Origin of the sequence: Sphingomonas sp. Ant20, assembly GCF_000783375.1 — a bacterium.
GTDB lineage: Bacteria > Pseudomonadota > Alphaproteobacteria > Sphingomonadales > Sphingomonadaceae > Sphingomonas > Sphingomonas aerolata.
Genome location: NZ_JRVI01000061.1, coordinates 1 through 45,677 on the forward strand (window position 1 = coordinate 1; position 45,677 = coordinate 45,677).

49 protein-coding genes and 5 pseudogenes are annotated in these 45,677 nt (G+C 65.7%); 38 read left to right on the top strand and 16 right to left on the bottom strand.

The window, feature by feature from the left end; genetic code table 11:
- Positions 1-486, top strand: a pseudogene (locus NI18_RS25035) (hypothetical protein); the annotation flags it as partial.
- Complete coding sequence (locus NI18_RS10140; RefSeq protein WP_052149119.1) at positions 480-899, top strand: hypothetical protein; 420 nt, start codon at positions 480-482, stop codon at positions 897-899. The pseudogene NI18_RS25035 and the gene NI18_RS10140, both read left to right, overlap by 7 nt.
- A 207-nt stretch (positions 900-1,106) precedes the next feature.
- Here NI18_RS10140 and rplL read toward each other — a convergent pair whose 3' ends face one another.
- Positions 1,107-1,481, bottom strand: coding sequence for a 50S ribosomal protein L7/L12 (rplL, locus tag NI18_RS10145; protein ID WP_031392842.1), 375 nt, complete (start codon positions 1,479-1,481; stop codon positions 1,107-1,109).
- Positions 1,482-1,547: 66 nt separating this feature from the next.
- Positions 1,548-2,063: a 50S ribosomal protein L10 gene (gene rplJ, locus NI18_RS10150; RefSeq protein ID WP_031392843.1), complete on the bottom strand. Its 516-nt coding sequence runs from the start codon at positions 2,061-2,063 to the stop codon at positions 1,548-1,550.
- Positions 2,064-2,466: 403 nt separating this feature from the next.
- Between rplJ and NI18_RS10155 the strand changes: the two genes are divergently transcribed.
- Positions 2,467-4,971, top strand: a complete 2,505-nt coding sequence (locus NI18_RS10155; protein WP_192008366.1) for a PhoX family phosphatase — start codon at positions 2,467-2,469, stop codon at positions 4,969-4,971.
- A gap of 95 nt (positions 4,972-5,066) precedes the next feature.
- Positions 5,067-5,921 carry an oxidoreductase gene (locus NI18_RS10160; protein WP_037529824.1) on the top strand — a complete coding sequence of 285 codons (855 nt, stop codon included), beginning with the start codon at positions 5,067-5,069 and terminating at the stop codon, positions 5,919-5,921.
- 84 nt (positions 5,922-6,005) lie between these two features.
- On the opposite strand, the gene rplA is transcribed toward NI18_RS10160, so the two are convergent.
- Together rplA and rplK are read right to left on the bottom strand one after the other, a co-directional pair.
- Positions 6,006-6,698 (bottom strand): 50S ribosomal protein L1, encoded by a 693-nt coding sequence (rplA, locus tag NI18_RS10165; RefSeq protein ID WP_031439626.1) that lies wholly within the window; start codon positions 6,696-6,698, stop codon positions 6,006-6,008.
- Between the two features lie 4 nt (positions 6,699-6,702).
- On the bottom strand, positions 6,703-7,134 hold the full coding sequence (rplK, locus tag NI18_RS10170; RefSeq protein ID WP_031392847.1) for a 50S ribosomal protein L11: 432 nt from the start codon (positions 7,132-7,134) through the stop codon (positions 6,703-6,705).
- A gap of 525 nt (positions 7,135-7,659) precedes the next feature.
- Here rplK and NI18_RS10175 point away from each other — a divergent pair.
- The 3 genes and pseudogenes from NI18_RS10175 to NI18_RS27970 all read left to right on the top strand — a co-directional run.
- Entirely contained in the window at positions 7,660-7,971 is a 312-nt protein-coding gene (locus NI18_RS10175; protein WP_037529825.1) for a hypothetical protein, read from the top strand.
- A gap of 122 nt (positions 7,972-8,093) precedes the next feature.
- Positions 8,094-9,422: a diguanylate cyclase gene (locus NI18_RS22280; protein ID WP_052149120.1), complete on the top strand. Its 1,329-nt coding sequence runs from the start codon at positions 8,094-8,096 to the stop codon at positions 9,420-9,422.
- A gap of 697 nt (positions 9,423-10,119) precedes the next feature.
- A pseudogene (locus NI18_RS27970) lies at positions 10,120-10,623 on the top strand (methyl-accepting chemotaxis protein); the annotation flags it as partial.
- 289 nt (positions 10,624-10,912) lie between these two features.
- Here the strand turns inward: NI18_RS27970 and NI18_RS10190 are convergent.
- The 3 genes and pseudogenes from NI18_RS10190 to NI18_RS10200 form a co-directional block, all read right to left on the bottom strand.
- Positions 10,913-13,854 (bottom strand): annotated as a pseudogene (locus NI18_RS10190) (TonB-dependent receptor).
- Positions 13,855-14,044: 190 nt separating this feature from the next.
- Entirely contained in the window at positions 14,045-14,722 is a 678-nt protein-coding gene (locus NI18_RS10195; RefSeq protein WP_037529848.1) for an FCD domain-containing protein, read from the bottom strand.
- 39 nt (positions 14,723-14,761) lie between these two features.
- The gene (locus NI18_RS10200) at positions 14,762-16,108 is read right to left on the bottom strand and encodes a gluconate:H+ symporter (RefSeq protein WP_037529826.1); all 1,347 of its coding nucleotides are present in this window, start codon (positions 16,106-16,108) and stop codon (positions 14,762-14,764) included.
- A gap of 366 nt (positions 16,109-16,474) precedes the next feature.
- Between NI18_RS10200 and NI18_RS10205 the strand changes: the two genes are divergently transcribed.
- Positions 16,475-16,687, top strand: a complete 213-nt coding sequence (locus tag NI18_RS10205; RefSeq protein ID WP_037529849.1) for a LuxR C-terminal-related transcriptional regulator — start codon at positions 16,475-16,477, stop codon at positions 16,685-16,687.
- A gap of 85 nt (positions 16,688-16,772) precedes the next feature.
- Positions 16,773-19,773 (top strand): annotated as a pseudogene (locus NI18_RS10210) (glycosyl hydrolase family 28-related protein).
- Positions 19,774-20,179: 406 nt separating this feature from the next.
- Here the strand turns inward: NI18_RS10210 and NI18_RS10215 are convergent.
- The gene (locus NI18_RS10215; protein WP_306286345.1) at positions 20,180-21,658 is read right to left on the bottom strand and encodes a hypothetical protein; all 1,479 of its coding nucleotides are present in this window, start codon (positions 21,656-21,658) and stop codon (positions 20,180-20,182) included.
- Between the two features lie 376 nt (positions 21,659-22,034).
- Positions 22,035-22,262, bottom strand: a complete 228-nt coding sequence (locus NI18_RS25655; protein ID WP_198526994.1) for a hypothetical protein — start codon at positions 22,260-22,262, stop codon at positions 22,035-22,037.
- A 9-nt stretch (positions 22,263-22,271) separates the two neighbouring features.
- On the opposite strand from NI18_RS25655, the gene NI18_RS25660 reads away from it, so the two are divergent.
- Complete coding sequence (locus NI18_RS25660; protein WP_198526995.1) at positions 22,272-22,430, top strand: hypothetical protein; 159 nt, start codon at positions 22,272-22,274, stop codon at positions 22,428-22,430.
- Positions 22,431-22,668: 238 nt separating this feature from the next.
- Here NI18_RS25660 and NI18_RS10225 read toward each other — a convergent pair whose 3' ends face one another.
- The 5 genes from NI18_RS10225 to NI18_RS10245 all read right to left on the bottom strand — a co-directional run bounded on the left by NI18_RS10225 (position 22,669) and on the right by NI18_RS10245 (position 24,546).
- The gene (locus NI18_RS10225) at positions 22,669-22,911 is read right to left on the bottom strand and encodes a DUF2312 domain-containing protein (RefSeq protein WP_037529852.1); all 243 of its coding nucleotides are present in this window, start codon (positions 22,909-22,911) and stop codon (positions 22,669-22,671) included.
- A gap of 276 nt (positions 22,912-23,187) precedes the next feature.
- Positions 23,188-23,370 (bottom strand): hypothetical protein, encoded by a 183-nt coding sequence (locus NI18_RS10230; protein ID WP_037529829.1) that lies wholly within the window; start codon positions 23,368-23,370, stop codon positions 23,188-23,190.
- Positions 23,367-23,786 (bottom strand): XRE family transcriptional regulator, encoded by a 420-nt coding sequence (locus NI18_RS10235; RefSeq protein ID WP_198526996.1) that lies wholly within the window; start codon positions 23,784-23,786, stop codon positions 23,367-23,369. Before NI18_RS10235 ends, NI18_RS10230 begins: the two co-directional genes overlap by 4 nt.
- Entirely contained in the window at positions 23,783-23,968 is a 186-nt protein-coding gene (locus NI18_RS10240; protein WP_037529830.1) for a hypothetical protein, read from the bottom strand. The genes NI18_RS10235 and NI18_RS10240 overlap by 4 nt, the downstream gene beginning before the upstream one ends.
- A 92-nt stretch (positions 23,969-24,060) precedes the next feature.
- Complete coding sequence (locus NI18_RS10245; protein ID WP_128082179.1) at positions 24,061-24,546, bottom strand: hypothetical protein; 486 nt, start codon at positions 24,544-24,546, stop codon at positions 24,061-24,063.
- A gap of 618 nt (positions 24,547-25,164) precedes the next feature.
- Here NI18_RS10245 and NI18_RS10250 point away from each other — a divergent pair.
- On the top strand, positions 25,165-25,668 hold the full coding sequence (locus tag NI18_RS10250; protein ID WP_128082180.1) for a helix-turn-helix domain-containing protein: 504 nt from the start codon (positions 25,165-25,167) through the stop codon (positions 25,666-25,668).
- 387 nt (positions 25,669-26,055) lie between these two features.
- Here NI18_RS10250 and NI18_RS10255 read toward each other — a convergent pair whose 3' ends face one another.
- Positions 26,056-26,328, bottom strand: coding sequence for a hypothetical protein (locus NI18_RS10255; protein ID WP_037529832.1), 273 nt, complete (start codon positions 26,326-26,328; stop codon positions 26,056-26,058).
- A gap of 95 nt (positions 26,329-26,423) precedes the next feature.
- On the opposite strand from NI18_RS10255, the gene NI18_RS23320 reads away from it, so the two are divergent.
- From NI18_RS23320 to NI18_RS10265, 5 genes are read left to right on the top strand one after another with little or no spacing between them, the layout of a single operon-like run.
- Entirely contained in the window at positions 26,424-26,801 is a 378-nt protein-coding gene (locus tag NI18_RS23320) for a hypothetical protein (protein ID WP_084215148.1), read from the top strand.
- Between the two features lie 12 nt (positions 26,802-26,813).
- The gene (locus tag NI18_RS25040; RefSeq protein WP_157840519.1) at positions 26,814-26,990 is read left to right on the top strand and encodes a hypothetical protein; all 177 of its coding nucleotides are present in this window, start codon (positions 26,814-26,816) and stop codon (positions 26,988-26,990) included.
- A gap of 24 nt (positions 26,991-27,014) precedes the next feature.
- Entirely contained in the window at positions 27,015-27,137 is a 123-nt protein-coding gene (locus tag NI18_RS26870) for a hypothetical protein (RefSeq protein WP_306286346.1), read from the top strand.
- Positions 27,134-27,625, top strand: a complete 492-nt coding sequence (locus NI18_RS10260; protein ID WP_198526997.1) for a DUF3164 family protein — start codon at positions 27,134-27,136, stop codon at positions 27,623-27,625. The genes NI18_RS26870 and NI18_RS10260 overlap by 4 nt, the downstream gene beginning before the upstream one ends.
- Before the next feature lie 44 nt (positions 27,626-27,669).
- On the top strand, positions 27,670-28,221 hold the full coding sequence (locus NI18_RS10265) for a hypothetical protein (RefSeq protein ID WP_128082181.1): 552 nt from the start codon (positions 27,670-27,672) through the stop codon (positions 28,219-28,221).
- Between the two features lie 102 nt (positions 28,222-28,323).
- On the opposite strand, the gene NI18_RS10270 is transcribed toward NI18_RS10265, so the two are convergent.
- Positions 28,324-28,608: a hypothetical protein gene (locus tag NI18_RS10270; RefSeq protein ID WP_128082182.1), complete on the bottom strand. Its 285-nt coding sequence runs from the start codon at positions 28,606-28,608 to the stop codon at positions 28,324-28,326.
- 57 nt (positions 28,609-28,665) lie between these two features.
- Here NI18_RS10270 and NI18_RS10275 point away from each other — a divergent pair, with 57 nt between their 5' ends.
- From NI18_RS10275 to NI18_RS22295, 22 genes and pseudogenes are all read left to right on the top strand, one after another.
- Positions 28,666-29,007, top strand: a complete 342-nt coding sequence (locus tag NI18_RS10275) for an HNH endonuclease signature motif containing protein (protein ID WP_306286347.1) — start codon at positions 28,666-28,668, stop codon at positions 29,005-29,007.
- On the top strand, positions 28,983-29,207 hold the full coding sequence (locus NI18_RS10280; protein WP_128082183.1) for a hypothetical protein: 225 nt from the start codon (positions 28,983-28,985) through the stop codon (positions 29,205-29,207). Before NI18_RS10275 ends, NI18_RS10280 begins: the two co-directional genes overlap by 25 nt.
- Positions 29,207-29,392, top strand: a complete 186-nt coding sequence (locus NI18_RS10285; RefSeq protein WP_037529836.1) for a hypothetical protein — start codon at positions 29,207-29,209, stop codon at positions 29,390-29,392. Before NI18_RS10280 ends, NI18_RS10285 begins: the two co-directional genes overlap by 1 nt.
- Complete coding sequence (locus NI18_RS26875; protein WP_306286348.1) at positions 29,305-29,943, top strand: P27 family phage terminase small subunit; 639 nt, start codon at positions 29,305-29,307, stop codon at positions 29,941-29,943. Before NI18_RS10285 ends, NI18_RS26875 begins: the two co-directional genes overlap by 88 nt.
- Positions 29,936-31,450 (top strand): terminase TerL endonuclease subunit, encoded by a 1,515-nt coding sequence (locus NI18_RS10295; RefSeq protein WP_306286349.1) that lies wholly within the window; start codon positions 29,936-29,938, stop codon positions 31,448-31,450. The genes NI18_RS26875 and NI18_RS10295 overlap by 8 nt, the downstream gene beginning before the upstream one ends.
- Positions 31,451-31,479: 29 nt before the next feature.
- Positions 31,480-31,767, top strand: a complete 288-nt coding sequence (locus NI18_RS26880; RefSeq protein ID WP_306286350.1) for a terminase TerL endonuclease subunit — start codon at positions 31,480-31,482, stop codon at positions 31,765-31,767.
- A gap of 118 nt (positions 31,768-31,885) precedes the next feature.
- The gene (locus NI18_RS10300; RefSeq protein ID WP_037529857.1) at positions 31,886-33,079 is read left to right on the top strand and encodes a phage portal protein; all 1,194 of its coding nucleotides are present in this window, start codon (positions 31,886-31,888) and stop codon (positions 33,077-33,079) included.
- Positions 33,072-34,067, top strand: coding sequence for a head maturation protease, ClpP-related (locus NI18_RS10305; RefSeq protein ID WP_084215150.1), 996 nt, complete (start codon positions 33,072-33,074; stop codon positions 34,065-34,067). The genes NI18_RS10300 and NI18_RS10305 overlap by 8 nt, the downstream gene beginning before the upstream one ends.
- A gap of 30 nt (positions 34,068-34,097) precedes the next feature.
- Positions 34,098-35,456 (top strand): phage major capsid protein, encoded by a 1,359-nt coding sequence (locus NI18_RS10310; RefSeq protein ID WP_084215151.1) that lies wholly within the window; start codon positions 34,098-34,100, stop codon positions 35,454-35,456.
- 90 nt (positions 35,457-35,546) lie between these two features.
- The gene (locus NI18_RS25665) at positions 35,547-35,984 is read left to right on the top strand and encodes a hypothetical protein (protein ID WP_052149125.1); all 438 of its coding nucleotides are present in this window, start codon (positions 35,547-35,549) and stop codon (positions 35,982-35,984) included.
- A gap of 4 nt (positions 35,985-35,988) precedes the next feature.
- The gene (locus tag NI18_RS10320; protein ID WP_052149126.1) at positions 35,989-36,285 is read left to right on the top strand and encodes a head-tail connector protein; all 297 of its coding nucleotides are present in this window, start codon (positions 35,989-35,991) and stop codon (positions 36,283-36,285) included.
- Between the two features lie 2 nt (positions 36,286-36,287).
- Positions 36,288-36,632 carry a head-tail adaptor protein gene (locus NI18_RS10325; RefSeq protein ID WP_037529837.1) on the top strand — a complete coding sequence of 115 codons (345 nt, stop codon included), beginning with the start codon at positions 36,288-36,290 and terminating at the stop codon, positions 36,630-36,632.
- Positions 36,632-37,162, top strand: a complete 531-nt coding sequence (locus tag NI18_RS10330) for a hypothetical protein (protein WP_037529838.1) — start codon at positions 36,632-36,634, stop codon at positions 37,160-37,162. Before NI18_RS10325 ends, NI18_RS10330 begins: the two co-directional genes overlap by 1 nt.
- A gap of 127 nt (positions 37,163-37,289) precedes the next feature.
- A complete protein-coding gene (locus NI18_RS10335; protein WP_128082184.1) occupies positions 37,290-37,559 on the top strand; it encodes a hypothetical protein in 270 nt (89 codons plus the stop codon).
- 17 nt (positions 37,560-37,576) lie between these two features.
- Positions 37,577-37,759, top strand: coding sequence for a hypothetical protein (locus NI18_RS10340; RefSeq protein WP_037529840.1), 183 nt, complete (start codon positions 37,577-37,579; stop codon positions 37,757-37,759).
- A 72-nt stretch (positions 37,760-37,831) separates the two neighbouring features.
- Positions 37,832-38,287, top strand: a complete 456-nt coding sequence (locus tag NI18_RS10345; protein WP_037529841.1) for a hypothetical protein — start codon at positions 37,832-37,834, stop codon at positions 38,285-38,287.
- A gap of 109 nt (positions 38,288-38,396) precedes the next feature.
- Positions 38,397-38,582: a hypothetical protein gene (locus tag NI18_RS10350; RefSeq protein WP_037529842.1), complete on the top strand. Its 186-nt coding sequence runs from the start codon at positions 38,397-38,399 to the stop codon at positions 38,580-38,582.
- 5 nt (positions 38,583-38,587) lie between these two features.
- Positions 38,588-38,836, top strand: a complete 249-nt coding sequence (locus tag NI18_RS10355) for a hypothetical protein (RefSeq protein WP_037529843.1) — start codon at positions 38,588-38,590, stop codon at positions 38,834-38,836.
- A 116-nt stretch (positions 38,837-38,952) separates the two neighbouring features.
- Positions 38,953-39,273 carry a hypothetical protein gene (locus NI18_RS10360; RefSeq protein ID WP_037528054.1) on the top strand — a complete coding sequence of 107 codons (321 nt, stop codon included), beginning with the start codon at positions 38,953-38,955 and terminating at the stop codon, positions 39,271-39,273.
- 19 nt (positions 39,274-39,292) lie between these two features.
- Complete coding sequence (locus tag NI18_RS22290; RefSeq protein ID WP_052149127.1) at positions 39,293-42,070, top strand: phage tail length tape measure family protein; 2,778 nt, start codon at positions 39,293-39,295, stop codon at positions 42,068-42,070.
- Between the two features lie 2,518 nt (positions 42,071-44,588).
- Positions 44,589-44,843, top strand: a complete 255-nt coding sequence (locus tag NI18_RS10370) for a hypothetical protein (RefSeq protein WP_052149128.1) — start codon at positions 44,589-44,591, stop codon at positions 44,841-44,843.
- Between the two features lie 182 nt (positions 44,844-45,025).
- Positions 45,026-45,677, top strand: a pseudogene (locus NI18_RS22295) (hypothetical protein); the annotation flags it as partial.

A 45,677-nucleotide genomic window follows, 5' to 3' on the forward strand; every position in this document is an offset into this window, starting at 1 on the left:
GGCACCAGCGTTCCGGCAACCACCGCGAGCCCCGAAGTCGCACCCGCCGCCGCGTCGTCCTCCGCCCCCGTCGAACGCACGATCGCCGCGCCGGAGCAGGGCAGGGCGATGCCGTTCTGGCTCTGGCTGGCGGTCATCCCGATCGTCGTCATCGCACTGTGGTTGCTGCGCAGGGGGCCGCGTAAACGGCATGATCGGCTGGACTATCACGAGCCCGAACCGCTGATTGAAGCCGAGGCACCGCCGGCAAGGCCGCTTCCCCCGCTACCCACGCCGGCGCCGGTCCCGCCGAGCCCCGCGCGGGTGGTGACGCCGACCCCGGCAATCGTACCGCCGTCAGCGCCTGAGCCCGCGACGTCGGCAACCCCGCAATTTCTCGACCGGCGTGCGCGCGAGCCGGAGCGGGCGCGTCTGTCGGTCGAGCTGCGCCCGCTTCGTGCTGGGTTGAACCTGCTCAGCGCGACGCCGAGTGTGAGCTCGTGGTGACGAACGTTGGTGCGGGCGTGGCGGAGGCGATCCGGGTCCAGGCGGTCCTGCTGAGCGCGCATGCTGGACAGGACGCCGATCTGACGGCGGTGAATGCGGGTCAGGTCGCGCGTCCGGCGACCGCGCCGTTCACGCTCGCGCCGGGCGAGTCACGCACGATCCGGACGGTCTCGGCCATGTCGCGCGAGGCGATCCACAGCATGACCGCGGCCGACCGGCCGATGTTCGTGCCGATCGTCGCGGTCAACATCCGCTATGCCAGCGGGGCGATTGCCGGTCAGACCGCGCGTGCCTGGGCGATCGGTGTCGAGCGGGTCGACTCGGCCAAGCTTGCGCCGTTCTGGCTCGATATCCCTGCGCGCATGTATGACGGGATCGCCGCGCGTCCCCATGCGCCCGCTATCGAAGTCTAGGCGGGCGCAGGCGAGGGGCCGGGTCGCATCGATCCGGCCCGGTTGCGTTCTATCAGGCATAAAAAAGGGGCGACCCCATCGCTGGGGCCGCCCTTTTTTAGCTGCGGCCAGCAGGGGCGGAGCCCCTGCTGCGTCGGTCGGTGCAAGCACCGCCGGCCGGCCTTGCGGGGAGTGCGGACCAATATGGTCCGTCTCTCCCGCTGCGGCTTACTTGACCTCGACGGTCGCGCCAGCTGCTTCGAGCTGTGCCTTGATCTTGGCGGCTTCGTCCTTCGACACGCCTTCCTTGACGGCCTTGGGAGCCGACTCGACCAGCGTCTTTGCTTCGGTCAGGCCGAGCGACGTGATCGCGCGGACTTCCTTGATGACGTTGATCTTCTTGCCACCGTCGCCGGTCAGGATGACGTCGAATTCGGTCTGCTCTTCAGCGGCCGGTGCGGCTGCGCCGCCGCCAGCTGCCGGTGCTGCGACCGCTGCTGCGGCCGAAACGCCCCACTTCTCTTCGAGCAGCTTCGAAAGCTCAGCTGCTTCGAGAACGGTCAGTTCGCTCAGGCTCTCAACGAGCGCGTTCAGGTCTGCCATGATAAATCTCCATCTCGGGGCATGTGCCCCATCAGTTCAAAAAAGTAACGAAAAGAGCCTGCAAGATCAGGCGGCTTCCTTCTCCGCGTAGGCGGAAAGCACGCGCGCGAGCTGCGCTGCCGGAGCCTGCGTGATCGTCGCCAGCTTCGTGGCAGGTGCCACGATGAGGCCGAGGATCTTGGCACGCAGTTCATCCAGCGAGGGCAGCGTTGCGAGCGCCTTCACACCGTCGACGTCGAGGGTCGTCGCGCCCATCGCCCCACCCACGATTTCGAACTTGTCGTTCGTCTTCGCGAATTCCACGGCCACCTTGGCGGCCGCGACGGGATCGATGGAGCTGGCCAGACCGACCGGACCCGTGAGCATGTCGCCCAGCGAGCTGTAGTCGGTGCCGTCCATGGCGATCTTGGCAAGCTTGTTCTTCGAGACCTTGTAGGTCGCGCCGGCGTCGCGCATCTTGTTCCGCAGCACAGTGGACTGTGCGACGGTCAGGCCGAGGTTGCGCGTCACAACGACGACGCCGACCTCGGAGAAGGTGCGGTTCAGCTCGGCTACGGCCGCGGTCTTTTGATCACGATCCATGCCATTCTCCACGTTTTCAGGTTCACCGTTTGCACGGTGGACCCGGTTACTAACCGGAGGCGCAGACAAGCCCGCGCTTCCGGGTGTCTCGTCGATGGGGCATGGGAGAGGGCAGGCGCCGGAAGCGCTCCGCAAAATCTCATTCCCCGTCTAGGTGGGAGATTAAGCGCCGGCAAACCCGGTGCACCCACTGTCTCGGACGGAGTTCGGCAGGCGGACCCGCCGAACGAAGCCGCCGCATAGCCGAATCGGTCGCGAAGTCAATCGCTCAGATGCGGTCCGGTGCGTGTCGCGGAACCGTCACGTGACTGACGCGAAGGTGTCTCCGTTCCTTCACCGCACTGCCGCTTTACCCGGCCAAAGCTCAGCCTAGCGGTCAGATCGGCCGATCCCGGGGGGACGTATGAAAATTCCGACGAACATGACGATGGCCTATCACGATGGCGATATCGACACGAACACCAGCGCCAATCCGCATCTGAACGATCTGATCGCGGTGCGCTATTCCCGTCGCCAGACGCTGATGGGCGGCCTGTCCGCCGCGACCGCCGCGGTGTTCGGCGGCATGCTGCTCGCGGGTTGCGACGAGGATGACCCGCGGCGTGCGGTCACCGTGCAGGCCGGTGCATCGGGCGCGACCTCGGCGGGCAAGACGGTCACGCTGACGGGCACGGTAGCGTCGGGCAGCGCGACGGGCGTCGCCTGGGCCCAGACCGGCGGCCCGGCCGTGACGCTCGCCAACGCGAACACCGCGACCGCGACCTTCACCGCGCCAAGCGTCGCTGCCGACACCACGCTCACCTTCACCTTCACCGGCACCAGCACCGACAATATCCGCAGCGAGACCTCGACCAGCGTCACCGTCAGCCCGGCGCGGCTCGACTTCACCGCGGTTCCCAAGAGCCTTGCCGACGTCGTCTCGGTACCGGCCGGCTACAGTGTCACCGTCCTCTACCGCTTGGGCGATCCGATCGCGAGCGGTGTCGGCGCCTATGCCAATGACGGCAGCGACACGAACTTCGCACGCCGTGCGGGCGATCATCACGACGGCATGAGCTATTTCGGGCTGGCCGCGACCGGCAGCACCCCCGACGCCAACGGCAACACGCGCGGCCTGCTCGTGCTCAACCACGAGAATATCACCCAGGCCTATCTGCACGTCAACGGCGCGACGACCACCGGCGGCGCGATCGGTGCGGGCGGTGTCCGCCCCGAGGCCGAAGCGCTGAAGGAAATGGAATGCCACGGCGTCTCGGTGATCGAGATCAGCCGGTCGGCGACCGCGTGGAGCTATGTCCCCGCCTCGGCGCTCAACCGCCGTATCACGCCGCTGACGCCGATGAGCTTCAGTGGTCCGGTCCGCGGCAACGCGCTGCTCAGGACTCGCTATTCGACCGATGGCACGGCGGGCCGCGGGACGATCAACAACTGTGCGAACGGCACGATGCCGTGGCACACCTATCTGACCAACGAGGAGAATTGGGCGGGCTATTTCCGTCGCCAGTTCGGTGACGTCGCCGCACGCGGCGGGTCGACCGCCAAGCAGAATGTCTCGCTCGCCCGCTACGGCATCCGCGAGACTGCCAATGCCACGACGTTCAACGGCAATTACGGCTGGGCGTCGGTCGTGCCGGCCGATTCCGCCAACACGCTCTATGCGCGCTGGAACGTCACCACGACCGCCGCGACCGATGCCACGGGCGATTTCCGCAACGAGGCGTTCCAGTTTGGCTGGGTGGTCGAGATCGATCCGTTCGATCCCGCCTCAACCCCGCGCAAGCGCACCGCGCTCGGCCGCATGAACCATGAGGGTTGCGAGATCGGCCGGACGATCGCGGGCGTCAAGCCGGCCTTCTACATGGGCGACGATGCGCAGAACGAATATATCTACAAGTTCGTGTCCGCCACGCCCTGGTCGGCGGCAGACGCGAACGCGACCAACCGGCTTGCGATCGGCGACAAATATCTCGACTCGGGCACGCTCTATGTCGCCAAGCTCAACGCCGACGGTTCGGGCCAGTGGCTGCCGCTGGTGTTCGGTCAGGGGCCGCTCACCAGCGCCAATACGACCTATCCCTTTGCGGATCAGGCCGATGTGCTGATCAATGCGCGTCTGGCGGGCGATGTCCTGGGCGCGACCAAGATGGATCGTCCCGAATGGACCGCGGTGAACCCGGCGACGGGCGAGATGTACTGCACGCTGACCAACAACTCGTCGCGCACCGCGGCGAATGTCGATGCGTCGAACCCGCGTGCCTATACCGATCCCAAGACCACCGGTGGCCAGACCACGGGCAACGCCAACGGCCATGTCATCCGTCTGCGCGAGACCGGCGACACGTCGGAGGCGACCGCCTTTACGTGGGACATCTACGCATTCGGTGCGGGCAGCGATCTCGATGCAACCAACATCAACCTGTCGGGGCTCGACGCGACGAACGACTTCTCGTCGCCCGATGGCCTGTGGTTCGGCCTGCCGAGCAATCCGACCGGCAATGTCACCCCGGTGATGTGGATCGAGACCGATGACGGCGCCTATACCGACGTCACCAACTGCATGCTGCTCGCGGCAATCCCGGGCCGTGTCGGCGACGGCGGCACGCGCGCCGTGACGAGCACGCTCGGCGGGACCAGCAACACGGTCACGACGCGGATCGGCAAGGCGCCGGCCACGACGCTGCGGCGATTCCTGGTCGGGCCGAAGGAATGCGAGATCACCGGCATCCACTCGACCCCGGATGGCCGCTCGCTGTTCGTCAACATCCAGCATCCCGGTGAGAATGGTGGTCCCACCAACATCACCAGCAGCTGGCCCGCGAACCAGGCCGGCGCGGTCGCGACCCCGTCGCGTCCGCGCTCGTCGACGATCGTCATCACCAAGAACGATGGCGGTATCATCGGGCTGTAAGCAGGGCAGGGGGCGGGTCGCATAACGGACCCGTCCCCGGCTTTCGGCGTTACCTCCTGCGAACGCATATCCAGCGTATCCGGAAAGGTTCGTCCATGACTCTCCCCGCATCGCCCGTCTGGTTCATCACGGGTTGCTCCACCGGCTTCGGTCGCGATCTCGCCAGGCTGGTCCTGGATCGCGGGTGGCGCGCCGTCGTCACCGCGCGGGACGCCGACCGGGTCGCCGACCTTGTCGAGGGACATGACGACACCGCACTCGCCCTTGCGCTCGACGTCAACGACCAGGCGCAGGTCGAGGCTGCGGTCGCGGCGGCCAAGGCGAGGTTCGGCCAGATCGACGTGCTCGTGAACAATGCGGGCTATGGCTATCAGGCGACCGCCGAAGAGGGGGACGAGGCCGAGATCCGTGCCCAGTTCGACACCAATGTATTCGGGCTGTTCGCGATCACCCGCGCGGTCCTGCCGATCATGCGCACGCAGGGCAGCGGCAACATCGTCAACTTCACCTCGGTCGCCGGGCTCATCGGGTTTCCGGGATCGGGCTATTATGCGGCATCGAAACATGCGGTCGAGGGCTGGTCCGACGCGCTGCTTGCCGAGGTCGGGCCACTCGGCATCGGCGTGACCTGTGTCGAGCCGGGGCCGTTCCGCACCGACTGGGCGGGGCGATCACTCCGCCAGACGCCGAGCCAGATTGCCGATTATGCCGATACCGCGGGCGCGCGGATGGCGGGAACGAAGGACGTCAGCGGGACGCAGGCCGGGGATCCGGTCCGGGCAGGCGAGGCGATCATCGCCGCGGTCAGCCAGGACGTGCCGCCGCGCCATCTGGTGCTCGGCGCATTCGGCTATGAGGCCGTGACCGCAAAGCTGCGCGAACGGCTGGCCGCGATTGAAGCGGCGCGCGACATCAGCCTGGGTGCGGACTTTCCAGCCGATGCGACCTGAGCGCATCAGGCGGCCCTGACGCAGAAAGGGCCGGGAGATCGCTCTCCCGGCCCCTTTCCTAACACTCAAAAGCGCGAACGCCGATCAGGCGCCGGCGACTTCCGTCGTGTCGACCTTGATCCCGGCACCCATGGTGCTCGAAACCGCAATCTTGCGGACATACTTGCCCTTCGCGCCCGACGGCTTGGCCTTGACCACGGCGTCGACCAGCGCATCGAAGTTCGCGCGCAGGTCTTCTGCCGGGAACGACGCCTTGCCGATGCCCGAGTGGATGATGCCGGCCTTCTCGACGCGATATTCGATCTGGCCGCCCTTGGCGTCCTTGACCGCCTGCGCGACGTTCATCGTCACCGTGCCGAGCTTCGGGTTCGGCATCAGGCCCTTGGGGCCCAGCACCTTACCGAGACGACCGACGATGCCCATCATGTCCGGGGTCGCGATGCAGCGATCGAAATCGATCGTGCCACCCTGGATGGTCTCCATCAGGTCTTCCGCGCCGACGACGTCTGCGCCTGCTGCGAGAGCCTCTTCAGCCTTCGCGCCGCGGGCGAACACGCCGACGCGGACGGTCTTGCCGGTGCCCTTGGGCAGCGTCACCACGCCGCGGACCATCTGGTCTGCGTGACGCGGATCGACGCCCAGGTTCAGCGCGACTTCGATCGTCTCGTCGAACTTCGACGTGGCGCCCGAGCGTGCGAGCGCGATCGCTTCGTCAATTGCGTGAAGCTTGACGGTGTCGACCGTGACGGCCTTCTGCTTCTTGGTCAGCTTTGCCATGATATCAGCCCTCCACCACTTCGAGGCCCATTGCGCGGGCGCTGCCTTCGATGATCTTCGTCGCAGCGTCGATATCGTTGGCGTTGAGGTCCTTCATCTTCGTCGTGGCGATCTCGCTCAGCTGCGAGCGCTTGATCTTGCCAGCGACGACCTTGCCCGGCTCCTTCGAACCCGACTTGAGACCGGCGGCCTCCTTGATCAGGTACGATGCCGGCGGGGTCTTCGTCTCGAACGAGAACGAGCGATCCGCATAGACCGTGATGACGGTCGGGATCGGCATGCCCTTCTTCAGTTCGCTCGTGCCGGCGTTGAACGCCTTGCAGAACTCCATGATGTTCACGCCGCGCTGACCCAGCGCAGGCCCGATCGGCGGCGCGGGCTTTGCCTCGCCTGCAGGGACCTGCAGCTTGATGTATCCGGTAATCTTTTTAGCCATGTCACTCTCTTGATAGGGGCCGCCCGCACAAGCGCGTACAGCCCGGTTTCGAGTCTAGCGGTACGAACGACGCACGCTCGACGCGCGTCTCCCGCAGGTTCCATCATCAGATGTTGGAAGCTGGCGCGCATAGCCGAGGCGTGCCGCTCGTGCAAGCCCGTGCACCGACCATTGGCGATCGCGCCGCAGGCGCCGGCCATGTCCCGGCGTCGGGATCACCCGACCGGTCACAGCAACGGCTGGCGCCGAGTATGCAACCGATTGCAGTCCAAAAGTCTTCACCGTTACCGCAATGATCCAGATCAGCAAATTCCAAGTTATTCGTACAAGATGATCTAAATCATGAGCGAAAACACAGCAAATGTGGCAAGTCCTGCACGAGGAGATATTAGGACAGCCATGAGAGCGGCCTTTGATCATGACAGCGGAACATTGAGATTCCTTACAATAGCGCTAGGGCTTGCGCTTGGTCTGATGATCCCGCTTGGATTCATATTGGCATGCTCGCTTATACTTGACCGGCCGGTGACGATACTTATCGTCGGAATTATCGTTGGAATATCCGCAACCTATGCCCTGTCGGTGATCCTGATGCGGCCGTCGAAGCATGACGAGGAGCATGTCGGGGACGCCGTTCCCAAGGTCTCGCTTGCCATGATTTGCCTGGCGACGGCGCTGATCGTCTGCGGGTTCAGCATCTATGTGTCCGACCGGCCGCATTATCTTCTCTACCGGGACATGCCCCATATCGCCGCGGCGATGCTGTTCCTCCCCGGCATGCTCATCGGGTCTGGCTGTATCCTCTGCATGATCGCCGGGCGCGCCGTCTCGCGCTAGGCCGCACGGTTCGTCGCCCGGACCGCGCCAAAAAAGCGCCGACACGCCCGGGGCCCCATGGTGCCGGCCTATAATGGAGGCCGGACGTGTCGTTGCACGCCCGTCACTCCGAGAGTTTCGGCATGGATACGATGATCAACGTCGCGGACGGCGGCGGCAGATGGGATATGGCGAACGCCCCGTTCGTCGTCGACGCGCTGGCGAGGTCGATCCCGACGGTGCAATTCTCGATGGAAGGCGAGGTGCTTGCGGTCAATGATCGCTATCTGCGCATTTTCGGTCGCGAGGCGCAGGACCTGATCGGCGGCCATCACAGCAGCTTCGTCCGGCTGACCGCGGCGGGGGCGGCGGACTATGCGACCGTCTGGAACACGCTGCGCAAGGGGCGTCTGATCCAGACCGAGTTCGGCAGCGTCGCCAAGGATGGTCGCGAAGTCTGGTTGCAGGCAACCTATATGCCGGTGCTGGACAGCAACGGCGTCCCGCAGCGCGTGTTCAAGCTCGCCAATGATATCACGCATGAGCATCAGCACGCCGCGGACCATATCAAGATGCTCGAGGCGATCTCGCGATCGACCGCGATGATCGAATTCGCGCTCGACGGGACGATCCTGTCCGCCAATCCGCTCTATCTCGCAATCACCGGCTATACCGAGACCGACATTCGCGGCCGGCATCACCGCATGTTCGTGACCCCCGAGGACGCCTGCGATCCCAGCTATGACCGATTCTGGGAACGGCTGCGCGAGGGGGAGTTCATACGATCGGAATTCCGGCGGATCGGGCGGGACGGGCGGCCGATCTGGCTGCAGGCGAGCTACAACCCCATCCTCGACGCGTGCGGCAAGCCGACACGGATCGTCAAGATCGCGACCGACATCACCGAATCGGTCGAGCTGCGTCTCGAAAACGCGCATCACGCGTTCAGCGACGCGCTGACCCAGCTCGCCAATCGGCGACGGTTCAACCGGACGCTGGCGGAGGAGGTCCGCCGCGCGATCCGGTCGGGTGACGACCTGTCGCTGATCCTCATCGACATCGATCATTTCAAGCGGTTCAACGATAATCATGGTCATCAGCAGGGCGATGCGTGCCTGCGGATCGTCGCGACCGCCATCCGGTCAGCGGTGCGGCGCGCCAACGATCTGGTCGCGCGTTTCGGCGGCGAGGAATTCGCGGTGCTGCTGCCCAGTGCCGGTGCCGATGTTGCGGCGACCGCGGCGGAAACGATCCGTGCGGCGGTCGAGACGTTGCGCGTCGACCATCAGGACGGGACTCGCCCGGTGCTGACCGTCAGCGTGGGTCACGCATCGCTCAGCCGGGATCACCGCAGCGCCGACGTCCTCGCCGATGATCTCGTCGAGCGCGCGGACCGTGCGCTCTACCGGGCCAAGGAAGCCGGCCGCAACACCGTGTGCGACGACCGCGCCATCCATCCCGAGGCTCCGTGACGCCGCCGTTCCGCGCGCCATTTTCCCGCTCGATCTCTCCCAAAGGATAATCCGAATGCTATGGTTCAAGGCCGACGCGCCTATCCGCCTGAAACTGCTGATCGCCTTTTCCAGTTTCGTCGTTCTGGTCGCCTGCACCGCAATTGCGGGATTGGTCCTTAAGGGCACCGCGCTGATCGGCGCGGGCGTCGCGGCAACGCTGATCGCGGTTGGGCTCGGCTATACCTATCGCGAGATGATCGCGGTGCCCTATGTCACCACCGTCGTTCGTATGGAGGCGCTGGCCGCGGGTGATCTCGAAAGCCCGATCGAGTTCACGAACTTTCGCGACTGCGTCGGCCGCATGACCAAGGCGATGGGAACGTTCCAGGAGAATGCGCGGGTGCAGATTGCGCTGAACGTCGAGGCGTCACGCAACGCCGATGTGGTCAACCGCATGGCGCAGAATTTCAAGCAGGTGGCCGAGGGCAATCTGACTGTCGACATCATCGAGGACTATCCCGCGATCTACGAGGACCTGAAAGCGAACTTCAACATCGCGCTTGCCAGCTTGCGCGACCTGATCCGCTCGGTCGCGCAGGGCGCCTCCAGGATCCAGATCGGCTCGGGCGAGATTGCGCAGGCGTCCGAGGATCTGGCGCGGCGAACCGAGAGCACCGCGGCGAGCCTGGAGGAGACGTCGGCGGCGATCCATCAGATGGACAATCGCCTGAAGGATACCGCGCAGGGCGCGACGCGGTCGGTGGCGACCTCCGAGCAGGCGCTGAGCGCGCTCGATCATGGACGCCACAAGACCGACACGGCGGTCCAGGCGATGGAGCGCGTCAGCGACAGCGCCAAGGGGATCGACAGCGTCATCGAGGGACTCGACAAGATCGCGTTCCAGACCCGCGTCCTGGCGATGAACGCGGCCGTCGAGGCGGGGCGCGCGGGCGATGCCGGACGTGGCTTTGCGGTGGTCGCCGATCTGGTGTCCGCGCTGGCGATGCGGGCCGAGGAGGAGGCCAAGCGTGCGCGTAACCAGCTGACCGTGACGCAGGTCGATATCGGCGCGGCGGTCGACGCGGTGCAGCTGGTCGATCAGGCGCTGTCGGGGATCGTCGCCTCGGGGCGTGAGGCGGCGGATATTTCGCGGCAGATCGCGACCGACAACCAAGCGCAGGCGCTCGCGATCACCGAGGTGAGCGCCGCGGTCGGCAGCATGGATCAGGCGACGCAGAAGAACGCGGCGATGGTCGAACAGACGTCCGCCGCGGCGCGGCAGCTCGCGCAGGAGGTCCAGCTGCTCGCACAGCACGCGCAACGCTTCGTCGTCGATGGCGGCGGGGTCTGGCAGGCGGCACCGGCCTCGGCGGCGCAGCCGGCAACGGGCGGACGCGACCATTATACGCTGGCGAGCGATACCCGGCGGCTGCCCGCCTCCGCGATCACCGCGCTCGGACCCGCCGAGCTGGTAGGACCGACCAGCCGGGTCGGGGGCGGGTCCTGGTCTAGAAGCGGGCGCGCATGCCGACCCGGTAGATACGGCCGAGCGTGTCGTAGAGCGCGGGGTTCACGTCGAGGCCGGTATTGGTCTGCGGCGCGGGTTCGGGATCGTGATCGAACATGTTGTCGACCTTGAAGAACAGGCTGACCTGCTTGGACAGGTTCACCGACCCGCCAAGATCGACGTAGAAGGCGCCTTTCATCGTGTTGTAATCGATCGTCGGGTTATTGGCGGTCGAAGCGGGGCAGGCGGTCGTGCACACGACATACTGGTTGCCGAAATTTCCGTCGGAGAACCAGCGTTCCTGCAACGTCAGACTGAAGAGATCATTGTCGTAGCTCTGCGTGGCGAGCCATTTCCAGTCGGGTGTCGCCCCATTGTTGGCGCCCGCCTGGTCGACCGTCGCGACACCGGCGATGCCTGCCTTCACGAGGAACTCGCGGACATTGGTGCCGAGCGCGCGGAGGGTGAAATTGCCCGGCAGGCCGAGCGGCCGCTTCCACTGGTAGCTCGCCTCGATGTCGAACCCGCTGGTCTTCCACGAGGCGAGGTTGAATGGCTGGACGTTGATGAAATTGCCGCCCTGGGTCGGGCTGTTCAGGACGAAGCCGCCGCAGAACGCCTGATTGCCCTCGAAGCAGAAGCGCACGATCTGGTCCGCCGACAGCGTCGAGATCACGCCGTCAAGCTTGATGCTGTAATAGTCGAACGACAGGCCGAGCCCGGGCAGCCAGGACGGGTGCGACAGGACGATGCCGGCCTCGGTATTGCGCGCGATCTCGGGCTTCAGGTCCGGATTGCCGATGGTGTTCTGGAACGCCTGGACGCCGCCGCCGGGGGGGGGAAGGGGTTGGTGAAGTTGGGCAGCGTCGTGACGGTCGGCGCGGCGAACAGTTCGGACAAATTGGGTGCGCGGACGTCGCGCGACGTCACCGCGCGCAGGCGGATGCCGTCGAGCGGCGTCTCCCAGGTGCCGCCGATCTTCCACGCCCAGATCGTCCCCGACGTGCTGTAATGCGTGACGCGACCCGCACCGTTCAGGTTCGCGCGACCGATTGCATCGCCCTTGAACAGCGGCAGGTTCAGCTCGAGAAAGCCTTCATAGACCTCGTATTTGCCGCCACCGTTCTTGTAGTTGCCCGCCGCCCAGTTGCTGCCCAAAGTCGAGTTGAGCAGCGGGTCCGCGGGATAGTCGGCGCTGTTGGGGCTGAGCGCAGTGACGCCGGCGCCATAGGGATCGCCGTGGACGCGGTAATATTCCCGCCGATATTCGCCGCCGAACGCGACCGCGAGCGGCCCCGCCCACAGGCCGAGCGGCTCGCCTGAAAAGTTCAGGCTGGCGACGTCCTGCGTCAGCTTGGTCCGCTGCATCGGTCCGTTGACCGGCGTGACATAGGCGAGCGCTGCGGCGGAGGGCGGCGACCCGCCGAAGATGTTGATCGGCTGACACCCGGCAGCGCGAGCGGCGGCGTCGGCGCAGACGATCGCGCCGTTCAGCGTGATCGCGTTGGCAGCCGCGACATAGCGGTTCTGCAACACGGTGTTCTCGACATCGATATGCGCGATCGTGATGCCATGTTCGTAATAGCCGTCATAATTCCAGTCGGTGCCGGCCAGATCGAACCGCCCCTTAAGCCCTCCCACGAACCGGTATTGGCGGCGGTCGGTCTGCACCAGCGGATCGGGGAAATTGCCGTTGCTGGTGCCGAAGCCGAACTGCGTGATCCCGGCGGTCGCACAGCGATCGCGGATCAGCTGCGGCAGATACGGATTGGCGCACTGCACGGTCAGACTGGGGCGATTATAGCCCGGGCTCGGCTGGTTGCTGGTCTTCACCTGCGCGAGGTTGACGGTGACATAGGCTTCGTTGTTCTCGGCAAAGTCGAAGCCGACGCGGGTGAAGCCGTTGAGGCGTTCGAGCGAGGATTTGAGCGATGCGCCCGAGCCGGGTGCACCCGACAGGTCGCCGCCGACGCAGAAGCTGTTGCCTGGGAAGCAGCCGGTCACGCCACCCGTCCCGGTCGGGCGTCCGTTCGATCCATAGTTGAAGTTGAACGGCGCACCGTTCTGGTCGAACGCGATCCCCTGTAGCGGGCCGTTGTTGATCAGCCCGAACCGCGCATATTGATAGGGCTGCGCATAGTCGCGATAGTTGAACTGCGGCAGGCCGTTATTCGCCTGGCCCGTATTGACCAGCGTCGTCGCGCGGTACCAGTCGCGCCCCTTGGCGAGATCGGTGCCGAAATCGCCGGGCCCGACGCCGTCCTCATGATCATATTCGGCGCTGACGATCAGGTGCAGCCGGTCGCCCAGCAGCGATTTGCCGAACGCCGCCTGGACCAGCGCCTGCTGATCGTCGCCGTAATTGGTGATGCCGCCCTGGATATTGCCCTTGAACCCGGTGAACCGCGTGTCGGTGATGAAGTTCACCACGCCGCCGACCGCGTCCGAGCCGTAAGAAGCGGACGCACCGCCTGTGACCACGTCGACGCGCTTGACGAGCAGTTGCGGGAACATGCTGATGTCCGGAACGCCCGTCACGTTCGCGCCGACGACGCGTTGCCCGTCGAGCAGCGTCAGCGTCCGGATCGGTCCGAGACCCCGCAGCGAAAACGAGCTGAGCCCCTGCGTCCCGCTTGACGTGCTGAACGTGCCGGTCGCCGCACCGGTCGAGCCTTGCAGCGACGGCAACTGCGCGATCGCGTTGAAGATATTCGGCTGGGCATTTTTGAGGATCTGCTCCTCGCCGATCACGGTCGTCGGCGTCGGCGCGTTGAACCCGCTGGTGGTGATGCGCGTGCCGGTGACGACGATGTCGGCCGCGGACGCCGGCGGCGGGCTGTCCTCGGCAAGCGGCGTCGCCGGCGTCACGGTCGGGGGCGGGGCCGGGGGGGCGGTCTGGGCGAGAACGGGTGTCCCGATCAGCGCGATCGCCGACACCATCATCCCGGTCGCGGTGCCGCTGATGCGTGCGGCAAAATCTCGGTCGTGCCTGGCCTTCGCCATGATCCCATCCCCTTTCGGTCATGGCCCAGGCCGTCTGTCCGGTCCGGGTCCGCAATCCGTTATGCGGCGATCCTATCGTGGACCGGCGGGGGGAACATCTACGACCATCGTCGCAACGTTCGGAGTGCAATCAGGGCATGAGACGCTTGCGGCCCTGCGACAAATGCCACCGCATCGCCAGCGCGGCACCGTCGGCATCCTGCGCCCGGATCGCCTCGACGATCGCGTCATGCTCGTCCATCATCGCGCCGATCACCTCTGGCGCGCGCGACCGCGATATGTCCACGCCGGCGCGCAGGATCCGCATCACGGCATCCTGGAGATGCTCGAACACCGGCAGGAACGCCGCGTTGGCGGTCGCCTCGACGATCGCGCGGTGGAGCAGCCAGTCCTCGTCATGCGCCGGGGCGTTCGACAGCAGCGCCGCGCGCAACGCCTCCAGCGCCTGCTCGATCGCCGCGAGCTGTTCGTCCGAGCGTCGCTGCGCCGCCAGCCGCGCCGCCTCCGCCTCGAGCACGAAGCGGACCTCATAGGTGCCAAGCGTCGCGGCGAGCGCATCCATCGGCATGTGCGTGCCGAGCCGCGCGGACGGCCGCCGCTTGACATAGGAGCCGGCGCCGAGCCGTGCCTGGGTGATGCCGTCCGAGGCAAGCCGGGCCAGCGCTTCGCGGACGATCGTCCGCGACATACCGAACATCGCCGCGAGCTTCGCCTCCGATGGCAGCCGGTCGCCGATCGCGAGTTCTTCGTCGGTGATGATCCGCACGATCGCGGTATAGGCGCGATCCGCCAGCCGCCCCTCGCTCACGAGCACCCGCCCCCTCTCGTCACCGCATCCTGTCCCATCTCAGACGACATAGCTCAGTGCCAGGACGAGGACGAGGCCGACCACCGAGATCGCGGTCTCGAGCAGCGACCAGGTGCGGAAGGTGTCGGCAGTGCTCGTGCCGACATAGCTCTTGACGAGCCAGAAGCCGGGATCGTTGACATGGCTGAAGAAGACCGAGCCTGCGCCGATCGCGAGCACGACGAGTTCGGGGGAGACGCCCGAGTTCGCGACGACGCCGGGCATGATCCCGACCGCAGTGATCGTCGCGACCGTCGCCGACCCCGCCGCGAGCCGGATCGCGACCGCGACGAGCCAGCCCAGCAGCAGCGGGGAGATCGCATGCATCAGCACCGTCCGGGCGAGCAGGTCGGACAGCCCGGCGGTCACCAACACCTGTTTCAGTGAGCCGCCCGCGCCGATCGCCAGCAGGATCGCCCCCGCCGCGCCCATCGTTTCATGCCACACCGCGTCCTGGATCGCTGCCTCGCGCAGCCGTCGCCCGAACAGCAGCGGCAGCGCGACGAGGTTGGTCAGCAGCAGCGCAACGACCGGGTTGCTCGCCGCGACGAGCCATCCCGCCCCCTTCAGCGCGGGCATCATCTGCCCCAGCTCACCCGTCGCGATCATCAGCACCGGCAGCAGCACGATCAGCAGCGACCAGAGCCGCGGCGGCGGCGTGATGGCGAGCCCGGCGTCGGTCGCGACCGGTGACGCCAGCCGGACGCCGCGCGTCGTGATCTTCGCCAGCAGCGGACCCGCGATCACCGCGGTGGGGATCGCGATCAGGATGCCGTACAGCATCGTCCGCCCCAGATCCGCGCCCAGCGCCTCGACCGCCAGCAACGGACCCGGATGCGGCGGGACGAGCGCATGGACGACGCCGAGCCCTGCCAGCGCGGGCATGATCAGCCGGAGCTTGGCGGCATCGCGTGCCGGGCCGTCCTCGCCCGTCATCTCCTCCGCGGCGGCGACGACGATCGGCAGCAGCAGGACCAGCCCGGTTTCGAAGAACAGCGGCAGGCCGACGACGATCGCGATGCCCAGCGTCGCCCAGGGGGCGGCGCGTGCGCCGGTCATCTGCAGCGCACCCCGGGCGAGCGACGCCGCGGCCCCCGACAGATGCAGCATCGCGCCAAGCGACAGGCCGAGCGCGACGACGAGCCCGGTCCCGCCGATGATGTCGCCGACCCCCTTCTGCACCGCCTTGGCGACGTCGGGCAGCGGCAGGCCGGCCAGCAGCCCGACGGTGAACGCGCCGCACAACAGGCCGATAAAGGGATGCAGCCGGCCGCGGACGATCATCACGACGGCCAGGGCGATGCCCGCCAGCGCCGCGATCACTAGCCTCAGGTCGCCGCCGATCACGGATGGGTGCCGTTCGTTCGCATGCGACCGCGCTGTGACTGCATCATCGACATCACTCCCAATGATCCGACGACGCGTTCGTCTGCCGGTTTGATAGCAGCTGTAGGACAGGTTTCTGTCTGAAGACACCGAAAAGGCTTGATCACCGCGAAAATACGGAGGCATAGTCAAGACCTGTCCAACCGACTCCGCAAGAGAGATCGATGGGCTGACACTGAGAAGCCTTTGACCGCGGCGATCGACCGGGGCGTGAAAAGCCGACAGCAGAGGAGGATGACCATGGACGGGACTGCCCAGACCGCACGGCAAATCCAGCACGCCCCCGCGACCTCGAACGCGATCTCGAACGCGGGCCAGGCGCTTGCCATGCGCGCGCCGCTGCCGCGGCTGACGCCGACGCAGATCAAGGTCCTGCGCGGGGTGCATTCGGGATTGCTCAACAAGCAGATCGCCTTCGATCTCGGCATCGCGGAAGCGACGGTGAAGGCGCACATGACAGCGTTGATGCGCAAGCTCAACGTGCGCAACCGCACGCAGGTCGCGGTGCTCGCGCATACGCTCATGCTGCAGGCGGCCTGACCCGGCTACGACCTTTGTCGCGCCTGAAGTGATCAGCGGCCTGCATTAGGCCGGCACCCGGGCGGCACTCACGGAGAGATGAATGATGGACGTGAAATGGCTGGCGGGCACGGCGCTGCTGCTGCTGCTCGCGACCCCGGCGTTCGCCGGGACGACGTCGGTCTATCGTACCGCGCCGGCCGATCCGCGCGCGATCACGGTCCGCGGTGTCGGCGATGGCCGTGCCGATGACAGCGCCGCGATCCAGCAGGCGATCGACGCGGCGGCGGCGGGCGGCAAGGGCGGCGTCGTTTTCCTGCCATCGGGGCGGTACCGGATCAGCCGGACGATCTTCGTCCGCTCGGCGGTTCGCCTGTTCGGGGTGGGACCGACCCGGCCCGAGATCATGCTCGCCGATAACAGTGCGGGCTTCGCATCCGGGGTGGCCGCGATGGTCAGCTTTACCGGCGAGGATCAATACCGGGTCGGCAAGGCGCCGGTGCCGCCGCGGACCAGCGTGCCGTTCGATCCGAGCATCTTCGACGCAACGTCGAGCACCTTCTATTCGGCGCTGTCGAACATCGACTTCCGGATCGGCGCGGGCAATGCTGGCGCGGTCGCGGTGCGCTTTCGCGTCGCGCAGCATGGCTATCTGCGGCATGCCGACTTTCATATCGGATCGGGCCTGGCGGGCGTCTATCAGGCGGGCAATGCCTTCGAGAACCTGCGCTTCTTCGGTGGGCGCTATGGCATCATCTCGGAAAAGACGTCGCCCGCATGGCAATTCACGCTGCTCGATTCGGAATTCTCGGGGCAGCGCGATGCCGCGATCCGCGAGCATGAGGTCGATCTGACTCTGGTCAACGTCGTCATCCGCGACACGCCGGTCGGTATCGAGATCGATCGCGGCTATTCGGATTCGCTGTGGGGGAAGGGCGTCCGGTTCGAGAAAGTGACGCGCGCCGGCATTGTCGTCTCGAACGAGGGCAGCGTCTTCACACAGATCGGGTTCGACAATGCGGTGGCGGTCGACACCCCGGTCTTCGTGCGGTTTCGCGACAGCGGCAAGACGGTGGCGGGATCGGGCGCGCGCTACCGGGTCAGCGACTTCTCCTATGGCCTGAAGCTGCCGGCGCTGGGTGCGATCGGCGCCTATGCGACCGACGTCGCGATGACGCCGCTCGCTCGCTCGCCCGCTCGGCCCGCGCGCGCGATCCGGGCCATGCCGCCGGTTCAGGACTGGGCCAATGTCCATGATCTCGGCGTCAAAGGCGACGACGAGACCGACGATACCGCCGCGCTGCAGCGCGCGGTCGACACGCACCGCGTGCTGTATTTCCCGACCGGGCGCTACCGGGTCACCGACACCATCCGCCTCCGGCCCGACACCGTGCTGATCGCGCTCCATCCCGGCCTCACGCATCTCTATCTGGCCGATTCGACACCGGCCTTCATGGCGGTTGGGGGGACCCAAGGCGCTGATCGAAAGCGCCAAGGGGGGCGATGCGATCGTGTCCGGGCTGGGGCTGTGGACCGGTGGGGTCAACCCGCGCGCGACCGCATTGCTGTGGAAGGCGGGCGAGGCGTCGATGGTCAACGACGTCAAGATCCAGGGCGGCGGCGGCACCGCGCTGACCAAGGGAAGTCCGATCGGCTTCGGTGATCCGCGCGCGCGCTTCGACGGGCAATATCCCAGCATATGGGTGACGGACGGCGGCGGCGGCACCTTTGCCGCCTTGTGGTCCCCCAACACGCTGGCATCGGCGGGGTTTCACGTGTCGAACACCAGCACGCCGGGCCATGTCTACCAGCTGTCGGCCGAGCATCATTATCGCGCCGAAATCGTGCTCGATCATGTCGCGAACTGGGAATTCCTCGCGCCGCAGACCGAGCAGGAGGTTCGGGATGGCGTCGACGCGATTTCGACCGAGATCCGCCATTCGCGCAACATCCTGTTCGCCAATTATCACGGCTACCGCGTCACCCGCTCGATCAAGCCGATGGATGCGGCGATCAAGCTCTACGAGTCGGGCGATATCCGCTTCCGCAACGTCCATGTGAACGCGGAGAGCGGCTTTGCGAGCTGCGATGCCAAGGGTTGTGGCACCTTCGTGCGGGCGAGCAAATATCCCTTCGAGAACGCGATCAAGGACATCACCGGCGGACAGGAGGTCCGCGAGCGCGAATTCGCCCGGCTCGACGTGCCTGCGACTCCCGCGCCCAAGGCGCCGGCTCCGGCGACGGTCGAGAAGCTCGCCGACGGCTTCTATTCGATCGCCGGCGGTGCGGTCGACGCGAACGGCAAACTCTACTTCATAGACCGCCATTTCCAGCGCATCCACGGCTGGTCGAAGCGCGAAGGTCTGTCGATCGTCGCAGAGGCACCACTCGATCCGGTCAATCTGATGGTCGATCGATCGGGGCGGCTGCTGGTCCTGTCGTCGGCAGGGCGCGATGCCACGGTCTATAGCATCGATCCGGCAAAGCCCGCCAACGTCCAGGTCATCGCGCCGACCGCGATCGCCGAGTCCGGCCCGGCGAACAGGGATGCCGCCACCGTGCTGCCGGTCAACGTTTGGGAAAACGGTGAATTCGCGGACCGGATCGATCCCGTCAGCTATCAGTATCCGACGATGGCGGACCTGTTCGCGGCGAAAATGGGCGAGGCCAAGGCGGCGCAATATGTGTCGCCCGACGGTTCGCTCGCGCTGCCCGCCTTTCGCGTGTGGAATCAGGGGCCGGACGATCATCAGGGATGGCGCTGGTCGGATACGCTGAACGCGAACGGCTTCGTCGCCGCGCGGCCCGGCGAGCGCGTCGTCCTGACGAATGCGTCGGAGAATCGCACCTATAGTGGTCTGGTCGGGGCGCAGGGCAGGGTCACCGACCTGAAGCCGGTCGCCGATCGCGGTGGCGAAAGCGTCGCGCGCGATGCCGCGGGCCGGCTCTATGTCGCCAATGGGCAAGTGTTCGTCTATGATGCCGGCGGCGCGCTGGTCCGGCGGATCGACGTGCCCGACCGTCCGCTGCAGCTGGTGATCGGCGGCCCCGACAACCACACGCTGTTCATTCTCACCCACCACGCGCTGTACGCCACAGCGATCTGAGGGCGCGGGTGGTGGTGCGGTCGGGTGGAGGAGTGGTGCCGGTTGCAGGCATCGGTTAAGCATGACTAAGGCCCTGTAATTACGCTGAAAGGTGTTCGATGATTGCGGGGAATGCCCCCAGGGATGCCCCCACATTGGGGGGCTCAATCATCGGTTTCGGGCGCTCGATGCTTGTCGGCCCACGCTTCGAAGTCGCGTTCCCACCACCCCACGCATCGCGTCGTGAGGGCGATCGGCTTGGGGAGATCGCCATCGCGAACACGCCTGCGGATCGTCGATTCGCTAAGGCCGGTGGATGCAACCATGTCGTGAAGGCGCAGGAAGCGACCGCGCTCGCTAGCTACGCCCCGGCGCTTACTTCCAGCCATGGTCCGATCTCGTGGCGCAGAGACGTTGGTGGCGGGCATCAGCGTTCACCTTTTTGTGCACAAGGACACGTCGCAAACCGCAGCAGTGGATGGGCCCATGCGAGGCCGCGCCCGCCAGCGCGGGTGAGCACCGCGAGGACGGCGGTCGTGAGGTCTGCGGACTTTGCCTTCGCCCAACCTGCGAGGGTTGGGGCGTCGACGAACGGCTCGGCGATCGCCAAGCGGTGCTTCTTCGAGAACATGTCCAGCATGTCCCCGGTCGGCGTCCAATAATCCCGGATCCGGGCTTCCTGCTCGATCCCGGCCTCTTGAGCGACGGCGTTATGAACCGCGCAGCAGTGTTCGGCTGTCTCGAGACTGCGCTCGAGCGCGACGCCGGCGACGATCGCGGCCGTGAGGGACTTCGTCGCGGCCGAGGTCTGGCGATATATCAAAAACGCGACCTCGAGATTGTCTTCGGTGAAGAAGTCCTGCTGCGTGATCGTCAGGACCGTATGCGCAGCGACGCGCCCGGCAGGGGTCTCGGCGATATGGTCTCGGGCCAATCCCAAGGCGTCATGCGAGACACCAGTCAGGCCATCGCCGCTGATGATCCGCATGCCCAACTTGTCGCGCCGGTAGCCGGTGTTCAGGAGCGCGCGGGCTTGCGCCCAGACCAAATAGTCGAGGCCGACCGTGCCGCCTTTCTTCGCGTCATCGATCATCGCCGCGCGCAAGATGACCTTCCGGACGGCGCTGAGCGCAAACGCCCCGTCTTTGCTCAACCCGTCATCCTGCTCCGCTACCGCCGCGCGATGATGGCCTGCGAACGCGCTTTCCCCGGCCGGTGGAGCGGGCGTCGCCGGTACGCTGGCGGTTGCGGCCGCAGGCTTCTCGCTGCCGAACTTCGCCGAACGGGATGCCCACCAGTAGGAGATCACCGGCATGCCGCCGGCATCGATCGCGATGTGCGCGACGATGTCGCCTTCCGGCAATTCCAGGCCACCGCCAGCGCGGGGCTTTCCTTTCGCAAGAAGCTGATGATCGACATTGTCCCACTGGTCCTTCGGCTGGTCGGGGATGAATCGCAGATCCGGACGCGCGACAGTCGCGCGCACCTCGGCGCGCACGAGCGCGAGTTTGTCGTCGACGAGCTGCTGCAGCGTGCCTTCGTCGACGACGCGGCCGCGCTCCTCGGCAGCGTCTGCAAATAGATCCATGTCGAACCGCCCGCCGGCGTTCCGATATGTATCCACCCCGACGAACGCGAGCTCGCGCTGGGCGCGCGCGTCGCCGACCTTCATCGCCTTGCGGATCTCGGCGGGCGTCGGGTGGGTCGGATTGATTGGTGCCAGGCGCTGAAACGTGACGAGCTGCAGCTGCTGATCCTCAGTCGCCGCAAACGCACTGGCCTGCCCAGACGATATGTCGCCCGCGCGGAACGCCTCGAAGATCGGCTTCGCTAGTCGGCCGAGGCGCAGCCAGCGGCCGACTATAGTGACGTCCGGCTGGCCGATGCCCTTGGCAATCTGCTCCACGCCATGGCCGCGCGACGCGGCGCGCGCGACGCCCGCCCATAGCTCGTGATCGCGCAGATCGCGTCGGATTAGGTTCTCGGTGATCGACTGCTCGATCAGCTCGGCGTCGCTTAGACCCTCGAGGATCGTGACCTTCACGCCATAGTCCGCGGGCAGATCCCCGTTCTTTACCAGCGCCTTGATCGCGCGGTACCGGCGGCCGCCCGCGACAGCGCCCCACTTCGTTTTGCTGCCCTTCATCGGGTGAACGGCGATTGGGTTCAGCAGCCCGTCAGCGAGGATTGACGCCTGCAGCGCGCTCGTTTCCTCGGCGTCAGGCGAGTAGGTCCGGACGTTCAAATGGGAAAGGCATAGCTGGTCGATCGTCAGGGTCGTGTTAGACATTGGAGGGCTCCGGCTTTGCGGCCGCGAGCGCGCGTTTCGACAGAGCGGCCTTGGTTGGTGCACTCACACCCGCGGCTGCTACCGCCGGTGCGTCGAGATCGGGGAGGGGGGCCGCAACCGGCCGGTCCCCCGAACTGGCGGACGCGATCGCGTCCTCGATATCGGTTTGCCGAGGATCTGGGACGGTATTGCCGTATTGGATCTCGGTCGCGATCGTCACCCAAGTCGCGTGACCAGTACGATCGTGATGCTGCGCGGCGAGCGCCTGCGCGTTCGCCTTTGCCCATCGCGGAGTGCGGCCGCTGCAAACGAGGCACCCGGCAAGCAGATCGCGGCGCTCAGATTTCTGGCGCACGTGCGGGAGCGGGAGCTTCGGCGCGCGCATTAGCGACACGCCATCCATGCTTCGAACGCCTTGGCGTGCGGCGGGCAGAGGTCTTTGTCTTGCGCGGGCGACGTCGTGCACTTGGCGCAGATCGGCGCGTCGCAGGTGCCGCTCTTGCGAGCTGGCGTCTTCCAGTCGCAGGCGAGGGTCGCCACCCGACCGCACGCGCACCGCTGCCGGCGGCGGGTGCCGCAGACGATTGCGGAGCCTCCGCCTGGCAGGGTGACGTGCTGGCAGGCCATCAGATCATCCCCAGCGCTTGGAGATAGACTTCGAGGATGGCTTCCTCTTCTTGGTACTCTTCCTTCTTCTTCTTCCGGATCGACAGGATCCGCCGGATCGCCTTCGGGTCGTATCCGCGCCCCTTGGCCTCCGCCATCACGTCCTTGATGTCGTCGGAGATCCCCTTCTTCTCTTCCTCGAGGCGCTCTGCGCGCTCGATCAGGAGGCGCAGCTCGTCGGCGGCGACCTTGCCACCGCCCATGCCGTGCTCGCGTTCGTCGGCCACCGTCACAGCCCGATCGTCGCGAGGAGCGCGGCTGCGGCACCGGCCGATCTATCGCGAACATGATCGCGGATCCGACTACAGCACCGAGGGTGGCGAGTTTGCCCATGTCGACGGCCGTCAGCCGGTCAGGATCGCTGGGCGCGTAGGGGACGCACGCAGCACAGTCGCAATCGATGTCGTGGATCTCGACGATGCGGACGTGGGGTTCGCGCAGGTGGTAGGCGCGTTCGATCTTTGGCTGAGGATGGCGCATCATGGCCTGTTCTCCGGACGGGTTTGGATGGCGACGCGAAGCGCTTCAAGGCTCCACGCCAGCAGGATGATGACGATCGCGAGGATGGCGATCGCGGGGCGGGTCGATCCGAACACGACCAAGGCGAGCGCTAGGCCGCTGAAGATGGCGGCGATCGCGTGGACGGTGCGCAGGCCGCTCATGCCGCGACATCGCGCTTAGCCGCGGCCGACTGGATGATCGCCAGGCGGTCGGCCGGCTCATGGAAGAAGCAGGCGCTGCAGAGATCTTCGGCGACCCAAGAGCACGAACCGCTGTGGCCGAGGCAAGGATCTGCTTCGCTGCATGCGCAGATCCGGCAGAGCCGCGGGGGCTCGATCGGCGAATGCATTGCGATCGCGGCGAGCTGCGCCAGGATGTCGAGATCGAAGACGAACGCGCGACGAAGCGCGACGATGGTGTTGAACGACATCGGGACGATGTCCGCTTCGATCTGCTCGAGCCATTCGGCGCGGACGTGCTCAGCCAAACGAGGCTCAGTCGCGAGCGCGGCGGCGACGTCGTGAATGCCGAGCCCATGCGCCGTGCGGCGATGCTTCAGATATGCACCCGGGGTCATATGACGGTCCGGCGATCGAGGGGGGCCGATGCCGCGACGTTGACGCGGTCGATCGCGTCCAGAAGCAGACGCATGCCAACCGGCAGGTCGCTGTCGTCGGGCTTGGTGAGTGCCTGCAGCGCAGTGGCTTGCTGCTGCAGCGCGCTCGCTATGTTCGTCAGGGCTAGGCGTCGGTCGGGCATGGCAAATCGTCCAGGCAGCAGTTTCCCGCCCCGTTGATCGCGTTGATCAGCGGGCGGGCGGGGTTGGCGGCGATGTCTGTGTTTCGGCGGCGTCAGCCGTCGGGTGGGTTGGGCCCGTCACGGGCGCGGCGGATCCGCCCCTGAAGATGCGCGATGACTGTTGCGGACGCGTTGTCGGCCTGCTCGACCTCGTGGAGCGCGTTCTGCAAGTCCTGGAGGGTAGCGCCGGGTAGCTGAGCAGCGATCAACGCGCAGGACGCCTCGCCCGCTTCCTTGACGAAATCGAACGTTAGTCGGCCGGTGGCATGCTCTTCTGCGAACTTCGCTTCCGCTGCCGCCTCGACGATGCGCGCATAGGTATCGAGCAGTGGATAGCCTTCACGGCCGCCAGCGCGATACTCGAGGTCGAGCGCGATCGCGTCCTCGATCGTTAGACGTTCGCGCTTGTCGGGATCCGACAGCGCACGGAGATAACTTTCGGCGCGACCGGTGACTTCGGCGGCGCGCTCGATGGTGAGCGTACCGAGCACCCGGTACAGGGTGTTCTCGATCGTCACGGCTTCACGAAGCTTAGTCATACCGTGGCTGCCCGAATATTGGCGCCGATCGCTGCATACGACCGGCGCCGGGAGCTCCATGCGTCTGGAGTGGCAGACTGAGGGGGGGCACATGCCACACCGTGTCGGACGGTGGGGCATGGGTTCCGACCGGTCTGCCAGCGGTCGAAAGGGAAGGCTGTTGATGCGCACAAGGCTGCATCGGAAGGAATTACGTCGCGGAGCGGAGGGGGGGAGGCGCACCGCGACGCTCGTCGCCCGTGTGGCGACCGAGACAAACTGATGAGGATTGAGCAGCGATGGTCATCGCGTGGGCTCCAGGTCCGTAGCGGCCGGGGCTTGCTCAATTGGGTAGATGTCAGGCCGCAGATCATGGCGCGATACGCCAGTCGCCTCTTCGGCTCGCAACACCCATCCTGCGGCAGCAGGCTTCTTTGCATTCAGGCGCTGCCAGACCGCGCCCTGTGTGACGCCGACGACACGACCAAACGGAGCCTGGCCGCCAGCAATCTGGACTGCTTGGCAAGCGCTTCGGAAGGGGTGATTTGATCAGCCACGTTCGCAGCCTATGAGCAATCTCGTAGGCGTGCAATATGAATCTCGTAATCAATACTATTTTGCTAGTTGTACAACGGTGCCGTGGTGACGGTAGCAGAACGGCTTGGTGAAGCTATGGCGGCTCAGCGCGTGAGCCAGTCTGGGTTGGCGCGCGCCGTCGGCGCAACGCAAGGTTCCATCAGCCTCATCTTATTAGGCAAGACTACGAACTCACGCCTGCTACCGAAGATTGCGACATTTCTTGGGGTCTCGCTTGCTTGGCTGCTCGGTATGGCGGATGACCCAAGCGACGACGCCGTTGTGCCTGTCCTGCCGCCCCAAGTCATGCTTCCGGTTGTGCTCCCGAGCGAAAACGCGTTGGCAGACATGTTTGAAGGATTGTTGCTCGTGATCGATGAGCTTCAACCGGTTCGGGAACGTCCGCTGGACGATATCGCGCGTGAACTCGCTCAGCTGCTGCCCACCGGGATGTCGCAGCTGCAAGGTCGGCTTTTCGAGATGCCTCGGCCTCCTCGTCAGCGTACGACAGCTGCAAAAGCAAAGACTCAAGCTCTCGCCAGTGGCGATCGCGAACAGCAGCAATGACTGCACATCGCGCCGCGCAGGGTACGCATGCCTGGCTGCATCCGGGCGCTTCCCGGAAAACTGAACCTTGTGCCCTAACGCGTGCCTCCTGTTCTATTTATGTTCTTTATCAAGGGCGCGGGCTGGAAGCGAGTGGGTCTTAAAGAAATTGTCATCTAGGTCATCATCGCACTGGCCTGTGTCGCTACTAGCACGCGGATGACGACGAGCGGGCGAAGGGGTATCGACGGGGTACATCCTCCAAGGCTCACCCTAAAAACTACGTATTTGTGCGGGTTTCCCGACCCTACGGCGGAGAGGTCCTCCGCCGCGCTGGAGCTACGCCGGCTAGTGCTGCGCACGAATCCACGTGCTTTCGGTTACGCTGTCGCCCCTGTGCGCTGGTCCTCATGCCTCATCGTTCCAGGCACCCGATTTACGGAGCTGCGCCTTGATGCCGTTCAATGAAGCGGTGACCGTCTGCGCGCGGCCGATTTCGTGACTGCCGTTGATGCCGGTCCAGAACTGCGTCAGCGGCCACTGCTCAGGACAATGGGGCAGCAGGGTGCGCAACGCTAACGAGATCGCCATCGACGGCCGCTGATCTTTCGCCGGCGCTGCCTCAGCTTCCGCAAGCACCTGGACCGCGAGTGCAACCAAAAATCGCTCGTCTTTCGTCATTGCAAACCCCTGCGCGCTCTCGTTTCGCGTTCTGCTAAGTCCTATACGAAACCAGCGATTCACCCTATGTTCTATACGGGGATGGAACGGCTTAAATGAACGCAGACAACGGCGAAAACGGTCGATCCTCCCGGCGGGATGAAGTCTTAGCAATTCTTGTCGATCGCATCACACGGACCGGTTCTTGCCCGAGCTATGAAGAGATCGGGCGCGCCTTGGTGCCCAACGTTGGTAAGTCCCGTGCGCAGCAGCTAGTCGCTCAGCTTATTCGGCGAGGCGACATCGTGCGCGACCCGGGATCTCGAAGAGGCATCCAGCTCCGCGACGTGAGCCGATGTCGAGAGATCATAACGCGGGCCCTGCAGGACCGCGGCTGGTCACAAGCTGGAGACGTGATCGAACCGGCGCGGCCCTATACCTTTGAGCAGCTGCCGTACCTGCCGTTAATCGTGAAGGAACGACCCGTTCAATAGCCGGGATCCGTCATGACCGTCGACACCAATGCAATGCGCCAAATGCTTGAAGCGGCACCGGGAGACCGTGTTGCGATGGACAAGGATCACGTGCGGACGATCCTGGACATAGTCGACGCTGGTCAGATCGCCGCCTCGGCGATCGCCAACCTCTGCCGGCTTTCGCCGCCGTCGGCGATCGCCGCGTGACCGGCACAGAACACCCCCGCCGCGGTGGACGTCAGCGGCCAGCCGTATTTGCGTGATGCAAAGGGCAGCCTCGTGCCGATCGCGGCGATCAGGGCGGCAGATCTGCTTATGGATGAGCTGGTCCGCGAGATGGTGGCGGAAGCGTGAAGCTATCCGCCGAAATCGCAGCCTTCAAAGTCAGCAGCTTCCGGCGGGTTGGCGAGCTTCAGGCGTTAATCGCGCAGCAGTACAACGCGAAGATCGGTGGTCCGAAAGGCAACATCACGCTCTCGTCGTTCGACGGATGTCAGAAGGTTCAGGTTCAAGCGGCCGACCAGCTCGAATTCGGCCCAGAACTGGAGGCGGCAAAAGCGCTGATCGACGAGTGCCTGAACGAGTGGGCGGCGACGAGTGGCGCTGAGCTGCGTGCGTTGGTCAACCGCGTGTTTCAGGTCGACCAGCAGGGCAAGATCAGCACGTCGCACGTGTTCATGCTTTTGCGCGTCGAGAGCGAGGACGAGCGCTGGCAGAAGGCGATGGAGGCGATCCATGACTCGATCCGCGTCATCGGCTCGCGCAACTATGTTCGCTTCAGCCGGCGGGATGCCGGTGACGGTCCGTGGCGCGGTATTCCGATCGATATCGCGGCCGCCTGACCGTGGGAATAACGATGCGGCGTCCGCGGGCGAGCGACTGGTGTATGCTGCGAACCTCCCCGGGGCGTACGCTGGCGCTTGCTCAGTCGCTGCTAGCGGCGGGGCTCGACGCCTGGACGCCTTCAGAGATCCATAGCCGGCGCCGGCCGCGCAGCAAGGCGACGATCGAGATCGAAGCGCCAATCATGCCGACGTTCGTTTTCGCTCGGGCGGCCGTGATCCCCGAGCTGATGCGTATCCAGGCGATGCCAATCAGTCCGCATCCACCCTTCTCGATCTTCCGACACTTGGGCGAGATCCCATTGCTTCACGATCACGAGATCCTGAACCTGCGAGCCGTGGCGGAGCTGGCTCAGCGGAAGCGACTGAAGAAGTCGCACCGGTACGTGTTCCCCGTAGGGGAGCAGGTGAAGGTGGCCGAGGGGAACTTCACCGGCCTCGAGGGCATCGTCGAGGGCGGGGACGGGAAGTATGCTCTGGTCTGCTTTGGCGGCAGCATGCAGTTCAAGATCGCAACTTTTCTTTTACGAAGCGACGATATAGACGGGGCCTCAGGCGAGGCTTCCGGGCCACGCACCGCCGCTCAAGCGGTATAGGCGAGTAGGACTGGCTGGTCATCTGACCTTACTGCCCTCGCCACCAAACGCCCAAGCTGTGCTTCTGGGCGACATCCGACGGCTGTCCGGCACCCTCTCAATCTATATCCTGCGGAGGTGGCGATGGCCGCAACCAAGCCTCGTTCGGAGGGTGACCGCCTGCGAGATGCCGGCGAGCGCCTCCTCGACGCCGCTGATCGGTGGGACACCGAGACCCGCAGCCTGACGGTTCGACAGCGCCTTCACGATGACGTCGAGACCGCGGTAGCCGACGCGCGCGCGGTGGTGCGCGGTTCGGGTGGCCGCTAAAAGCCACCTCGTCCGTATCGATGCCGGCATGGCCCGGTTCTCGGGGCGGATGGCGCCGCTGATGATCGGGTTAGCCATGCGCCAGGCGGACAGCCCAACCGCTCGCATGCAACGATCAATCGACCGACCCACATTGTGCCTGACCTGCCGGGGGCGCCCTTGAGGATCATCGAGCGCCTTCGTGGTCGGGCAGGCCAACGCCAGCGCGAACGTCGGCTGCGGCGCACCAACGGGCTATGCGAACGCTGTACCGAGGCAGGCCGTACGCGGGTTGCCACCGTGGTCGACCACATCAATCCCCTCGCGCTGGGGGGCAGCGACGAGGACGAGAACACGCGCAATCTTTGCGACCCGTGCCACCTCGACGTGACGGCCGAACAATTCGGTCATGCCGCACCGATCCATGCCCGCGGCGTCAATGCCAGCGGGCGGCCCACCAGTCCCGACCACCCGTGGAACAAGAAGGCTTCACCATGATGCCAGAGCGAAGCGAACCGATGCGCGCCGAACGGCCGCAGACTGACTGGCCTGAGGCCATCCGTACCCAGGTTGCCATCTGGCAGGGCATGGCGGAGGCCGCTTCGCATATCGCTCATGCCAAGCGCACCATCTTCCTCGCTTACGTTGCCGAGGGCTTCACCGAGTACCAGGCTCTCGATTTGGTGAAGGCTCCCTGATGCCTCGTGACGGCGAGATCGACATCGAGGTCAGCGCGCAAGCCGTGGTGTCCACGCTGCAGCTTAAGGTCAGGGTGCTCGGCAAGCGTCGCGCATTGTGGCGCGTGAAGGTCGCAGCGTTCATCGTTGCAGTTGCTGCGCGCGTGCTCGGCGGAAGCGTCGCTCTGGAGGCGGAGTTCGGCTGAGCCACCCCCCGTCCGAAAGTTGGGGGGCCGCCCGAGCGGACACCGCACCGGCCCCGCGTACGCGCTGCGACCGATTTTTGAGGGGGGAGGGTTTCCCGGCCCCGCCTGGAGGTGTCGATGGCTCCTGTGATCGCGATCGACGGTGGCGACGGCATTCCGCCGGAGCCGAACTGGCGAACCATCTTCGGTCGCAGGGTGATCGCGACGCAGCTGGTGAGTACTGGCAGCGGATCATCAGCGAGATGCGGGGCGCGGAAAAACTTGCCGTTGCCAACTCGCACTCGATCGTCCGTCTGATTGTCGCGTACGTGACGTACGACATCAGCGCGCGCGCAGTGCTCAAGTCCGGCCCGGTCATGAAGGCAAAGAAGACCGGCGTCCCGACCTACAATCCGTGGTGGACCACCATGTCGAATGCGGCGAGCCAAGCTCAAGCGCTAGAAAAGGAGCTGTGCATCAGCCCCCGCGAGCGGAACAACGGTGGCAAGATCGTCAAGGCAGCGCGCCGCAAGACCGGTGCCGACGCGTATCTGAAGTCGCGCAATGCCTAACCCATTTCTGTCGGCAGAGGATCCGACCACCGCCTGGGCGGAAGCCGCAGTCTCCGGCAAGATGGTCGTCGGCGAATTCGTTCGCGGTACCGCCGAACGTCATCTGCGCGATATGCGTGACGGCGAGCGGCGCGGCCTTTTCTGGCGTCCGGACGCAGCAGCGCACGCGCTCGGTTTCCTCCCGGCCGTGCTCGCCGTCACCGACGGGCCATCGGCCGGGCAACCGTTCCACCCGCTCGCGTGGCACACCTTTGTCGTCGGCTCGATCTTTGGCTGGCGGACTGCGACGGATCGTCTGCGGTTCCGATCGGCCTGGCTCGAGACGGGCAAGGGGCAGGCCAAGTCGCCATTGATGGCGGCGATCGGCCTGTACATCATGGGCTGGTTCGAGATCCCGCGGGCCCAGGTCTATGCGATCGGCAACGACAAGGCGACGGCCAACGTCCTGTTCCGTGACGCATCGGCAATGTGCCGGTCGGACATTCCCGACCAGGACGAGGGCGACAGCCTCGAGGCGCGCGGTGAAGTTGTGGTCCGTGGCGAGGGCGACAATGCGTACAAGATCGAGCATCCGGAGACGGGATCGTTCTTCAAGACGCTGGCTGGCGGCGAGCGCCAGTCTGGACCCCGGCCGGCGGCCGTACTCGCCGACGAGATTCACGAGTTCCGCTCCGACGGTGCGCTGAAGATCTGGGAGGAAGCGATCGCGAAGGTCGCGACCTCCGCCATTATGATCCTCGGCACGAACACGCCGGCGCGCACCCAGCATGTCGGCACCCAATACAGCGACCTGTATCAGGACATTGCACTCGGCAAAAAGAAGGACGACACGGCGTTCTCCTTTGTCGCTCGGATCGACAAAGCCGACCGCGAGAACGTGTTCACCAACGAGGCATGCTGGCCCAAATCGCTGCCGGCGCTTGGCGAGACCTTCCCGATCGAGAACATCCGCGAGCGCGTGAACACAGCGCGCACGCGGATCTCGACCGCTTCCTCGGTTAAGCGGCTCTACTTCGGCGTCGACGTCGGCGCCGCTGACTTCTGGATCGAGGAAACCGCATGGGAGGCGGTTCAGAGCACGATCGAAACGGCGATCGACGAGAAGCAGCTGCGCGGCAGCAAGTGCTATCTCGCGCTGGATCTCAGTCGCAAGAACGATCTGACCGCCCTGTCGGCCGATTGGATCAAGCTCGCTGTCGACCAGCCCGTCATGCACCAGGTCAAGACCTGGTACTGGACGACCCAGGAAGGGCTGGAGGATCGCGAGAAGTCGGACAACGCGCCGTATGGTGACTGGGTCGCCGAAGGGTATCTGACCGCGCTACCCGGTGCCGTGATCGATATGACGTTCGTTGCTGCCCAGGTCCGCGACCTGTGCGCGGACCACGACGTCGCGTTTCTCGCCTTCGACGTCGCCTTCATGCTTTCGTTTGAGGAGCATGCGAGGCAATCGGCTTCGCGGTCTGGCGCTACGACGGACCGGGCAAGCCGGACGGCAAGGGGCTGAAGCTCGTCAGCCATGCGCAGGGCACCCTCGTGAAATTCGAGGACAAGCAGCTGTGCATGCCGAAGTCGATCACGAAGCTCGAGGATGCGATCCTCGCCGAGCATATCGTGATCGATGCATCGCCGGTGACGTACAGCTGCGCTGCGAACGCCGCGATCATCGAGGACGGCCAGGCCAACCGGGCGTTCGACAAGAAACGATCGCGCGGCCGTATCGACGGGCTGGTGACGATCGCCATGGCGGTCGGCGCCGCGGCGATGAACGAGCAGCCCCCACGTAAATCCGTCTACGAACGCCGCGGCGTGCGGAAGCTCTGAAGGGGCGACTATGGCAGGCATGTCGCCATCAGATTATCAGCGGGCGGCCGGATATCGCCGGTCGTCCGCATCCGGAATGCGGATGGGCGGGCAGGGGCCGGTCCAAGCGTTTACCGCGATGGACTTCGATAGCCCGGTGCTGCGCGAATTCCTCGGCGCCGGCCGTGCGTCCGCGGCCGGCGTTGCGGTGACCGAGAAGCTGGCGCTTCGTAACAGCGCGTTCTTTCGTGCGGTAAAGCTCGTGTCGACGTCGATCGGGATGCTGCCGACGTTCCTGCATCGGCGGTTGCCGGACGGCAAGACGGAGAAGGCCAAGGATCACCCGCTCTACCGGATCCTTCATAAGCGGCCGAACAGCTTCCAAACGGCGTTCGAATTTAAATCACATATGCAGCTCTGCGCGCTGCTCGATGGCAATGCTTATGCGCGTATCGTCTGGGGAATGAAGGGCGGGCGCCGCGCCGTGATCGCCTTGATACCTTTCAAGCGCGGTTCGATTAAGCCGGACGTCTCCGATTTCGGCGAGCTGACCTTCAAATATCAGCCGTCGAATGGAGGACCGCAGACCCTCTCGGCAAGCGACGTCTTTCACTTCCGTCACCCGATCAGTCTCGACGGGCTGAAGGGCGTCTCGCTACTCGATATGGCCGTCGAGACCCTCGGCCTCGCTTCGGCGGCCGAACGCGCACTTGCGAAGATGCTCGCCAAGGGCGTCATGGCGGGCGGTGCGATCCAATACCCCACGGTGCTCGGCGACGAAGCTTACGGACGCCTACGCGACAGCATGAACGAGGATCATTCCGGCGCAGACAATGCCGGCGAGTGGTTCATCCTTGAGGAAGGCGGCGTCGCCAACCCGTTCACGACCGCCAAGGACGCGCAAAGCGACGAGATGCGCAAGCGGCAGGTCGAAGAGGTTGCGCGGTTTACGGACGTTCCGCGGCCGCTGCTGATGATGGACGAGACAGCGTGGGGCACCGGCATCGAGCAGCTCGGCCTGCTGTTCATCACATACTGCCTGCTCGGCTGGTTCGTCGCGTGGGAACAGGCGATCGAACGCAGCTGCTTTACCGTTGCCGAGCAGGATGCCGACGAACTGTACGTGAAGTTCAATGAGGGCGCGCTGCTGCGCGGCTCGCTGAAGGATCAGGCCGAATTCTACTCGAAGGCGCTCGGCAACAACGGCGCCTGGATGGTCCCGAACGAAGTCCGCGGATCCTTCGAGCTCGATCCGCGCGAGGACGGCAACGACCTTCCCAAGCCAGCAGCGACGACGGTCGCCAAGCCCCCAAAGGAACCCGCTGATGCGTGACACAACCTCAGCCCCCGGCAAGCCCGGTGCAGTGAAGACCATCGGCGGACGGCCGGCCCCAGGCGCGAAGCCGACGCCAGCGCCGGCGGGACAGCCGCGCGGCGTCGTCGGCCGCATCCAGAGTCGGCAGCGGCCAGGCGCTCTGCCAATTCCGGCCAAGCGCGACGTGGCCGCGTTCACGCCGGCGCCGGTTCTCGATCGCTGGAACGCCGACGCGGCCGGCGTACGCCCCGCGGCTGTCGAGACGGGTGACAACGTCATCACCATGTTCGACATCATTGGCGAGGACTGGTGGAGCGGCGGTGGCATCACCGCGAAGAAAGTATCGGCGCAGCTGCGCGCGATCGGCGATCGTCCGGTCGAGGTCCAGGTCAACAGCCCCGGCGGCGACATGTTCGAGGGCCTCGCGATCTACAACGTGCTGCGCGAGCACCCGCAGGCGGTAACAATCAAGGTCATGGGGATGGCCGCATCGGCCGCGTCGGTGATCGCGATGGCAGGCGATACCGTCGAGATCGGCGCCGCCAGCTTCATCATGATTCACAATTGCTGGGTCGGCGCGGTCGGTAACCGGCACGACATGGCCGAAGTCTCGGCGTTCCTCGCGCCGTTCGATCAGGCGATGGCGGACGTCTACGCGCAGCGAACCGGCAAGACGTCGGCCGAATGCGCAAAGTGGATGGACGACGAGACGTACATGTCCGGATCCGTCGCGATCGAACGCGGCTTTGCCGACGAGCTGCTCGCGGCCGACAAGACGAAGATCGATGGCGACGCGAAGGCTTCCGACACCAGTGTCAACAAGGTGCGCGCGATGGAGCTGGCGCTTGTCGCCGGCGGCGCGACCCGCGCCCAGGCGCGCGCGCACATCAACGAGATCAAGGGCACGCCAGGCGCTGCCCAAGACCCTGCCGACACGCCAGGCGCTGGCGGCGATCCCGAGTTGATCAGTGCCATGCAGGCGCTGCTCGACGATTTCCGCAGCTAAACACGAGGCTTTGCCGTGAAGAAAATGAATATGACTGCCCTTGTGGCGGTCGCGAACGTGTTCGCCCATCCGATCCGTGCACTGTTCGCACCAGCCGAGCCGGTGCTGACCCTTTCCGCGCCCGTTGTTCCCGCAATGCCGCGGGCAATGACCGGCCTCATTCGCGCTGACGTCACCGGCGACCCGAAGGCCATGATCGCGGCGCTGCAGGGCGCGCACAACGAGTTCAAGGCCACGGTCGAAGCAAACGTCGGCAAGAAGGCTGACAGTGCCGAGACCCAGGCGAAGCTCGATGCGATCAACGCGACGATGAACACGCTCGAGGCGTCGCTCAACGATCACGCGCTCAAGCTCGCCGGCCAGCAGATGGCGGGCGGTGGCAAGGCCACTCCCGCGGACCCCGAGTACAGCGGTACGTTCGCGTCGTTCATGCGAGGCGGATCGCGCGACGACGAGCAGAAGCTCGCCGCAGCGCAGAAGGCCGGCGTGCGCGCAGCCATGTCGGAAGGCGTGCCGGCCGATGGCGGCCTGCTCACGCCGAACGAGTGGGATCGCACGATCACCGGCCGTCTCAAGCAGATCTCCCCGATGCGCGCCGAGTCGACCGTGATCTCGATCAGCAAGGCCGCCTTCACCAAGCTGTTTACCGATCGCAACGTCGGTTCGGGTTGGGTCGGCGAAACGGCGTCGCGCCCGGCAACCGCCACGCCGCAGTTCACCGCGCTCGGTTTCGGCCTCGGCCAGCTCTATGCGAACGCGGCAGCGTCGCAGGATCTGCTCGACGACGCCGAGATCGATCTCGAGAACTGGCTGACCGACGAGATCGAGACCGAGTTCTCGCGCCAGGAGGGCATCGCCTTCGCCGCTGGTGACGGCGTCAACAAGCCGAACGGCTTCCTGAACTACGCTGCCGGCGGTGGTGCAGCCGATCGTCACCCCTGGGGTGCTATCGAGGTGCTCAGCAGCGGCGGTGCCACGTCGATCGCGACCGATAAGGTCATCGACGCGGTGTACAAGCTGCCGGCGATCTACACGCCGAACGCCAAGTTCTTCATGAACCGTTCGTCGCTCGGCTCGATCCGGAAGCTGAAGGACGGCCAGGGCAACTACATCTGGCAGCCGACCTTCGTCGCCGGCCAGCCATCGACGCTGATCGGCTACCCGGTGGTCGACCTGCCCGACATGCAGAATGTTGCGGCCGACGCGCTGGCGCTGGCCTTCGGCGACATGCGCGAGACCTACCTGGTCATCGACCGCATCGGCGTCCGGATCCTGCGCGATCCGTACACCAACAAGCCGTACGTCTGCTTCTACGTGACGAAGCGCGTCGGCGGCGGCGTCAAGAACCCGGACTCGATGAAGATCATCAAGATCGGCGCTGCAGCCTAAAACTGAGCCTGTCCGGGTCGGCCGCGTGCCGGCCCGGGCTTTTTGAAGCGCCGCTCGAAACGACGTTTCAACAAGCCAAGGAGAAACCGAATGGACGATCTCAACAAGCTGCTCGAGGGCAGCGTCACCAACGTCAAAGCGGCCCTGCGCGGTCTATCGCACGACGATCTGCTGAAGCTGCAGTCGGCCGAGAAGAACGGCGGCAAGCGCGAGGCCGTTCTGAACGCGATCGACAGCGCGTTGAACCAGGCCGACACGGCGCGCACTGGCGGCATGGTCAAGATGACCACCGGCGGGCTCGGCATCGCATCCGGGCTCGACAAGTCGGCGCCGGCCGACCTCGCTGCCGCGTCCGAGTTCTCGACCTCCGGTGCGGCCCGCCAGTTGACCGATATCGACGTCGGCCACCCGGCCGTCGACAATGATCCGCGCGCCAATACGACCGAGACAATGAATCGCATCGATTTCAACGATCCCGGCAAGTCAGGTCGTGATGTCGTCGACGACGCGCTGAAGGCGCGGGGCTGACCCAGTGGCTGACCTCGTCTCGCTCGATGACGCACGGCTGCAATGCCGGCTCGCTGAAGACGAGCGGGACGAGGATCAGCTGCTGACCGGCTACGTTGCTGCCGCGCGCCGAGCGTGCGGTGCGATCACTGGTTTCGACCTGTCGGCCACGGCCCCGAGCGCGATCTCCGCGGATGACGCCGCAGTCGTGAAGCAGGCGATGCTCGTCATCATTGCTCACTGGTACGAGAACCGCGACGCCGGCGAGATACCGAAACAGGCCAACTGGCTACTCGGAACAATCCGCCGGCGAAGGCTGTAACTATGGTCCCGCAGGATAAGCTCGACCGCTTGATCACGATCGAGGCGCCGATCGCCGACGACAGCCTCGACGGGGCAGGGTCGGGTACGTGGAAGCCCGTCACGAAAGTCTGGGCCAACCTCCAGGACATGCTGCCGAGCCGCGGCGAACGCCTGGCTGGCGGTATCAACGTCGCGTCGCGGCCAGCGCGGGTTCGCATGCGGTACCGCACCGATATCGACAGCAGCATGCGGTTCGTCCTCGGCACGCGCATCATGCAGATCACCGCCGGCCCGGCCGAGCTTGGCCGGCGGTACCGTATGGAGTTCATGGTCGAGGATTACACCTCAGCGGGCAACGCGGCCTGATGCCAAGCGTCAAAGGCCGGGGCGCAGTCGAGCGAGTTATCGCGGGGCTGCCCGCCCAGATCGAGGCGAAGTTGCTGCGCGGCGCGGCGCGCGCTGGCGGCAAGGTGCTGCTCGACGAGACGAAGAGCCGCTCACCGACGGAGAAGGTGACCGAGGCGCTGACGCTGCGCACGAAAAGCGAGCCGGGACGGATTGTCGTGAGGGTCGGTGTTAAAGGCCAGTGGCCGCGATCGCTTGCTACATGGGCCGAGTACGGCACGGACCCGCATTTCATATCGGTCGATGACAGCCAGCGGGAGGGCAAGAGCGTCCGCCGGATCAATGAAACCGGCGCCGAGTCGCTCCGCATCGGCAACAACTTCGTCGGCAAAACCGTCCACCACCCGGGCGCCAAGGCCGCCCCCTTTCTGCGCCCCTCGCTCGATCACAGTGCGGCGGCGGCGCGAGTTGCGATGCAGAGCTACGTCAATGCCCGCGTCACCCGCGGCGGCATCGTCGGTGGCGATGAACCGGAAGGGACCGACGAATGAGCGGTGTCGAGATCATCGGCGATCTGCTGCGCGCGTATGAGCCTCTAGCCGAGCTGATGCAGCCCGCCAGCATCAAGGCCGCAAGCTCCCCGACAACGTCGTGTTGCCCGCCATCCTGATCCGCAGCGTGACGCTGATCGATCGGCAACGCCTGAAGCGTGAAGCGCTGGTCCGTTCCGTCGAGCGCGTGTCCGTGGCGGTGCGCGCCGCGAACTATCGAGATCAGAAGGCCGCCATCAAGCTCATCCGGCGGTGCTGCCGGGACATGACCGGCGACCTTTCGGGCTGTTTTCGTGTCTCGATCCTCACTGCTGGCACCGGCCCTGACGTCGGCGGCCCCGCGAACAGCTTCGAGCAGACCCAGGACTTCCGCGTCAGCTTCGACGCGGCAGCGTGAGAAAAGAGGAATCTATCATGTCCGTTACCACTGCCACGCCGATCAAGGCTTTCGTGCTGCGCGATTTCAAGGACGCCACCACCGAAGAGAGCTTCTCCGCGAAGGACACCCCCGACCTGGAAGCCGGCCGCTTCGAGAATTTCAGGGCTGCCGGTTTGGTTCGCAAGGCGACCGCCCGCGAGGCGAAGCCCGCCGCGTAACCCGCTCGCCCGCCGCCCGGCGGGCGATATCCCGCCGGCGCCCGCCGGCATGACGACACGAGGATCATCACTATGGGTTCCCAGACCGCCGCAGGCTCGTCGCTTGCGATTTCCGTTGCCTCGCCAGCGACTGCGGATGCGACCGGCTATGCCGCGCTCACCTTCACCGACGTCGGCCAGGTCGAAAAGCTCGGCTCGATCGGCGCCAGCTTCGCCAAGGTCGAATTCCAGCCGCTCAAGGGTGCAAAGCAGAAGTTCAAGGGCTCGGCCGATTATGGCGCGCTGCAGCCATCGATGGCGCTCGACAGCTCCGACGCCGGCCAGGCGATCATGCAGACCTCGGCCGATGACGAGAGCCAGAAGCTCTATTCGTTCCGCGTGACGTATCCGGACGGTGCCAAGCGCTACTTCGGCGGCCGCAACTTCGGCATGCCGGAAACCGCCGACGGTGCCGACAGCATGCTGACCGGCGCTCCGACGATCGAGATCTGCACCAAGATCGTCAAGGTCGCTGCGCCGACCACCTGATCCCTTTCCTGCCCGGCGCCCGCGACGCCGGTCCTTATGCGCCAGCTCGGCCCGTCGTCGCGGGTCGCGAGCCGGGCTGGCGCACCATCCTCCCGCGAAGGACTATCCCATGACCAAGCTGCTCAACATCGCCTCGCTTGCTATCGCCGCCACCGCCGCCCTGCACGTCAAGGGCCCCACCGGCGAGCCGCTCTATGCCGACGAGGCTGGCAAGCACCCCATCCGCATCCATCTCCATGGCCCCGGCAGCGTCCCTATGGCGCCGTCGAATCACGTCAGTCCGCGCGCGCGCTGAAGCGCATGCAGGACAACGATGGCAAGATCACCGCGGCGACCCAGGAAGAGCGCATTGCCGAGACGGCCGAAGACCTCGCCGCGATCACCGTGTCGTTCGAGAACTTCGACTATCAGCCCGAAGGGGCCAGTCTCACTGGGCAGGACATGTTCCGCGCCGCATATGCCGATCAGGGTATTGGCTACATCACCCGCCAGGTGGCGAAGTTTGTCGCCGATTGGGGAAACTTCAAGGCCGCATCGAAAGCGGCCTGACCCTCTATATCCGGCATATGGCGTGGCTTCAGGCCACGCCAAAGCCGGACCCTCGATCACGGCGAGCCAAGTTCGTAGAGGACTCTCCCGTTCCCCGGCTCAGTCGGATCGAGAAGATGAAGCGCGACAAGATCGTGCCACCTATGCCGCCCAATCCGGCGCCGCATATCACCGACCGGCTGATTGAGATGGGCCTGACCCAAGCGGCCGGCATGGGCGCCGTGCCGCTATCGTGGATCGAGATCAACGCGTGGTGCGAACGTACCGCCGTTGACCTTGAGCCATGGGAGGCGCGGCTGATCCGCCGCCTCTCGGCTGCCTACCTCGCTGAGAGCCACAAGGCCGACGTTGAAACCTGTCCGCCTCCATGGCGCGCAGCGGTGACCGCACGTGAGCGTGAGATCGAAGAAGCCAAGCTCCGCGCCGTGCTGGGCTGATCCTCGAAAGGAGGCCGCGATGATTGACGACGACGGCGCGGCCTCCCTCGAGGTTGGCTTCATCCTCAACACAGAAGGCGCGTTCGCCGAGCTGCTGCGCTTCGGCCAGATGTTCAGCTCCGAGACGCAGGACTTCATTCGCAACTCGGCGCGTATTGAAGCCGCGGCGGGTGGGATCAGGCTTGCCGGCGCAACCAGCGCAGTCACGAATTTCGGCGCCGCGGCGACGCGCGAAGGCGCCAACGCAGCACGTGAGTTCGCCCGCGTCGAGAAGGCAGGCGAGGCGATGGCGCGTCAGCTCGAGCGTCAGAACAGCGTTTTCGGCAAAACCCGCGAGGAGGTCCGTAGCGCTTCGGCCGAGTTCAAAGCGTTCGCAGCCGAGCAGCAGGGCCTGAAAGAACTGGCCCAGCGTATCCGCAGCGAGGAGCTGGCGCTGGTCACGGCAACCGATCAAGCCGCGGCTGCTGCAGAGCGTCAGGCACAGGCTCTCCGCCAGGCAGATCAGGCATATCAACTTTTCGAATCGCATCGGCGCCAGGGCCTGGCGGCATGGAAAGAGGTCGAGGCCGCGCAGGCCCGCGTCGCTGCCGAGGCGGCCTTAAACGCGGAGCTCCTGGAGCGTTCGCGGATTGAAGCTGCCATCGCGCGCATCCAAGGAACAGATCGTCCTCGCGCTACCGACGCAGGGGCATCATTCAGCGCGCTGTCGGCCAAATTTGCGGAAGACGAGGCGCGCGCGGCGCGGATGGCCGCAGTGGAGGTCAAGCAGCTTGGAGACGAGCATGCCCGCCTCACAGCCCTCGTCCGCGGCTCGCACGATGCCCAGGTCGCCGATGCGGCCGCGGCCGAGCAGCTGCGCATGGCAACCGATCCCCTCTATGCGTCGACGAAGAAGCTCAACGCCGAGATCGCGGAGTCGACGCGCCTCTATCACACCGGCGCAACCGCACCGGCCGAATATGCGCGCCAGCAGGAGGTGCTGACCGGCCGTCTGCGGCAAAGCGCGCAGGCGCAGGACGACATGGACCGCATCGCTCGCAAGGGCAAAGGCACCCTGACGCAGCTGTCGTTCCAGCTGAACGACGTCGCCACCATGGCGGCAATGGGCGCGGCGCCGTTCCAGATCTTCGCCAGCCAGGCGGGCCAGATCTTCCAGGTCGCGCAGATGGCTGAAGGCGGCGTGAAGGGCTTTGCCGCCGAGATGGGCGGCCTCGCCGTCGCGTTCCTCCCCGCGATCGCGGTTGCGTCCGTCGCGGGCGTCGCGCTCTACCGGTGGAAGGAGCAGATCAACGAAGACGCCGGCATGAAGAAGTTCGCCGAGGGTCTCGGGCTGACGTCCAAGGAAATGAAGAAGCTTGGCGATCAGTCGATCACGACCGGCGACATGGTTGCCGGCGTATGGAAGACGATCACCGACGGCCTCAACCTGGGCGGGTCGGGCAAGTCGCTCATGGACTATCTGTTCTCGCCGAACGACGCGCAGCAGGTGCAGGGCTTCCTCGCGTCGATCTATGGCACGTTCACCGGCACCTATGCCGCGATCGTCGAGCTGTGGAGCAGCATCTCGACGTCGGTGTCGGCCTATGTCTCGGCAGCGGCCGCGGCCGTTGCGCAGTTCTTCGCCCCCGTCGTCGCCGCGGCCCAGTGGGCGGGCAACGGCATCGCCCAGATCTTCAACGCCATCTACAACCGCGTTGCCGGCTGGCTGAAGTCGATCGGCAGCGCGATCAGCGACTTTGCCGGCCCGATCCTGAAGGCCATGGGCCAGAGCGATGCCGCCACGGCCGTGACCAGCGCCGGCAGCAGCCTCGGCAAGGCGTTCGGCAAGGGCTACGCGCAGGGGGCCGGGCAGGTCGTCAACGGGACGAACAGGTTCTTCGCGACCGCTGCCGAGAACATCATCAGCAAGTCGCAGGAGCGGCTGCTGAAGAAGGCCAACGAGATCAAGGCGGATCGCACGCCGAAGAAGGCGCCCGTCGACAGCCATGCGGCGTCGCTCGTGCGCGATTCCGAGGCGATCGAGGCGCAGATCCGCAACTTGTACAAGCTGGCGGATGCTTACGGCGTCTCCGGCGCCGCGGCGCTGATCGCCGAGGCGCGCGTGAAGGCCGAGAGCAAGGCGATCAAGCAGAGGGCCGACATCGAGGCGTCCGTCGACCGCCAGGTGCGCCTCGCGATCGCGCAGCGCGTGTCGGACGTCGCGAAGTCGACCGCGACCGCACGCGAGCAGGCGGCAGCGCAGATGCTGGTCAACGCACAGGTCGCAGCCGGCCTCGTGCCCGCTGCCCGCGCGGCCGAGCTGGTCAAGGATCAGATCGCGGATCTGCCATTGCTCGCCGCGATCGAGGCAGCCCGCACCCGTGGGCTGACGACCGAGGCCGAGCGCGCGACCAAGGCGCTGGCCGATCAGCGCGCGGCGCGCGCGGATCTCACCACGGCCGAGCGCAGCGCGCAGTTCAACACCGACATGGCAGCCGGCAACGACCGGCTCGCTCAGATGCGCGAAGAGCTTCGCCTCGTCGGTGCGACGGACATGGAGCGGGTGCGCGCGCTCGCTACGCTGAAGGCCACGCAGGAGGCGCAGAAGTACAATCCCGGCGACCGCGCGGCCTATATCGAGCAGCAGGTCGCGATCGCCGTCGCGCGCAGCAATTGGTCGAAAAGCAGGCGGAGCTCAATGCCGAGCTGCGCGCCACGTCCGACCTGTTCGACACGATCGACCAGAGCGCGCAGCGCGCGGCGCAGGGCATGGCCGATGCGTTCGGCAATGTCGGCTCGGCGATCGGCGACGCGCTGACCGTCATGACCGGCTATTACGCCGACCAGGCCAAGCTGCAGGAAGCGCACAAGGCCGCGATCGATGCGGCCGGCAACGATCAGAAGAAGATCGAGCGCGAGAACCGGCTCTTCTCGCTCCGGTCATCCTCGCAGCAGATCAGCGCGTTCGGGGACATGACCGCAGCTGCCAAGGGTTTCTTCAAGGAAGGCTCGACCGGTTATCAGACGCTCGCGACCGCCGAAAAGGCATTCCGCCTTGTCCAGTTCGCCATGTCAGTCCGCGCGATCGCGCAGGATGCGATCGAGACCGGCAGCAAGATCGCCAACAGCGTCGCGCGTATCGCGGTCGGAGCGACCGAAGCAGTGGTCAACGCGATCAAGAGCCTGCCTTTCCCGCTCAACATTGCCGCGGGCGCCGCGACCGTCGCCGCGCTGGCGGGGATCGGCGTGTCGGTCGCCGGCTCGTTCGGCGGTGGCGGCAAGAACGATCTGGCGCCGACCAACACCGGCACCGGCACCGTCCTCGGCGATTCGTCGGCAAAGAGCGAGAGCATCCGGAACGCCATCGATGCCCTGAAGGACGTCGACACCGTCATGCTGTCCTATTCGCGCGACATGGCCGCATCGCTGAAGTCGATCGACAGTCAGATCGGTGGCGTCGCTTCGCTCGTCGTCCGCGCCGGCAACATCGACGCCAGCGCCGGGGTCAACACCGGGTTCAAGAGCAACGCGACGGCAACGATGGCGGGCATCGGCATGGCGATCGGCGGCCCGATCGGTGCCGGCATCGGCGCGGTGCTGACCAAGATCCCGGTCATCGGCAGCATCTTGAGCGGCCTGTTCGGCACGAAGACCTCGGTCATCGGCAACGGCCTGTCGGGCGGACCGCAGTCGGTCGGCAGCATCCTGAACAGCGGCTTCGACGCGTCCTACTATTCGGACGTGAAGAAGAAGTCGTCGTTCCTCGGTATCTCGACCGGCACGAAATATTCGACGCAGTACGGCGCGGCCGACCCAGGGCTGGAAAACCAGTTCACGCTGATCCTGCGCCAGTTCAACGATGCGATCGTGGCGTCGGCCGGGCCGCTCGGTGCTGCGACCAGCGACATCCAGAACCGCCTCAACAGCTTCGTCGTCAACATCGGCAAGATCGACCTGAAGGACCTGACCGGAGAGCAGATCCAGGAGAAGCTAACCGCGATCTTCGGCGCCGCTGCCGATGGTATGGCGGCCGCAGCTTTCCCGGCCGTCGCGCAGTTCCAGAAGGTCGGCGAAGGCACGTTCGAAACGCTCGTGCGCGTCGCCTCGACCGTCGAAGCCGTCGGTGCGTCGCTCGATCTGCTCGGCAACAGCGCGCAGACGATGGGCATCGCGGCAAAGCTCGGCCTTGCCGACCAGTTCGACAGCGTGTCCGCGCTGACGTCGGCAGCCGACGCCTATTTCGGATCCTTCTACACCAAAGAAGAGCAGGCCGCCGCGAAGACCGCGCAGTTTGCCGGCGTCTTCAGCAGCCTCGGCATGGCGATGCCCGAAACGCTGGCGGGCTTTCGCCAGCTGGTCGAGGCGCAGGATCTGACGAGCGCGGCGGGTCAGGCGACCTATGCGACGCTGTTGCAGCTCGCCCCGGCCTTCGCCGACCTTCAGGCGTCGATGGAAGGCGCCAAGAGTGCGGCGGACATCGCGAGCGAGCGTCAGGATCTGCAGCGTCAGCTGCTCGAGCTGCGCGGCGACACCGCCGCACTTCGTGCGCTCGACCTGGCAAAGCTGGATGCGAGCAACCGCGACCTGCAGCAGGAGATCTATGCCGTGCAGGACGCCCAGGCCGCAGCGTCGGCCGCCAAGACGCTGGCGGACGCATGGACGTCGGTCGGCGACAGCATCATGGACGAGGTAAATCGCATCCGCGGCGTCACCGACGCTGCCGGCGGCAACGGCTTTGCGGCGTTGCAGGGGCAGTTCAATGCGGCCAACACCGCCGCGCGCGGCGGTGATCAGGATGCGGCGAAGACCCTGCCGGCGCTCAGCCAGGCACTGCTGACGGCCGCAGCCGAGCAGGCGACCAGCCGGCAGGAACTGGAACGCGTGCGGGCCATGACCGCCGCGAGCCTCGAGGCAACCTATGGGGTGATCAGCGCGCTCGGCAACGGGACCACCGCGCCGACCGTCGAACAGACGACGAGCCGGCAGGAGCTCGAACGCGTGCAGGCGATGAACGACGCCAGCCGCCAAGCCGCCTATGGCGTCGTCAGCGCGCTGGCCGGCGGAACCGCCGCGTCGGCCAGGACCGCCACGCCGATCGATACGATGATCACGGCTGCCAACGCAGCGACCGGCAAAGCGCCCGCACCGGCCAACGACGATCTGATCGTCAGCGCCATCGAGGCCTTGAAGGAAGAGGTCGCCGGTCTACGCCGTGAAAATGGTTCGGCGCAGACCGAGATCGCCCGCAACACCAAGGGGATCGATCGCAAGCTCGACGATGTCACGGCCGATCATAACGGCATGGCGTTCAGCGTCGGCAATGCGAGCGCCGCCTGATGAAGGTCGTCACCTCCACAGGCGCAATCGAGCTAGGCACCGTTGAGACGGCGCCGACGATCGGCGTCATCGACTATAGCCGCAGGGTCACCGACGAGTTCGGGGTCACCACGGTTGTGCCGCGCCGTTTCGCGCGTCGCATGACGGTGCGTCTCGCGGTACCATTCGACGACGTCGACACGATCCAGCGCCAGCTCGCCGAGCTTCGTGCCACCTCGCGACGTGGATCGCCGACGATCGCTTCGGCAGCCTGACCGTCCGCGGGTTCTACAGAGAATTCGAGGTCGACCATGCGTCCGCGCCGCTCAGCTATTGTACGCTGACGGTTGAGGGGCTGACCGGTGAGGAGGCGTTTACGGACGACGGCTCTGATCCGGCCCCGGCCGGGCAGGCGTCCACCCTTCAGCTGCTACAGCCGATCGCGATCACAGACGCCGTGCTGACATCGAGCAGCGTCTCCGAGGACGATGCCATCGAGTGGACGGCGGCCGGCGGCTACGCGTTGGGGCAGCGCGTCATCCGTCGGTCGACGCATCGCGTCTGGGAAAGCGTAATTGATCGCAACATCGGTCATGACCCCGCGACCACGACGGGGGCATGGCTCGATGTCGGACCGACGAACCGCTGGGCCATGTTCGACCAGGCGCTCGGTTCCGTCACCGCCGACGAGGCCCCGATCGTGGTCACGCTGCGGCCCGGTCTCGCCGCATCCGGGCTCGCGATCCTCGATTGTAACGCCGCAACGGTTCGCGTTCAGGCCCCCGGATATGACCGCACCGTCGCGCCGTCGGGCGGCTCCGGCGGCGCGCTGTTCCTAGATCTGTCGCTGGCGGCCGGCGCCAGCATCACGGTGACGCTGACGCCGTTCGGCAAGGCCGCGACGCGTGTCGTCTGGGACGGATGGCTTCGCATGGGACGGATTCGGTCGCGTGGCACGACACGGTCGCCGGTACCGCCACGGCGGAACCACCAAGCTGGGCCGAGTGCCGAGGGCGTGAGCGACGCACCAAATGGCAGGACAGCCGCGGTGGCGATGGTACCCGTATTTGGTCGGCACCGTGCTGTCTCGGGCATATTGCGGCCGCTCG

Coding starts and splice junctions, on each gene's coding strand:
- rplL (WP_031392842.1), bottom strand. CDS start 1,481: ATGGCAGACCTGAACGCGCTCGTTGAGAGCCTGAGCGAACTGACCGTT.
- rplJ (WP_031392843.1), bottom strand. CDS start 2,063: ATGGATCGTGATCAAAAGACCGCGGCCGTAGCCGAGCTGAACCGCACC.
- NI18_RS10155 (WP_192008366.1), top strand. CDS start 2,467: ATGAAAATTCCGACGAACATGACGATGGCCTATCACGATGGCGATATC.
- NI18_RS10160 (WP_037529824.1), top strand. CDS start 5,067: ATGACTCTCCCCGCATCGCCCGTCTGGTTCATCACGGGTTGCTCCACC.
- rplA (WP_031439626.1), bottom strand. CDS start 6,698: ATGGCAAAGCTGACCAAGAAGCAGAAGGCCGTCACGGTCGACACCGTC.
- rplK (WP_031392847.1), bottom strand. CDS start 7,134: ATGGCTAAAAAGATTACCGGATACATCAAGCTGCAGGTCCCTGCAGGC.
- NI18_RS22280 (WP_052149120.1), top strand. CDS start 8,094: ATGGATACGATGATCAACGTCGCGGACGGCGGCGGCAGATGGGATATG.
- NI18_RS10205 (WP_037529849.1), top strand. CDS start 16,475: ATGCGCGCGCCGCTGCCGCGGCTGACGCCGACGCAGATCAAGGTCCTG.
- NI18_RS10225 (WP_037529852.1), bottom strand. CDS start 22,911: ATGGGCGGTGGCAAGGTCGCCGCCGACGAGCTGCGCCTCCTGATCGAG.
- NI18_RS10230 (WP_037529829.1), bottom strand. CDS start 23,370: ATGAGCGGCCTGCGCACCGTCCACGCGATCGCCGCCATCTTCAGCGGC.
- NI18_RS10235 (WP_198526996.1), bottom strand. CDS start 23,786: ATGACCCCGGGTGCATATCTGAAGCATCGCCGCACGGCGCATGGGCTC.
- NI18_RS10240 (WP_037529830.1), bottom strand. CDS start 23,968: ATGCCCGACCGACGCCTAGCCCTGACGAACATAGCGAGCGCGCTGCAG.
- NI18_RS10245 (WP_128082179.1), bottom strand. CDS start 24,546: ATGACTAAGCTTCGTGAAGCCGTGACGATCGAGAACACCCTGTACCGG.
- NI18_RS10255 (WP_037529832.1), bottom strand. CDS start 26,328: ATGACGAAAGACGAGCGATTTTTGGTTGCACTCGCGGTCCAGGTGCTT.
- NI18_RS23320 (WP_084215148.1), top strand. CDS start 26,424: ATGAACGCAGACAACGGCGAAAACGGTCGATCCTCCCGGCGGGATGAA.
- NI18_RS25040 (WP_157840519.1), top strand. CDS start 26,814: ATGACCGTCGACACCAATGCAATGCGCCAAATGCTTGAAGCGGCACCG.
- NI18_RS10265 (WP_128082181.1), top strand. CDS start 27,670: ATGCTGCGAACCTCCCCGGGGCGTACGCTGGCGCTTGCTCAGTCGCTG.
- NI18_RS10270 (WP_128082182.1), bottom strand. CDS start 28,608: ATGGCTAACCCGATCATCAGCGGCGCCATCCGCCCCGAGAACCGGGCC.
- NI18_RS10285 (WP_037529836.1), top strand. CDS start 29,207: ATGCCTCGTGACGGCGAGATCGACATCGAGGTCAGCGCGCAAGCCGTG.
- NI18_RS10295 (WP_306286349.1), top strand. CDS start 29,936: ATGCCTAACCCATTTCTGTCGGCAGAGGATCCGACCACCGCCTGGGCG.
- NI18_RS10300 (WP_037529857.1), top strand. CDS start 31,886: ATGGACTTCGATAGCCCGGTGCTGCGCGAATTCCTCGGCGCCGGCCGT.
- NI18_RS10305 (WP_084215150.1), top strand. CDS start 33,072: ATGCGTGACACAACCTCAGCCCCCGGCAAGCCCGGTGCAGTGAAGACC.
- NI18_RS10310 (WP_084215151.1), top strand. CDS start 34,098: ATGACTGCCCTTGTGGCGGTCGCGAACGTGTTCGCCCATCCGATCCGT.
- NI18_RS25665 (WP_052149125.1), top strand. CDS start 35,547: ATGGACGATCTCAACAAGCTGCTCGAGGGCAGCGTCACCAACGTCAAA.
- NI18_RS10325 (WP_037529837.1), top strand. CDS start 36,288: ATGGTCCCGCAGGATAAGCTCGACCGCTTGATCACGATCGAGGCGCCG.
- NI18_RS10330 (WP_037529838.1), top strand. CDS start 36,632: ATGCCAAGCGTCAAAGGCCGGGGCGCAGTCGAGCGAGTTATCGCGGGG.
- NI18_RS10340 (WP_037529840.1), top strand. CDS start 37,577: ATGTCCGTTACCACTGCCACGCCGATCAAGGCTTTCGTGCTGCGCGAT.
- NI18_RS10345 (WP_037529841.1), top strand. CDS start 37,832: ATGGGTTCCCAGACCGCCGCAGGCTCGTCGCTTGCGATTTCCGTTGCC.
- NI18_RS10350 (WP_037529842.1), top strand. CDS start 38,397: ATGACCAAGCTGCTCAACATCGCCTCGCTTGCTATCGCCGCCACCGCC.
- NI18_RS10355 (WP_037529843.1), top strand. CDS start 38,588: ATGCAGGACAACGATGGCAAGATCACCGCGGCGACCCAGGAAGAGCGC.
- NI18_RS10360 (WP_037528054.1), top strand. CDS start 38,953: ATGAAGCGCGACAAGATCGTGCCACCTATGCCGCCCAATCCGGCGCCG.
- NI18_RS22290 (WP_052149127.1), top strand. CDS start 39,293: ATGATTGACGACGACGGCGCGGCCTCCCTCGAGGTTGGCTTCATCCTC.
- NI18_RS10370 (WP_052149128.1), top strand. CDS start 44,589: ATGAAGGTCGTCACCTCCACAGGCGCAATCGAGCTAGGCACCGTTGAG.